Annotated in this window: 52 protein-coding genes (1 of these 52 cut by a window edge); 18 read left to right on the forward strand and 34 right to left on the reverse strand. The window is 67.9% G+C overall.

The features are described 5' to 3' along the window. A partial coding sequence (locus tag DMX10_RS01980) for a transposase (RefSeq protein WP_146602978.1) occupies positions 1–314 on the forward strand: 314 nt, incomplete at its 5' end. A gap of 215 nt (positions 315–529) precedes the next feature. On the opposite strand, the gene DMX10_RS01985 is transcribed toward DMX10_RS01980, so the two are convergent. The 3 genes from DMX10_RS01985 to DMX10_RS01995 form a co-directional block, all read right to left on the reverse strand. Further along, the gene (locus tag DMX10_RS01985) at positions 530–1,882 is read right to left on the reverse strand and encodes a glutamine synthetase family protein (RefSeq protein WP_111259530.1); all 1,353 of its coding nucleotides are present in this window, start codon (positions 1,880–1,882) and stop codon (positions 530–532) included. A gap of 165 nt (positions 1,883–2,047) precedes the next feature. Beyond that, a complete protein-coding gene (locus DMX10_RS01990; protein ID WP_043244086.1) occupies positions 2,048–2,605 on the reverse strand; it encodes a helix-turn-helix domain-containing protein in 558 nt (185 codons plus the stop codon). A 24-nt stretch (positions 2,606–2,629) separates the two neighbouring features. Beyond that, positions 2,630–3,919 carry an FAD-binding oxidoreductase gene (locus tag DMX10_RS01995; RefSeq protein ID WP_111259531.1) on the reverse strand — a complete coding sequence of 430 codons (1,290 nt, stop codon included), beginning with the start codon at positions 3,917–3,919 and terminating at the stop codon, positions 2,630–2,632. A gap of 200 nt (positions 3,920–4,119) precedes the next feature. Here DMX10_RS01995 and DMX10_RS02000 point away from each other — a divergent pair, with 200 nt between their 5' ends. Beyond that, on the forward strand, positions 4,120–4,641 hold the full coding sequence (locus tag DMX10_RS02000) for a tetratricopeptide repeat protein (protein ID WP_111259532.1): 522 nt from the start codon (positions 4,120–4,122) through the stop codon (positions 4,639–4,641). A gap of 22 nt (positions 4,642–4,663) precedes the next feature. Next, complete coding sequence (locus DMX10_RS02005; protein WP_111259533.1) at positions 4,664–4,984, forward strand: DUF2388 domain-containing protein; 321 nt, start codon at positions 4,664–4,666, stop codon at positions 4,982–4,984. Here the strand turns inward: DMX10_RS02005 and DMX10_RS02010 are convergent. From DMX10_RS02010 to DMX10_RS02045, 8 genes are all read right to left on the reverse strand, one after another. Then, positions 4,975–5,745, reverse strand: a complete 771-nt coding sequence (locus DMX10_RS02010) for a hypothetical protein (RefSeq protein WP_111259534.1) — start codon at positions 5,743–5,745, stop codon at positions 4,975–4,977. The two genes, DMX10_RS02005 and DMX10_RS02010, sit on opposite strands and share 10 nt — an antisense overlap. Positions 5,746–6,484: 739 nt before the next feature. After that, complete coding sequence (locus DMX10_RS02015; RefSeq protein ID WP_158545561.1) at positions 6,485–7,675, reverse strand: diguanylate cyclase; 1,191 nt, start codon at positions 7,673–7,675, stop codon at positions 6,485–6,487. Between the two features lie 301 nt (positions 7,676–7,976). Next, positions 7,977–9,935, reverse strand: coding sequence for a PhoX family phosphatase (locus tag DMX10_RS02020; RefSeq protein WP_111259536.1), 1,959 nt, complete (start codon positions 9,933–9,935; stop codon positions 7,977–7,979). A 37-nt stretch (positions 9,936–9,972) separates the two neighbouring features. Then, a complete protein-coding gene (locus DMX10_RS02025) occupies positions 9,973–10,788 on the reverse strand; it encodes an energy transducer TonB (RefSeq protein ID WP_111259537.1) in 816 nt (271 codons plus the stop codon). After that, positions 10,785–11,231 carry a protein TolR gene (gene tolR, locus DMX10_RS02030; RefSeq protein ID WP_044412031.1) on the reverse strand — a complete coding sequence of 149 codons (447 nt, stop codon included), beginning with the start codon at positions 11,229–11,231 and terminating at the stop codon, positions 10,785–10,787. The genes DMX10_RS02025 and tolR overlap by 4 nt, the downstream gene beginning before the upstream one ends. A gap of 8 nt (positions 11,232–11,239) precedes the next feature. Further along, on the reverse strand, positions 11,240–11,944 hold the full coding sequence (gene tolQ, locus DMX10_RS02035; RefSeq protein WP_111259538.1) for a protein TolQ: 705 nt from the start codon (positions 11,942–11,944) through the stop codon (positions 11,240–11,242). A gap of 72 nt (positions 11,945–12,016) precedes the next feature. Beyond that, complete coding sequence (locus tag DMX10_RS02040) at positions 12,017–13,945, reverse strand: phytase (protein ID WP_111259539.1); 1,929 nt, start codon at positions 13,943–13,945, stop codon at positions 12,017–12,019. 55 nt (positions 13,946–14,000) lie between these two features. Then, the gene (locus tag DMX10_RS02045; protein ID WP_111259540.1) at positions 14,001–16,529 is read right to left on the reverse strand and encodes a TonB-dependent receptor; all 2,529 of its coding nucleotides are present in this window, start codon (positions 16,527–16,529) and stop codon (positions 14,001–14,003) included. An 812-nt stretch (positions 16,530–17,341) separates the two neighbouring features. On the opposite strand from DMX10_RS02045, the gene DMX10_RS02055 reads away from it, so the two are divergent. Then, a complete protein-coding gene (locus DMX10_RS02055; protein ID WP_069564454.1) occupies positions 17,342–18,259 on the forward strand; it encodes a GGDEF domain-containing protein in 918 nt (305 codons plus the stop codon). 8 nt (positions 18,260–18,267) lie between these two features. After that, complete coding sequence (locus DMX10_RS02060) at positions 18,268–19,302, forward strand: AraC family transcriptional regulator (RefSeq protein ID WP_111259542.1); 1,035 nt, start codon at positions 18,268–18,270, stop codon at positions 19,300–19,302. A 5-nt stretch (positions 19,303–19,307) separates the two neighbouring features. On the opposite strand, the gene DMX10_RS33515 is transcribed toward DMX10_RS02060, so the two are convergent. After that, the gene (locus tag DMX10_RS33515) at positions 19,308–20,261 is read right to left on the reverse strand and encodes a fimbrial protein (protein ID WP_111259543.1); all 954 of its coding nucleotides are present in this window, start codon (positions 20,259–20,261) and stop codon (positions 19,308–19,310) included. 195 nt (positions 20,262–20,456) lie between these two features. Between DMX10_RS33515 and DMX10_RS02070 the strand changes: the two genes are divergently transcribed. Then, on the forward strand, positions 20,457–20,927 hold the full coding sequence (locus DMX10_RS02070) for an Lrp/AsnC family transcriptional regulator (RefSeq protein ID WP_021222730.1): 471 nt from the start codon (positions 20,457–20,459) through the stop codon (positions 20,925–20,927). A 4-nt stretch (positions 20,928–20,931) separates the two neighbouring features. Here DMX10_RS02070 and DMX10_RS02075 read toward each other — a convergent pair whose 3' ends face one another. Next, positions 20,932–21,924, reverse strand: coding sequence for a fimbrial protein (locus tag DMX10_RS02075; protein ID WP_111259544.1), 993 nt, complete (start codon positions 21,922–21,924; stop codon positions 20,932–20,934). Positions 21,925–22,213: 289 nt separating this feature from the next. On the opposite strand from DMX10_RS02075, the gene DMX10_RS02080 reads away from it, so the two are divergent. Together DMX10_RS02080 and DMX10_RS02085 are read left to right on the forward strand one after the other, a co-directional pair. Next, on the forward strand, positions 22,214–23,896 hold the full coding sequence (locus tag DMX10_RS02080; protein ID WP_111259545.1) for an NAD(P)/FAD-dependent oxidoreductase: 1,683 nt from the start codon (positions 22,214–22,216) through the stop codon (positions 23,894–23,896). 14 nt (positions 23,897–23,910) lie between these two features. Continuing rightward, complete coding sequence (locus DMX10_RS02085) at positions 23,911–24,699, forward strand: carbon-nitrogen hydrolase family protein (protein ID WP_111259546.1); 789 nt, start codon at positions 23,911–23,913, stop codon at positions 24,697–24,699. A gap of 341 nt (positions 24,700–25,040) precedes the next feature. Here DMX10_RS02085 and DMX10_RS02090 read toward each other — a convergent pair whose 3' ends face one another. The 4 genes from DMX10_RS02090 to DMX10_RS02105 are packed head-to-tail and all read right to left on the reverse strand — an operon-like array spanning position 25,041 to position 27,870. After that, the gene (locus tag DMX10_RS02090) at positions 25,041–25,745 is read right to left on the reverse strand and encodes a type 1 glutamine amidotransferase (protein WP_111259547.1); all 705 of its coding nucleotides are present in this window, start codon (positions 25,743–25,745) and stop codon (positions 25,041–25,043) included. Between the two features lies 1 nt (position 25,746). Further along, on the reverse strand, positions 25,747–26,943 hold the full coding sequence (locus tag DMX10_RS02095; protein WP_111259548.1) for an aspartate aminotransferase family protein: 1,197 nt from the start codon (positions 26,941–26,943) through the stop codon (positions 25,747–25,749). Continuing rightward, the gene (locus DMX10_RS02100; protein ID WP_111259549.1) at positions 26,936–27,175 is read right to left on the reverse strand and encodes a hypothetical protein; all 240 of its coding nucleotides are present in this window, start codon (positions 27,173–27,175) and stop codon (positions 26,936–26,938) included. The genes DMX10_RS02095 and DMX10_RS02100 overlap by 8 nt, the downstream gene beginning before the upstream one ends. Beyond that, entirely contained in the window at positions 27,172–27,870 is a 699-nt protein-coding gene (locus DMX10_RS02105) for an MOSC domain-containing protein (protein WP_111259550.1), read from the reverse strand. The genes DMX10_RS02100 and DMX10_RS02105 overlap by 4 nt, the downstream gene beginning before the upstream one ends. Positions 27,871–27,972: 102 nt before the next feature. Between DMX10_RS02105 and DMX10_RS02110 the strand changes: the two genes are divergently transcribed. After that, positions 27,973–28,863, forward strand: a complete 891-nt coding sequence (locus DMX10_RS02110; protein WP_111259551.1) for a LysR family transcriptional regulator — start codon at positions 27,973–27,975, stop codon at positions 28,861–28,863. A gap of 406 nt (positions 28,864–29,269) precedes the next feature. Next, a complete protein-coding gene (locus tag DMX10_RS02115) occupies positions 29,270–29,923 on the forward strand; it encodes an endonuclease I family protein (protein WP_111259658.1) in 654 nt (217 codons plus the stop codon). 262 nt (positions 29,924–30,185) lie between these two features. Here DMX10_RS02115 and DMX10_RS02120 read toward each other — a convergent pair whose 3' ends face one another. The 11 genes from DMX10_RS02120 to bioB all read right to left on the reverse strand — a co-directional run bounded on the left by DMX10_RS02120 (position 30,186) and on the right by bioB (position 43,193). Beyond that, entirely contained in the window at positions 30,186–31,964 is a 1,779-nt protein-coding gene (locus DMX10_RS02120; RefSeq protein ID WP_111259552.1) for an acyl-CoA dehydrogenase C-terminal domain-containing protein, read from the reverse strand. A 194-nt stretch (positions 31,965–32,158) separates the two neighbouring features. Further along, positions 32,159–33,955: an acyl-CoA dehydrogenase C-terminal domain-containing protein gene (locus tag DMX10_RS02125; protein ID WP_111259553.1), complete on the reverse strand. Its 1,797-nt coding sequence runs from the start codon at positions 33,953–33,955 to the stop codon at positions 32,159–32,161. 117 nt (positions 33,956–34,072) lie between these two features. Then, on the reverse strand, positions 34,073–35,365 hold the full coding sequence (locus DMX10_RS02130; RefSeq protein ID WP_111259554.1) for a diguanylate cyclase: 1,293 nt from the start codon (positions 35,363–35,365) through the stop codon (positions 34,073–34,075). 189 nt (positions 35,366–35,554) lie between these two features. Beyond that, positions 35,555–37,360 carry a phenylacyl-CoA dehydrogenase gene (locus tag DMX10_RS02135; protein WP_111259555.1) on the reverse strand — a complete coding sequence of 602 codons (1,806 nt, stop codon included), beginning with the start codon at positions 37,358–37,360 and terminating at the stop codon, positions 35,555–35,557. A gap of 166 nt (positions 37,361–37,526) precedes the next feature. Continuing rightward, positions 37,527–38,228 carry a putative metalloprotease CJM1_0395 family protein gene (locus DMX10_RS02140; RefSeq protein WP_111259556.1) on the reverse strand — a complete coding sequence of 234 codons (702 nt, stop codon included), beginning with the start codon at positions 38,226–38,228 and terminating at the stop codon, positions 37,527–37,529. Positions 38,229–38,285: 57 nt separating this feature from the next. After that, on the reverse strand, positions 38,286–38,555 hold the full coding sequence (locus DMX10_RS02145) for a pyrroloquinoline quinone biosynthesis protein PqqE (protein ID WP_111259557.1): 270 nt from the start codon (positions 38,553–38,555) through the stop codon (positions 38,286–38,288). 90 nt (positions 38,556–38,645) lie between these two features. Then, a complete protein-coding gene (gene bioD / locus DMX10_RS02150) occupies positions 38,646–39,329 on the reverse strand; it encodes a dethiobiotin synthase (protein WP_111259558.1) in 684 nt (227 codons plus the stop codon). Further along, positions 39,330–40,160: a malonyl-ACP O-methyltransferase BioC gene (bioC, locus tag DMX10_RS02155; RefSeq protein WP_111259559.1), complete on the reverse strand. Its 831-nt coding sequence runs from the start codon at positions 40,158–40,160 to the stop codon at positions 39,330–39,332. Then, positions 40,153–40,878, reverse strand: a complete 726-nt coding sequence (locus DMX10_RS02160) for an alpha/beta fold hydrolase (protein WP_111259560.1) — start codon at positions 40,876–40,878, stop codon at positions 40,153–40,155. Before DMX10_RS02160 ends, bioC begins: the two co-directional genes overlap by 8 nt. Continuing rightward, on the reverse strand, positions 40,871–42,052 hold the full coding sequence (gene bioF, locus DMX10_RS02165) for an 8-amino-7-oxononanoate synthase (RefSeq protein ID WP_111259561.1): 1,182 nt from the start codon (positions 42,050–42,052) through the stop codon (positions 40,871–40,873). Before bioF ends, DMX10_RS02160 begins: the two co-directional genes overlap by 8 nt. Before the next feature lie 85 nt (positions 42,053–42,137). After that, the gene (gene bioB, locus DMX10_RS02170) at positions 42,138–43,193 is read right to left on the reverse strand and encodes a biotin synthase BioB (RefSeq protein WP_111259562.1); all 1,056 of its coding nucleotides are present in this window, start codon (positions 43,191–43,193) and stop codon (positions 42,138–42,140) included. Between the two features lie 217 nt (positions 43,194–43,410). Between bioB and DMX10_RS02175 the strand changes: the two genes are divergently transcribed. The 5 genes from DMX10_RS02175 to rarD all read left to right on the forward strand — a co-directional run bounded on the left by DMX10_RS02175 (position 43,411) and on the right by rarD (position 47,394). Then, positions 43,411–43,704 carry a hypothetical protein gene (locus tag DMX10_RS02175; protein WP_111259563.1) on the forward strand — a complete coding sequence of 98 codons (294 nt, stop codon included), beginning with the start codon at positions 43,411–43,413 and terminating at the stop codon, positions 43,702–43,704. 21 nt (positions 43,705–43,725) lie between these two features. Then, on the forward strand, positions 43,726–44,460 hold the full coding sequence (locus DMX10_RS02180; RefSeq protein ID WP_111259564.1) for a ComF family protein: 735 nt from the start codon (positions 43,726–43,728) through the stop codon (positions 44,458–44,460). Between the two features lie 68 nt (positions 44,461–44,528). After that, on the forward strand, positions 44,529–45,293 hold the full coding sequence (locus tag DMX10_RS02185) for a TOBE domain-containing protein (protein ID WP_111259565.1): 765 nt from the start codon (positions 44,529–44,531) through the stop codon (positions 45,291–45,293). Positions 45,294–45,366: 73 nt separating this feature from the next. Beyond that, on the forward strand, positions 45,367–46,341 hold the full coding sequence (locus DMX10_RS02190) for a serine/threonine protein kinase (protein ID WP_111259566.1): 975 nt from the start codon (positions 45,367–45,369) through the stop codon (positions 46,339–46,341). A gap of 162 nt (positions 46,342–46,503) precedes the next feature. Next, entirely contained in the window at positions 46,504–47,394 is an 891-nt protein-coding gene (rarD, locus tag DMX10_RS02195; protein ID WP_111259567.1) for an EamA family transporter RarD, read from the forward strand. Positions 47,395–47,607: 213 nt separating this feature from the next. Here rarD and DMX10_RS02200 read toward each other — a convergent pair whose 3' ends face one another. Together DMX10_RS02200 and DMX10_RS02205 are read right to left on the reverse strand one after the other, a co-directional pair. Further along, on the reverse strand, positions 47,608–48,129 hold the full coding sequence (locus DMX10_RS02200) for a glycine cleavage system protein R (protein ID WP_111259568.1): 522 nt from the start codon (positions 48,127–48,129) through the stop codon (positions 47,608–47,610). 29 nt (positions 48,130–48,158) lie between these two features. Further along, on the reverse strand, positions 48,159–48,605 hold the full coding sequence (locus tag DMX10_RS02205) for a GNAT family N-acetyltransferase (RefSeq protein ID WP_111259569.1): 447 nt from the start codon (positions 48,603–48,605) through the stop codon (positions 48,159–48,161). Between the two features lie 314 nt (positions 48,606–48,919). Here DMX10_RS02205 and DMX10_RS02210 point away from each other — a divergent pair, with 314 nt between their 5' ends. Beyond that, the gene (locus tag DMX10_RS02210; protein WP_111259570.1) at positions 48,920–51,097 is read left to right on the forward strand and encodes a malate synthase G; all 2,178 of its coding nucleotides are present in this window, start codon (positions 48,920–48,922) and stop codon (positions 51,095–51,097) included. 63 nt (positions 51,098–51,160) lie between these two features. Here DMX10_RS02210 and DMX10_RS02215 read toward each other — a convergent pair whose 3' ends face one another. The 4 genes from DMX10_RS02215 to DMX10_RS02230 all read right to left on the reverse strand — a co-directional run bounded on the left by DMX10_RS02215 (position 51,161) and on the right by DMX10_RS02230 (position 53,317). After that, a complete protein-coding gene (locus tag DMX10_RS02215) occupies positions 51,161–51,727 on the reverse strand; it encodes a TetR/AcrR family transcriptional regulator (protein ID WP_111259571.1) in 567 nt (188 codons plus the stop codon). A gap of 62 nt (positions 51,728–51,789) precedes the next feature. Continuing rightward, positions 51,790–52,197 (reverse strand): PaaI family thioesterase, encoded by a 408-nt coding sequence (locus DMX10_RS02220; RefSeq protein WP_111259572.1) that lies wholly within the window; start codon positions 52,195–52,197, stop codon positions 51,790–51,792. Further along, on the reverse strand, positions 52,197–52,637 hold the full coding sequence (locus tag DMX10_RS02225) for a PaaI family thioesterase (RefSeq protein WP_111259573.1): 441 nt from the start codon (positions 52,635–52,637) through the stop codon (positions 52,197–52,199). The genes DMX10_RS02220 and DMX10_RS02225 overlap by 1 nt, the downstream gene beginning before the upstream one ends. 170 nt (positions 52,638–52,807) lie before the next feature. Next, the gene (locus DMX10_RS02230) at positions 52,808–53,317 is read right to left on the reverse strand and encodes a response regulator (RefSeq protein ID WP_111259574.1); all 510 of its coding nucleotides are present in this window, start codon (positions 53,315–53,317) and stop codon (positions 52,808–52,810) included. Positions 53,318–53,601: 284 nt separating this feature from the next. On the opposite strand from DMX10_RS02230, the gene DMX10_RS02235 reads away from it, so the two are divergent. Both DMX10_RS02235 and DMX10_RS02240 read left to right on the forward strand, forming a co-directional pair. Then, a complete protein-coding gene (locus DMX10_RS02235) occupies positions 53,602–55,536 on the forward strand; it encodes a putative nucleotidyltransferase substrate binding domain-containing protein (protein ID WP_111259575.1) in 1,935 nt (644 codons plus the stop codon). Further along, a protein-coding gene (locus tag DMX10_RS02240; RefSeq protein ID WP_111259576.1) for a PolC-type DNA polymerase III crosses the window boundary here: on the forward strand, positions 55,533–55,891 show its 5' portion. The gene runs 349 nt beyond the window's last position; only the first 359 of its 708 coding nucleotides appear in the window; its start codon is at positions 55,533–55,535; the stop codon falls past the right edge of the window. Before DMX10_RS02235 ends, DMX10_RS02240 begins: the two co-directional genes overlap by 4 nt.

Below are 55,891 nucleotides of genomic sequence, written 5' to 3' on the forward strand. Positions count from 1 at the left end.
TGCGCTTTGCCAGCAGCCGTGCCGTCACCGCCTTTGCCGGACTCAATCCGCGGCTGCAGGAATCCGGGAGTTACCGAGGGCAGACGCGCATCTCCAAGACGGGCTCATCGCGCCTGCGGGCCGGCCTGTTCATGCCCGCGATCAGTGCCCTGACGTACAACGAGGCGATCAGAGCCATGGGCGAACGGTTAAGGGCGAAGGGCAAGACTGGCAAGCAGATCGTCTGCGCAGCGATGCGCAAGCTGCTGAACATCGCCTATGGCGTCTTGAAATCGGGCCAGCCATTTGACGCAAAACTGGCCCTTGCTCACTAGGAATCAAGACGGTATCTACGCTCCGGTCAGCTCACTGGCGGGGGGGCGTAGGGTGGACCACGCTTCACCGGTCCACCATTCGGAGTCATGCCGAACCACCGTCCGCATGGGTTTCGCTCCGCTCTACGCCATCCTACGGGCCTCGTTCATCTCCCGGGCCTCGATGCCACTGACTTGCCGCTTGAAGCTTGCCGCTTGCCACTGCGGCCCCGCCGCTACATGTACCACCGATATTCCCGCGCACTGACTTCGTTAATGAAGTCGAGGTACTCCTGGCGCTTGTTCTCGCAATAGACCATCACGAATTCGCTGCCCAGGCCCTGGTTGACCACGGGGTGGTCGCGCATGGCGGCGACGGCGGCGGGCATGTCGGTGGGGAAGTCGATGCCGCTGGAGCGGTCTTCGTTGAGCGGGGGGATGGGCTCTTTCGCGGCGTCGAGGCCGTGTTCCATGCCGGTGAGGATGGCCGCCAGCACCAGGTAGGGGTTGGCGTCGGCGCCGGCCAGGCGGTGTTCGATGCGCAGGTTGCGGCCGTCGGATTCGGGGATGCGGATGCACGCATCGCGATCTTCGAAGCCCCAGCTGGCGCGGCTGGCGGCGTTGACCATGGCGCCGTAGCGGCGGAAGGCGTTGTGGTTGGCGGCGAAGATCGGCATGCAGTGCGGCAGCAGCTCCAGGCAGCCGGCCACGGCGTGGCGCAGGGGGCGCTGGCCGTCGGCGTCGAGCAGGTTGGCGCCGGCCTCGTCGTAGAGGCTGACGTGCACGTGCATGCCGCTGCCCGGCGCGTCCAGGTAGGGCTTGCTCATGAAGCTGGCGCGGTGGCCGTGCTTGAGCGCCACGCCCCGGGTGCTGCGGCAGAACAGGGCGGCCCAGTCGGCGGCCTGCAGGCCGTCGTCGCAGTGGCCGAAGTTGATCTCGAACTGCCCCGGGCCCAGCTCGGCGGTGATGACGTTGGCCGCCACGCCCTGCTGGTTGGCCGCTTCGACCATCTCGTGGAGCACGGTGGAGAAACGCGACAGGCGCTCGATGTGCATGTTCGGCTGGTCGTCCTCGTCGTCGCACAGGGCGTCGCGGGGGAACTGCGGCAGGCCGTCCTTGAGCGTGCGGTCGAACAGGTAGAACTCCAGCTCGAAGGCCACCACAGGGCGGATGCCGCGCCGCGCCAGGCGTTGCAGCACGCGGGCCAACACCTCACGCGGCTCGAACTCGATGGGCGCCGAGGTGCCGTCGGAGGTGATCAGCATCTGCCCCAGCGGCTGGCGCTCCCAGCACACCGGCTTGAGGGTGCCCGGCACCAGGCGCCGTGGCGCATCCGGGTCGCCGTCGGCGAAGCAGTAGTCACCGATGGGGTACAGCCCGCCCTGGGTGCCCAGCAGCACGCAGTTCTGCGGCAGCTTCAGCGGGCCGCCGGCGGCGACCTTCTCCAGCATCTCCACCGGGTAGCGCTTGCCGTAGAAGTGCCCGGGGATGTCCAGGCAGATCAGGTCCACGTAGCGGATCTCCGGGTACCGGGCACGGAAGGCACGCACTTCGGCGAGCAGGTCGGGATGCGGGTTTGTTGTTGTCATCGCTGTGGTCCTGCAAGAAAAGATAAGAGTCGGTTTAGGGCTGAGCGAGCTAGAGCGAGGCAAGGCGAAAGCGATCGAAGAAGCGGAGTCTACGAGCGGTAAATGAGCATTCTGAGATCGCTTTCAACGCCGCATCGCCGACGCGCAGCCGGCCATAAGCCGGCTCTAGGTGAATACCCATAGGACTCGGGTGGGCCTATCGGAAAGGTTGGCGTAGCGGAACTGCGCGTGCGCCGGCAGCTGGAAGCTGTCGTTGGGGTGCAGCACCACCGGTTCCTCGGCGTCGTCGAGCCAGATGCTGAGCTCGCCTTCGAGCACGAAGCCGCCCTGCTCGGAGCTGTCGTCCAGGTGGCCTTCGCCGCTGGTGGCCCCGGGTTCGAGGTGGCTTTCGAGCATGGAGAAGCCGGCCGACATGTTCGGCGAGGCCAGCACGTCGGTGATGCCGCCGGCGTAGTAGAGCGTGCGGCGCTCGCCGGGGCGGGTCACCCAGCGCACCTCGCGGGGCTTGCTCAGGCTGTAGAAGTAGGTGGTGGGCACGCCCAGGGCCTCGCTGATGGCGGTGAGGTCGGCCACCGTGGGGCGCGACAGGCCGCGCTCCACCTGGGAGAGGAAGCCCACCGAGCGGTCGATGCGCGCGGCCAGTTCGCCCAGGGTCAGGTTCTTGTGCTTGCGCAGGTCGCGGATGAGGATCGCGAGGCCTTCGATCTCGTCTTGCATGTCCATGTCGAATCTCCTTCGGTGCCGGCGTCAGGCCAGGTCGCGCAAGCGATACCAGGCTTTGCCGGCGGCTTCCAGCGGTGCGGCCAGCAGCGAGCCGCCGGGGAAGCGCGGGTTGTCCAGGCCCTGGTAGAGCGCCAGCAGCTGCTCGTCGCCGAGGATGGCGTCGGCCACCGCGCGGGCGCCGGCCAGGGTCGGCAGGATGCCGTGGCCGGAGAAGCCCTGCAGCCAGTAGCGCTGGCCCTGGCGGCCGATGTCGGGGGTGCGCTTCATGGTCACGTCGATATGGCCGCCCCAGCCGTAGTCGATCTGCACGCCCTTGAGCTGCGGGAACACGCGCTCCAGGTAGGGCCGGGTGGCCGCCGGCACGTCCTTGGGCAGGCCGCCCAGGTAGGTGCAGCCGCCACCGAACAGCAGGCGGTGGTCGGGGGTGAGGCGGAAGTAGTCGGGCACGAACTGGTTGTCGATCACGCAGCTGTTCTTCGGCAGCAGCGAGCGCGCCAGCTCCGGGTCCAGCGGCGCGGTGGCCACCTGGTAGGAGCCCACCGGCAGCAGGCGCGAGGACAGCTGGCGGTCGAGGCCGTCGACGTAGGCGTTGCAGGCCAGCACCAGCACGTCGCCACGCACCTCGCCCTCGGGCGTGCGCGCCACGTAGCCGGCCGGCGTCTCGCGGTATTCCAGCACCTGGCTCTGCTCGAAGATGCGCCCGCCGGCCGCCTCGATGGCACTGGCCAGGCCCTGGGCCAGCTTCAGCGGGTTGAGGTGGGCGGCCTCAGGGTCATAGAGCGCCGCCTTATAGCGCGGGCTGTCGATCCACTCCGGCAGCTCGTCGCGCTCGATCAGGCGCATGGCGTCGTAGCCCCACTTCTGCTCGGCGTCACGCTGGGCCTCGCGCAGCAGTTCGACGCGGCGCTCCAGCACCGCCGTCCACAGGCTGCCGACGCGGTAGTCGACATCGAAACCGTGGCGCTGCGGCAGCTCGCGCATCTCGCCTGCGGCCCAGCGCATGCTGTCCCACAGGCGGCGGGTGCGCTCCTGCCCCAGGGCCTTTTCCAGCGGCGGCATATCGCAGGACCAGCCCAGCAACGCCTGCCCGCCATTGCGCCCGGAGGCCGCCCAGGCCACGCGGCTGGCCTCCAGCAGCACCACGCGCTTGCCGGCCAGGGCCAGGCGCAGCGCGGTGTGCAGGCCGCTGAAGCCGGCGCCGATGATCAGCACCTCGCAGTCCAGGCTGCCTTGCAGGCGCGGGCGCAGGGGGATGGAGCCGGGGTAGCTGGCGGCGTACCAGGTGCCGACATGCTGGGCGGATTGCTTGAACATGCGAGGCCTCATGAAATTTGAATTGATAAATTTCATGAAAATCTAGCATCTGATTTTCACAAAGCCAAGCGACGAAATGCCGACGATCGCGACCGGCTCACAGGATGGCGTTGCACCCCTGGCAAAAGCTGTTGTCGGATACGCCGTCTGACTACCGTATGAAGCACGCCGCAAAACCTGGCGGCGGCAGGAGTGAATGGATGAAAGCGACAACCCTGGCGGCGCTCTGCGCCCTGGCCTTGCTGGCCGGTTGCAGCCATGACCAGCCCAAGCCCGAAGCACCGCCGCAGCGCCTGCCCAACCAGGTGCAGGACCAGCCCACGCCCCTGGAGCTGCTGCGCACCAACGCCGAGCGCGGCGACCTGGAAGCCCAGTTCCAGCTCGGCAGCCACTTCTTCGTGAGCAAGCCGGCGGACCTCAAGCAGGCCGAATTCTGGTGGAAGCGCGCCGCCGACCAGGGCCACGCCATGGCGGCGGTGAGCCTCGCCTACCTCTACACCGGGCGCAACGACCCGGCCTACGCCAACCAGCAGGCGATGCTGAAGTACCTCAACCAGTCCGCCGCCGCCGGCAACCCGATGGCCCAGCACGTGCTCGGCAGCCTCTACCTCAAGGGCGAACAGGGTGTGCCGCGCGACCCGGACCAGGCCCGGCGCCTCTACCAGGCCGCCTGCGGCCAGCGTTACGAGGCCAGCTGCGCAGCCCTCAAGAGCCTGCCCTGAACCCCGCGATCAAGGACGAATCATGCGCATCCCGTTCTGCCTGATGCTGCTGGCCCTGCCCGCAGCCGCCATGGCCGACGAAGGCGCCGGCTCCTGGCTGCTCAGCAGCAGCGCGGCCACCACCTTCGCCCCCGCCACCACCCGCAACCTCAGCCGGGAGGGGCGCGAGCCGGGCGCCTATGCGCTGGCCCGCGACGACGCGGCGGCCTTCGTCGCCAGCGACGGGCGCATCCGCGGCGCGCAGCTGGAACGGGCGCTGCAGGCGCTGCACCAACAGCCCGCGACGGCGGGCGCCGACGACATGAGCCTCGCCCGCGCCCTCGCCGCCTCGGCCTACCGCTGAGGCGAACGCGCCAGCGGCAGCTCCGCGTAGGCGGCGCGCTGGCGCTGCACCCAGGTCGCGTACACCACCAGCATCAGCAGCACGCCGCCCAGCACCAGGGACGAGCCGACGGTGCCGAAGTCCAGCCCGCCCTTCTCGTGGCTCTTGGTCAGCACGTCGCCCAGGGTCGCGCCGAAGGGCCGGGTGAGCACGAATGCCAGCCAGAACAGCAGCACGGTGGAGAGGCGCGTCAGGTAGTGGGCAGCGACCACGATGGCCAGCGCACCGCCGATCAGCAAGGCGCCACCGGCGAAGCCGAGCCCGGAATCATCGGCGAGGTAGTCGCCCAGCGCCGTACCCAGGGTGTTGGAGAAGAGGATCGCGCCCCAGTAGAACAGCTCGCCGCGCCGCGAACGGATGCGGTCCACCGACAGCGACCCCTCGGTGACCCGCCACAGCGCGAAGATGCACAGCAGGATGCCGATCAGGATCGCCGAGCCGGTGGCGTAGCCCAGGCCCAGGGTGCGGTCCATGAAGTCGGACATGGTGGTGCCGGCGGTGCTGGTGGAAAGGATCACCGCCCAGTACACCAGCGGGTTGTAGCGCTTGCTCGCCAGCTGCGTGAGCAGGGTGGCGAAGAAGGCGCTGATGAGGATCAGCGAGCTGATCGCATAGCCGACGTCCAGCGTCATCGACAGCAGGTCCCCGGCCGTCTCGCCGAGCGTGGTGGCGCAGATCTTCATGATCCAGAAGGCCAGGGTGATCTGGGGCAACTTGTTCATCGCGACTCCCGGGGTCCGCCCGAAGAGAAGGCGCGCCACAAGTGGCCGCCGACGCGAGGCACGGACCCGGTCTGCCCCAGCGCGAGGCAAGGGTGCGGGCCCGGGGGTGAAAATGCGGTGAAGGAAGCATGAAAGGAATGTCGGGGGTGTCCTTTCCAGTGGTTCCCCGCGTTCGCGGGGATGACGGTATGCGCACGACCTCCCCGCCCCCTCGTCACCTTCGCGAACGCGGGGGCCCTCTGAACGGGGCCCGCAGGAACTGCCTCGATGCTTTTGAGTGGCTCCCCGCGTTCGCGGGGATGACGGTATGCGCACGACCTCCCCGCCCCCTCGTCACCCTCGCGAACGCGGGGGCCCACTAGACGGGGCCCGCAGGAACTGCCTCGTCGCTTTCGAGTGGTTCCCCGCGTTCGCGGGGATGACGGTGTATGTACAACCTCCCCGCCCCCTCGTCACCCTCGCGAACGCGGGGCCCTCTGAACGGGGCCCGCAGGAACTACCTCGATGCTTTTGAGTGGCTCCCCGCGTTCGCGGGGATGACGGTGTATGCACAACCTCCCCGCCCCCTCGTCACCCTCGCGAACGCGGGGGCCCACTAGACGGGGCCCACAGAAACTACCTCGATGCTTTCCAGTGGTTCCCCGCGTTCGCGGGGATGACGGTGTGCGCACAACCTCCCCACTCCCTCGTCACCCTCGCGAACGCGGGGGCCCACTGAACGGGACCCGCAGCCCGTGCCTCAGTCCGCCACGGTCACGCGGTTGCGGCCCTCGCCCTTGGAGCGGTAGAGCGCCTCGTCCGCGCGCTTGTAGAGGCTGGCGCGGGTGTCGCCCGGCTCGCTCAGGGCCACGCCGATGCTCACCGTCAGCACGCCGGAAACCTGCGAGCCCTCATGGGGGATGCCCAGGGCCTCGACACGCTGGCGTACGCGTTCGGCGGTCCGGGTGGCGAAGTCCGGCACCAGGTCGCAGAACACCAGGGCGAACTCCTCGCCCCCCAGGCGGGCGGCGATGTCCAGGGAGCGCCGGGGCAGCGCGCCCAGGGTCTCCGCCACCGCCTGCAGGGCGGCATCGCCCATGGGGTGGCCATAGCGGTCGTTGTAGGACTTGAAGTAGTCCACATCCACCAGCATCAGCCCCAGGCAATGGCGCTCGCGCTGGCTTTCGAGCAGGGCGCGCTCGAGCAGGATCTCGAACATGCGCCGGTTGAACAGCCCGGTGAGGCTGTCGCTGTCGGCCAGCTCCTTGAGCGCCGCGCGGGTGAGGAACTGGCGGCGCGTGGCCGACTCCTGGAAGTAGCGCGACATGCCGGCGAAGAACATGGCGACCAGCGGGTAGATGGACAGCGCGACGAAGTCGTCGAGATACCCCGCCGGCAGAAAGGCCGGGATCGCCACCAGCATGGTGATGAAGGTGACCAGCGCGCAGACCACCGAGCCCCAGTAGCTGTAGCCGACGGGGAAGAAGATGGCGATCAGCACCAGGATCATGCCGTCGAGGTTGAAGGGCATCCCGACCTGCTCCAGCACCTGCATGTAGAGGATGTTGCTGACCAGCGTCGTGGTGCCGATGAAGAACACGGTGCAGGGCACCCAGAAGGCGCCGGCCGAGCGATCGTTGCCGTAGAGCACCATGGTCGCCGAGAGCATGATCCCGGCCAGGGCGATCAGGCGCATGCCGAAGATCGCCGGGGTCAGCGTCGCATCGTAGTGGCGCAGGGCGTAGAAGATGTCGAAGCCGAGGAAGAACAGCAGCGCCAGCAGCAGCGTGCACAGGGCGCCGATTCGCGTGGTGCGAAAGGCCCGGTAGTTGGAGAGGCGGTATTCCGCCTCCAGTTCGGGCTCGAAACGCAGCCAGCCGAAGCCTTTGTTGAGCTGCCGCGTGTAGCGGCTCTCGGCGTAGTGGCTGAGCAACAGCTGGACCTTATCCATCCCTGACCTCACCTCCCGCACCCTCGGGTAAACAGCTTTCAGGGGATCGCCCATGAAAGCCGACATGCCAAAAGTATGGCATGGCGCCACCAGCGCCAACCGTCCCCACATCAATCCTTGTGCGACCTTGGCCGGCGGCTGCGGTTGCGAAAAAGAGGAGGAAGCGGGCGGCGTCAGGAGGCGCCAGGCGCGAGCGGGGCAACCGCGAAGGGGCGGCAACCACCTTCGCGGCAGGAAGCGGGCCGGCGCGAGGCCCGTGGGTGCGCCGAGGCGAGGGGCCGGGGGACCGCTCGCCGGTGGATCAACTGCCGATCACGCCGCCGTCGTTCTTGGTGATGAGCACGGTGGTGGAACGCGGGCGGCTCTTGCCGTCGCTGGCGGGGTAGCTGATGCCGGGGTGCTGGATGTTGACCCACATGCTGCGGCCGTCCGGGGTGAAGGTGATGCCGGTGAGTTCGCAGCCACGCGGGCCGACCAGGAAGCGGCGCACCTCACGGGTCCTGGGGTCGGCACAGAGCAGCTGGTTGCAGCCGATGCGGGCCATGGCCGGTTCGATGTCGTCGAAGTCGGTCTCGATCCACAGGCGGCCGGCGGGGTCGAAGGCCAGGCCGTCCGGCGAGGAGAAGGCGTCGCCGTTGATGGTGCCGATGAGGTTGGCCGGCACCGGCTGGCCCTTGTCGTCCTTCGCCCCCTGGGGCTCGCCGGCGAGGAGGAAGATCTCCCATTCGAAGGTGGTGGCGGTGGGGTCGCCGCCCGCCTCGTTCCAGCGCAGGATCTGCCCGTGCAGGTTGTGCGGGCGCGGGTTGGCGGCGTTCACCGGCTTCTTGGTGCCGCGCTCGTCGTTGTTGGTGAGGGTGACGTAGACCTCGCGGGTCTCCGGGTGCGCGGCCACCCACTCGGGGCGGTCCATGGGCGTGGCGCCGAGAACGTCGCCGGCGGCACGGGCGTTGAGCAGCACCTCGGCCTGGCTGGGGAAGCCGTTCTCGGCGGTGAGGCCGTTCTGCCCGTGCACCAGGGCCAGCCACTGGCCCTTGCCGTCGTCGTCGAAGCGGGCGACGTAGAGGGTGCCCTCGTCCAGCAGGTCGCGGGCGGCCCTGGGGTTGGCGGCATCGAAGCGGCCGCTGGGCACGAACTTGTAGATGTACTCGCCCTTGGTGTCGTCGCCGTAGTAGTAGGCCATGCGCCCGTCCTTGCCGAGGGACAGGGTGGAGCACTCGCGGCAGAAGCGGCCGACGGCGGTGCGCTTCTTCGGCGTGCTGGTGGGGTCGAAGGGGTCGATCTCCACCACCCAGCCGAAGCGGTGCGGCTCCTGCACGTGGCCGTCGTGGGGCTGGTCGCGGTAGGGCGTGGCGTCGAAGCGGGGGTCGGCGGTCTCCCAGCCGTAGTTCTTGCTCAGCCCTTCCTTGGCGATGCCGTAGCGCTTGTGCGACACGCGCTGGGCATGGTCGGCCGCGTCGCGGTTGATGAAGTAGTTGTGCCAGTTCTCCTCGCAGGCGAGGTAGGTGCCCCAGGGGGTGACGCCCATGGAGCAGTTGTTGAGGGTGCCGATCACCTCCCGCCCGCTGGGGTCGGAGGCGGTCTTCATCAGCGGGTGGCCGGCCAGCGGGCCGCTGAGCTGCAGGGGCGTGAGGGTGGAGATGCGGCGGTTGTAGCGCGAGCCGGCGACCCGCTGCCAGTGGCCGCTGCCGTCCTTCTTCACCTCGATGACGCTGACGCCGTGGGCGGCCTGCTCCTTCTTCACGTCCTCCACCTTGCGCTTGCCGTCGACGTAGACGATGCCGGCGGCATGCAGGGTGGGGTTGATGTACTCGTGGTTGATCACCAGCAGGCCGTGGTCGTCGGGCGCCTCCGGGAAGGGGAAGAAATGCATGCCGTCGTGGTTGTCGCCGGCCTGCTTGAGCTGGTCTTCCCAGGTTTCGCTGGCGTCGCCCTTGAAGGCCGGGGCATCGGCGAGCACGGCATCGCCCCAGGAGAAGAACGGCCGGGCGCTGTAGCCCTCGGCGACGATGACCTGGTCGAATTTCGCATCGAACTGCTGGGGCACGCCCTTGAAGCCCAGCAGGGTGTCGTCGGCCACCGCGCGGCAGGCGCTGATGCCGCCGCCGAAGAAGCCCAGGGCGGCCATGGCCAGGCCGCCCTTGAGGACGTTACGGCGGCCGGCGTCCACCATCTGGTCCAGGCTGCGGTTGCCGCTGGGGTTGATGGCCACGTCGTCATGGGCGGCGAGTGCGGCGTGGAAGGCGTCGAAATCCTGGGTCATCACGTCTCTCTTCTGGTTATGCGCCGGCGCTGCGCGCTCAGCGTTCGATGCGGTAGTGGAAGGTGTTGCGCACGCCGGGCACGGCCACGGGCTGGCCGTTTTCGAGGCGCGGCTGGTAGCGGAAAGTCTGCGCTGCGGCCAGTGACGGGCGGATGAACAACGGGTGACAGTCGCCTACCACCTGCGGGTCCTCGACGCGGCCTTGCGGGTTGACCCGGTACTCCACCGTGCAGTCGCCCTGGATGCCCTTGTCGAGGGCGCGCTGGGGGTAGTCCGGCGCCTCCTTGGCGATGGGCAGGTACTGGCGGCTGTTGGCGGCGGCTTCGGCCTGGCGGGCGCGCTCGGCGGCCAGGCGCTGCTGTTCCGCCTGGCGGGCCAGCTCTTGCTGGCGCTGTTGCTCGGCAGCCGCGGCGACGCGCTCGGCCTCCAGGCGCTGCTGCTCGCGGCGCTGGGTTTCCCGCTGCACCTGCTCCTGGCGCTTCTGTTCTTCCACGCGCTTGCGGGCCAGGGCGGCCTGCTCCAGCTTGCGCTGCTCGATTCGCGGGTCCACCTGCGGCGGCACCGGCTCGACGGGCGTCGGCAGCGGTTCCACCGGGGCGGCTTCCGCGACAGCCGGCTGCACCGGCGCGGGAACCGGTTCGGGGGCTGGCGCAGGCAGGCTGATCAGTTGGGTGGTAAGCACCCGCTGGGCCGGTTCGGCGGGGCGCTCGGGGGCCCAGCCGGCTATCAGCAGCGCCAGCACGCCCAGGTGCAGGGCCAGGGCGCAGCCGGCGGCGAAGGCGTTGCGCCAGGTACGGGCGCTGGGCAGCGACAGACGGGAGAGAGGCGCATCGCTCATGACCATCACGCTCATTGCGGCGCCTCGGTGATCAACCCGAGGTTGGCCACCCCGCCCTGCTGCAGCGCGGCCATGGCGGCCACCACCTTGCCGTAGCCGGCGTCCTGGTCGGCGCGGATGTACACCTGGGTGTCGCCGCGCTCGGCGATCAGCGCGCCCACCTTGGCAGTCATCTCCTCCAGGGCCACGGCGCTGTCGGTCCGGTTCTCGGTGTCCAGCTCGGTGCCGAGGTTCCAGTAGTAGCCGCCGTCGGCCTGCACCGAGAGGGTGAGGATGCGCTGCTGGCTGTCACGGGGCAGCGCCTCGCTGGCCACCTTGGGCAGTTCGATCTTCACGCCCTGGGTGAGCATCGGTGCGGTGACCATGAAGATCACCAGCAGCACCAGCATCACGTCGATGTAAGGCACCACGTTCATTTCGGCCTTGGGGCCGTGCTTGCGCTGGGGGCGGACGAGCATGCTGCACCTCAGGCCGCGGCGGCGACGGGGTTGGTGCCGACCAGGCGGCGTTGCAGGCGGCCCTGCAGCTCGTTGCCGAAGGCGTAGTAGCGCGCCACCAGGCCCTGGGCGCGGGCCGAGAAGCGGTTGTAGGCGATCACCGCAGGGATGGCGGCGAACAGGCCGATGGCGGTGGCGATCAGCGCTTCGGCGATGCCCGGGGCGACGGTGGAGAGGGTCGCCTGCTGCACCTGGGACAGGCCGATGAAGGAGTTCATGATCCCCCACACGGTGCCGAACAGGCCGATGTAGGGGCTGACCGAGCCGACGGTGGCGAGGAAGGTGAGGCCCTTCTCCAGGCGCTCTTCCTCCTCGGCGATGGCGACATAAAGGCTGCGCTCGACACCGTCCACCACCCTCTCCGGGGCGATGCCCGGCTCGCGGCGCAGCTGGGCGAATTCCTGGTAGCCGACGTGGAAGATGCGCTCCAGGGCGGCGTCCTCGTCCGGCTCGCCGTCCTTGAGCTGCAGCTGGCCGAGTTCGGCGGTGCCACGGAAGCGCGCCTGGAAGGCCTTGGCCTGGCGCTCGATTCGCGCCAGCAGGGCGCCGCGCTGGACGATCAGGTACCAGCTGAACAGGGAGGCGAGCAGCAGGATCGCCATCACCCCTTTCACCAGCAGGCTGGCGTCGCTGATCAGGCCCCAGACGGTCATCTGTTCCAGTGTTGCGTGCATGGTTGGTTCCTCGTGTTGCCGGGCCCCGCAGGGCCCTATTCGATTACGCGGCGATGACGGGTTGATGACAGGTCAGTGCAGGCCCAGGGTCCGGGCCACCTCGGCCCAGGGCACGAACTTGAAGTTCTGCGTCTGCTCGGGCATGCGCTTGCGGCCGTCCTGCACCACCAGCATTCCCTGGTTCCAGGGGCCGCCGAGGTTGGCCGAGGTGACGTCCAGGCCGTCGGTCTCCGAGGCGCCGTCGATGCCGGCGGCGGCGTTGAGGCCGACGCGGAAGGCACCGCGCAGGGCGAAGGGCGGCTCGGCGTCGAGCACCACGTAGCTGTCGTTGCCCTGGCTGGAGATCACCAGGTAGTCGCGGGCCTCGCTCTGGTACAGGCCCAGGCCCTCGACGTCGGCGTGCAGCGTCTCGCCCACCTTCATCACCGAGGCGAGGTCGGCGGGGGCGTCGGCGCGGGCGTCCAGGGCCCAGACGCCGACGTCCTCCTCGCCGATGAACAGGCGCTGGCGCTGGTCGTCGGCGACGCAACCCTCGGGCTGGCTCTCGACGCGGAACTCGCGCACCAGCTGCCCGCTCGCCTCGCCGCTGGTGCCGTCCAGGCGGTACTGCAGGAAGCGCCCGTCCTTGCCGTTGGCGAAGGCGTAGAGCTCGCCGGAGGCCGGCTGGAACAGGCAGATGCCGTAGATCTCCTTGAGCGGGGTGCGCACCTCGCCGGCCGGCTTAACCTCGCCGGTGGCGCGGTCGATGGCGAACAGGCTGAGGCTGTTGGTGTCGCGGTTGCTGGCCACCGCCAGGTCGACCCGCTGGCCGCCCAGGGCGAAGCCGGGGCGCACGTCGACGTTGTTCAGGCGGCCCACCGGCAGCTCCTGCAGCAGCTGGCCGTCGAGACCGTAGACCAGCAGGCCCTGCTTCTTGTTGGTGCCGAGCACGCGGCTGGCGGCCGCATCGTTGGGGTTGACCCAGATGGCCGGGTCGTCCGCCGCGTCGCCCTGGCGGCCCACCGGCTCGCTCTGGCGCAGGGCGGCGACGCTGGGCAGCACCGGCGGCAGGGCCACGGGCTGCGCCTGCCAGTCCAGCCGGCCCTGGTAGAGGCGCCCGCTGGCGTCGTCCTGCAGCAGCAGGTCGGTGCCCTGGGCGCTGGCGGCCACGGCGATGCGCTCGGGCTCGTCCAGGCCCGGCAGCGCCAGGCTGGCCACGGCCTGCCAGGCCTCGCCCTGCTGCTGGTAGAGGTGCAGGCGGGCGGCGGAGGGGTCCAGCGCCAGCAGGCCGCCGGGGACCACGGCCATGGCGCCGGCGCTTTTCGCCAGGCCGCCGAAGGGGGCGACCAGGTCCACCGGCACGCGGGCGCTGTCGGCTTCCGGGTGGGCCGGGTAGGCCCAGAGGCCGACGTTCTCTTCGTTGACGAACAGGCGGTTGGCGGCGTCGTCCACCTGGCAGTACTCGGCGGCCGGCGGCAGGGCCAGGCCGCGCACGTGGCGGGCTTCGGCATTCAGGCGCGGGCCTGCGCCCACCAGCCACTGCTCGCCATGGCCGTCTTCGCCCACCAGGAACAGGTAGAGGTTGCGGGCGTCGTCGCGGTACAGGCAGAGCCCGGCCACGGCGTAGTCGCGGGCCGGCAGTTGCAGCGGGGCGCCCCAGCGATGGGTGTCGGTATCCAGGCTCACCAGGGTGGCCTGCTGGGTGGCGTTGTCGAGGCTGGCGGCGATCAGGCCCTTGGGGCCGGCGCTGCGCAGGTCGAGGCTGGAGAAGGAGCCGGGCAGGCGCGCCAGCTCCTGGCCTTCGCCGTCCAGCAGGAGCAGGCCGTTGCGCTCGCTGGCGGCCAGGCGCAGGGCGGAGCCGGGCAGCGGGCGCAGGTCGTCGGCCCTGACCTTGGCCGAGGCGCCCCAGGGGCTGAGGGCCAGTTGCGGGGCCTGGGCTTCGGCGGCCGGCTGCGGCTGGCAGGCGGCCAGGCCGAGCAGGGCGGCGAGCAGCAGGGGGTTGCGGGTGCGGGTGTGGGTCATCGGGCGGTTCCAGGCGATGCGGGGGAGCGCCCTCCCCGGTGGGAGGGCGCGGCGATCAGAAGTGGGTGAAGGTCAGGCCGAGGCTGTAGGTGGGGCCGTATTCCTCGTACTGGGCGTTGTAGCTGCGGCTGCCGGTGTAGACGTAGTAGTGCTCGTCGGTGAGGTTCTGCGCCTCGAAGGACAGCTGCAGCTCCTTCGTCAGGAAGTAGCGGGCGCTGAAGTCGACGAAGGTCTGCGCATCCACGTGCAGGTCGTGCTGGCGGTCGCCCACCGGGGCCACCTCGAACAGGTAGTCGGACTTGTAGTTGGCCGAGAGGCGCAGGCTGAGCTTGTCGTTCTCCCAACCCAGCATCAGGTTGCCGACGGTGTCGGACTGGTTGGGCAGGTCGATGTCGCGCTCGAGGGTGCGGCCGCTGGCCTGGTCGAAGCCCTCGATGCTGGCGTCGGAACGGCTGAAGGTGGCGTTGGCGCCCAGCAGCAGGCCGTTCCAGGGGGCGGGCAGCCAGTCGAACTTCTGCGAGTAGGCCAGTTCAAGGCCGTAGAGCTTGGCGTTGTCGCCGTTGGCGAAGGTGTTGGCTTCGTCGAAGGTCGCCCAGGCGCCGCTGCCGGCCAGGTCGGTGTTGTAGATGAAGTTGTCGATGTCCTTGTAGAAGACGAAGGCCGAGACCACGCCGGCGCGGCCCAGGTAGTGCTCGATGCCCAGGTCGAAGTTGCTCGACTCCAGCGGCGACAGGTCGGGGTTGCCGAAGCTGGCTTCGTCGCCGTCGATGACGAAGCCCGGGGCCAGCTGGCCGAAGGTCGGGCGCACCACGGACTTGGTCCAGGCGGCGCGCAGCTGGGTGTCCTTGTCGATCTGGTAACGCGCGTGCAGGCCGGGCAGCCAGTGGTGGTAGTCGCGCTTGCGCTCGATGCTTTCGAAGTCGCCGTCGCGGATGCCGGTGCCCTTGGCCTCGAACTCGGTGCCCTCGTAGCGCATGCCGGCGATGAAGCGCCAGTCGTCCACGTCCAGGGTGTTCATGAGGTAGGCGGCGTTGATGTCTTCGCTCATGTCGAAGTCGTTCACCCGCGACTCTTCCTCGTTGTAGAAGTCGGCGGCGTTGAGCTGGCCCAGCAGGCCCTTGACGGCGCTGGCGCTGATGCCGGGGCCGAAGCGGTCGAGGGCGTAGTGCACGGTGCCCTTCTGGAACTGGCCGAGGTTGAGCTGCTCGTCGGTGAAGAAGGTGTCCAGGTCCTCGTAGGTCCAGGCTTCCAGGTCGTTGGTCTTGTCGCGGCGGCTGAGCTTGCCGCCGAACTTGGCCTGGGCGGCGTAGCCGGAGAGGTCGTAGTCGCGGGCGAGGTCGAGGCGGATGTTCTTCTCGGTGTCCTCGGTGTTCTGCTTTTCCCAGTCGACCTGGTCGAGGGCGAAGTTGGCCGGGTCGTAGAAGGCGTCCTCGACGTTGAGGAGCGGCTTCTTGCTGTCGTCGAAGCCGGTGCCGGTGAAGTCGCGGGTGCCTTCGAAGGTGGCGCCGGCGATATGGCCGGGGCTGTCTTCGCTGGACTGGCTGTAGCCGGCCTGGCCGCTCAGGGTCCACAGGCCCATCATGCGTTCGCCGCCGAAGACGTAGGACTGGATCTCCTGGGTTTCCTCGCGGTCCTTCAGCTCGCGGTAGCCCTCGCCGTCGCCGGTCTCGCCCGGCAGGCGCGCGTCGTCGAACTCCATGCCGGCGGCGTTGCGCGTCTCGCTGTCCTTGTAGCGGCTGTAGAGGGTGCGCAGGTAGTAGCTGGAGACGTCGTCGGGCTTGTAGTCGAAGTTGAGGCCACCGCCAGCGCGTTCGCGGGTGATGGCGTAGTCGCGCTGCTCCAGTTCCTCCAGGCGGGCGCCGTCGTCGAAGTCCCAGGCGCCGCCGGTCTCGACGTTGTCGGAGCCGAACTTGCGCTTCTGCCAGCTCAGGGCGGCGGCCACGCCGAAGTTGTCGATGCCGTCGCCCAGGCTGAAGCGGTCGCTGATGGCGCCGGAGAACTTGGGGCTGGTCTTATCGGTGTTCTCGTCGTAGCTGGCCTCGGTGCTGCCGGTGTAGAACAGGCCCTCGTGGTCGAAGGCGGAGAGGCTCTCCACCTCGACGGTGCCGCCGAGGGAGTTGGCGTCCATGTCCGGGGTGAGGGTCTTGACCACGGTGAGCGACTGCACCAGCTCGGCGGGCAGCACGTCCAGGGCCACGGCGCGGCGGTCGCTTTCCGGGGCCGGCACCAGGGTGCCGTTGATGGTGACGCTGTTCAGGTCCGGGCCCAGGCCGCGCACGCTGACGAAGCGGCCTTCGCCCTGGTCGCGCTCCACCGAGACGCCGGGCAGGCGCTGCACCGCTTCGGCGGCGTTCTGGTCCGGCAGCTGGGCGACGCCGTCGGCATGCACCACGCTCTCGACGCTGTCGGAGGCGCGCTGCTCCTTCAGGGCCTTGTCGATGCTCACGGCCTGGCCGACCACCTCGACGTGCTCGGTGGCGCCGGCGGCGCCCTCGCCGGCGGCCAGCGCGACGCCGGCCATGGCCAGGGTCAGCGCGCTGAAGGTGAAGCCCGCGAGCCGGGCGGCGGTGCTGCGCTTGTACATGAATGCTCTCCCCAGGTTTGGTTCCAGGCCAGGCAAATGGCCCGGCAATGTGGGAGCGGACGCTAGGCAGCGCGGATGAAGCTTCTGTGACAGGACAACGGCACAGGGCCGCAATGGCAGGGTTTTGCGGGGGTAACCCTGGGGTTTTGAGCTGATAGGACCCTCCAGAGCCGCCGTAGGGGCGAATTCATTGGCTCGGTCTGCGTTAAGTGTTGCTAGAGGATTTGAGCCCAGCTGATTGCCGAGTTCTGATGATGTTTCTGGTTTCGCCCCCCGGGCGAGTCTCTTTTGGCAGTCGCCCCAAAAGAAACCAAAAGGGCTTGCCCCATCATCCGGCCCGACTGCGTCGGGTTCCCTCACTCCATCGCCGCTCTGGGGGCCGGCGCGATGGGCCATCCATGGCCTGGCGCGCCTCTCGCGGCATCCATGCCGCTCGTCCCCCGGCGCAACGACTGCGTTCGGCCTCCTGGAGGGGCGTTGGCGGCTGCTCCAACTTTCTTTGTCCAACGCATTGCCACGTGGTGCGCACAGGCTTTCGTAGGATGGTGTAGAGCGAAGCGAAACCCATGGGGTGGCGGTGGCACGAACCCTTGGGCGCCCGGAAAGGGTCGTGCTTGAGCGCTTGCATTAAAGTCACAACAGCTAACGCAGACAGAGCCAATGAATTCGCCCCTACGGAATGCGACCCGGGCACCTGAAAATCTGCCCATGTGCCCTGAGCCGATTCGACCCTCCCACCCCGCTCCGGCGCTGCAACCTCGCCGTCACAATCATCTGCTCTGCTGGCCCGGTCTAACCCGCCGGACCTGCCCATGACCTCCCTGCTGAAGCTGCACCGCCTCAAGCTCACCGCGCTGTTCCTGGCTGCCAATGCCGGGTTGCTGCTGCACCTGGCGGTGGGCGACCTGAAGGCGGCGTCGGAGTGGGTCTGGCTGGACATCCTCGGCGAGGGCGGCTCGGCGCTGCTGGCGCTGGTGTGGATCGGCCTGGTGCTGAAAAGCCGGCCCGCCGGGCGGGTCACCAACCTGCTGGTGCTGGGGTTGGCAGGGGTGTTCTTCTCCTGGTGGATCGACAGCCTCGACGAGTTCATCCGCATACCCGACACGGTGCACTGGGACCACTGGCTGGAGTCGGTGCCGATGCCCATCGGCCTGGTGCTGCTGACCCTGGGCATCTATCACTGGCACCGCGAGCAGCTGGCCATCAGCGCGCAGATGGAGAAGCGCGAGCGGCTGTTCCGCGAGCATCGCCAGTTCGACACGCTCACCCCGCTGGGCGACGCCGACTACCTGCGCCGCCAGCTGGAGCTGGGCCTGGGCGAGGCCGCCGCGAACGGCCAGCCGCTGTCGCTGGTGATCCTCGACATCGATGACTTCAGCCAGGTCAACGACCGTTTCGGCCATGCCGAGGGCGACCACCTGCTGCTGGCCCTGACCCAGTTGCTGCTGCTCAACCTGCGCCGCCAGGACCTGCTCTGCCGCCTGGCCGGCGACCGCTTCGTGGTGCTGCTGCCGAACACCGGCGAGCGCCAGGCGCACCAGCTGGCCACGGAGCTGGGCGAGGCGGTGGCACACTTCGCCCACCGCACCCGCCAGCACGGCGAGCGCCTGCAACTGCGCGCCAGCACGGCGGTGGCGATGGCCCTGGACGAGAGCCCCGAGGCGCTGCTGCAACGGCTCAACCTGGCCCTGGCGAAGGCCCGCTCGCCGCGCCTGGCCCACAGTGCCTGAGGTGCGCGATGACCATCAGGGGTGACTGGTACGAGTGCGACAGCCGCTTCATCCCGGCCCACGGCCAGCCGGCGGTGCTGATCGACCTGGCGCTCTCGCGGGGGATCGACAGCCACCGCCTGCTGCGGGGCACCGGGCTGTTCTACGAGGACATCGTCGCCGGCGGGCAGCTGGTCAGCCCGCAGCAGTTCCTCGGGCTGATCGGCAATGCCCGGCGCCTGCTGGCCGCCGATGACACGGCCTTTCTCTTCGGCCAGCGGCTTTTGCCCGGCCACTACGGCGCCGCCAGCCACACCCTGCTGCATGCCGAGCACCTGCAGGATGCGCTGGGGCAGCTGATCCGCCAGCGCGCGCTGCTGACCCCGTTGCTGGCGCCCCGGCTGGTGCTGGACGAGCAGGACGCCTGGCTCTACTGGGTGGACGCCTGCGGGGCGGGGGAACACCGGCGCTTCCTGCTGGAGGCGAGCATGACGGCGGTGGCGGCGCTGTGCCGGCGCCTGGGCGGGGAGCGGCTGCCGTGGCGCTACCACTTCGCCCATGCCCAGCCGCGCTGCATCGAGCAGTACTGGGTGCACCTGGGGGAGGAGGTGCGCTTCGATCAGCACGTGGACGCCCTGCAGGTGCCGCGCGCCTGGCTGACCCGGGCGCTGCCGGAGGCGTCGCAGACCGCCGGCCAGGTGGCACGCCAGGAATGCGCGCGCCACCTGGCGGCGCTGGGCCATCGCGCCAGCCTGCTGGACCGGCTCTACGGCTGGCTGCTGGAGCGGGTGCGCGAGGCGCCGGTGCTGGAGGATGCGGCCCAGGCCTTCGCCATGAGCCCGGCCACTTTCAAGCGCAAGCTGGCCAAGCACGGCACGCACTACCAGGAGCAGCGCGACCTGGTGCGCAAGCACGTGGCGCTCTACCTCTACCGCATCAAGGGCTACGGCAACGACGAGGTGGCGGCGTACCTGCACTTCCACGACAGCACCAACTTCCGCCGCTCGCTCAGGCGCTGGACGGGGCTCTCCCCCAGCGCGCTGCGCCAGCTGTTCGGGGCCTGACCGCGCTACTCGTAGAACAGGGTGAGGATGGCGGTGGTCAGCACCTGCCCCGGGCTGACCGTGGGCTCGAGCTGGTAGTAGCGCGCGACCAGCGGAATCGCGCTGGGGCCGCCAGCGGTGCCGGTGTTCAGGTGCTCGTTCCTGACGCCCAGCGCCAGGGGCGCCCCGCCATTGCCCTTGAGCAATTGCACGCCGATGCCCCTGGCCATGTCCCGGCCTATCACGTTCTTGAGCACCGAGCCGGCTTCATGCAGCCCGTCCACACGGTAGGAGACGCGGATATCCGGGTCGCAATCGAGATTCAGGCTGAAGGCCTTCTCCCGGGTCGTGCTGCCGACCCCAGTGAAGTGATGCAGGTTGGTGGTCGGCAACGTCACCGTGGTGTCAGGGGTGCGCAGGCTGCAGCCCTTCTTGGTGAAAACCAGCTGGGTGGGTGAGAAGGTCAGCTCGTTGGTCAGTTCGTTGTCGTAATAGATCCTCACAGAATTGACATACAACGCCCCTGAACTGGGGTTGTCGTTGGTCTTGACCAGTTGGACCCAGAAGCGCTGGGCAGGCGCGTAGTGGTTGCGCGGGATCTCCCTGCGAGGTCGGCTGCCGTGCATGATTTCCCCGCCCCCGATGCTGGCGGGCAGGTTGTTCGAGTTCTGTGCCCAACCGACCCGCACCCCAATGCCTTCCAGGCTGGTGGCATAAACCCCGCTGAGACCCGAAACCGCTGCGGGCGAACTGACGAAGCCCGTACTGATGTGGTGAGAGCCGAGCTCCATGCACCTCACATAGGCGTCACCCGTACCAATCCAGCCATGGGTATCGAAAATGACTCCGCCGACGGGGATATCGCGGGGTGCGCTGATGGATGCCGGGAACGCTTGCACCGTTTTACGCCCCGTATCCAAAGCGCATGCACGGGCATGACTCCAGGAGGCCAGAAGTAAAACCGCAAGAACCCAAAGCATATATCGCGACAAGATCCGCCACCCATCGTGTGTTGACTGAGCGGGGCATGCTATCGATGGAGAGAAAGGCGCCAAGCCAGCAGGGCCCTCCAGGCGCTGTAGGCCATTCCTGAGCGCGACGAAATGATGATCGACTTCGTCTTCGGGGGCGCCATCCGGTAGCCTTGCTCCAGCTTCCTCTCGCACGAGCCCGACATGCCCGAAAGCCACTTCCCCCTCGACGAAACCGACCGCCAGCTGATCGCCGCCCTGCAGATCAACGCCCGGGAAAGCGTCGCCACCCTCGCCCGCCGCCTGGGCATCGCGCGCACCACGGTGAACTCGCGCCTGGCGCGCCTGGAGCGATCCGGTGTCATCAGCGGCTACGGCGTGCGCCTGGGCCAGCGGGTATCCGAAGGCGGCCTGCAGGCCTACGTGGGCATCACCGTGCGGCCGCGCAGCGGCAAGGACGTGCTGCGGCGGCTGACCGGCATGGCCGAGGTGCAGTTGCTGTGCACCGTGAGCGGGGAGTTCGACTACGTGGCCTGGCTGCGGGCCGAGTCACCGGAGCGGCTGGACCTGCTGCTGGACGAGATCGGCAATGTCGAGGGCGTGGAACGCACCACCACCTCAATCATCCTCAGCTGCAAGATCGACCGGGGCCAGCCATTGCCGGGCCCGGCCTGAACGATCAGCGGTAGAACAGGGTCAGCGTGGCCGTGGCGACCACATGGCCGGGAGTCACCTGCTCCGCGACCTGGCGGTAGCGGGCCATCAGCGGGATTCGCACCCTCTTCTCGCCCATCACGCTGCGCCCGAGCGGGTATTCGCTGCCGATCGACAGCGGGATGTTCTGCAGGTCGGTCAGTTGCACCCCGACGCCGCGTGCCATGGTGATGCCGAAGGTGTTCTTCAGGGTCGACGCATCATGGGTCAGCCCGTCGAGACGGTAGGCGATGTCGAGGTCGGGGTCGCATTCCAGGTCGATGCTGACATCGAGCGGCCAGGCAGTGCTGCCGATTCCGGAAAAATCCTTGAGCCAGGTCTTGTGCAACGTGCGGGTGAGGACACTGCCTTCGACCAGGCGGCAACTGCGCGTCTGGAAGGCGATGGCGATGGCGGGGAAGACCAGGGCGTTGGTGCGCTCGTCGTGGTAGTGCACCTCCACGCTCGGGATGCTGTAGGTGCCGCTGGAGATCGGCCCGGTCTTGATCAACTGGATCCACCAGTTGCTCGCGGGGGTGTAGCGGCCCCAGGCCAGCGCGTCCGTCTTGCGCGGCGAGTTCATGAACTCGCCGCCGCTCATCTGCGCCGGCAGCGTGTTGGCATCCCGCGACCAGGCCACGCGGATGCCGACACCCGGCACCCCGCTCGGGTAGACGTTCGCATGCCCGGGAACGCTCGCCCCGCTGAGAAAGCCCCGGCGCAGCCAGAGGTCGCCGTGCTGCAGGAACCCGCCGCAGTCGACTTCCGCCTTGCCGCCCTGGATCCAGCGCTGGGTATCGAACAGCACGAGGCCCTCCGGCGCGTCGCGCGGCACCACCAGTTCCGGTGGCAGGGGGGCCATGGTCGGGGGCGCCCCGGCAGCCATCTTGCAGTAGGCCGTGATCCCCCACGCAGGCTGCTGGCTGATCACCAGTATCGAGAAGGAAAGGATGAATGAACGAACGAGCCCAGCGTGCATGAGGCATCTCCCGGTGTTTCGGATTCGAAGGCCCGGATGATCGCCGATCCATACCGGCACCCGGCCCGCGCGCGTCTTGCCCTGTTGGAAGACTTGTCTCTATGCATGGATGAATTTTCCGTCGCTGCCTGGCTGGGCGGGATGGAACTTCGTCATAACGATCCAAATGATCGTCATTTCGCTATAAAAACAGGCTTATTGACGACACAAAACGTCTTATGGACGAAAAACAGCCTCCCTAGAATGACGCCAACGCTGCCCAGACAGCCCTCTCATTCTTCAGGTCGCCATGCACACCACCAATCGCCACCCCGCCGACGGCAAGAAGCCGATCACCATCTTCGGCCCCGACTTTCCCTTCGCCTTCGATGACTGGATCGAGCACCCCGCCGGCCTGGGCAGCATCCCCGTCGAGCGCCAGGGCGAGGAAGTGGCCATCGTCGGCGCCGGCATCGCCGGGCTGGTGGCCGCCTACGAGCTGATGAAGCTGGGCCTCAAGCCCGTGGTGTACGAGGCCTCGAAGATGGGTGGGCGCCTGCGCTCGCAGAGCTTCGAGGGCACCGAGGGGATCATCGCGGAGCTGGGCGGCATGCGCTTCCCGGTGTCGTCCACGGCCTTCTACCACTACGTCGACAAGCTGGGCCTTGAGACCCGCCCCTTCCCCAACCCGCTGACGCCGGCCTCCGGCAGCACGGTGATCGACCTCGAGGGCAAGACCTACTACGCCGAGAAGATGGCCGACCTGCCGGCGCTGTTCCGCGAGGTGGCCGATGCCTGGGCCGATGCCCTGGAGGACGGCGCGCAGTTCAGCGAGATCCAGCAGGCCATCCGCGACCGCGACACCAAGCGCCTGAAAGCACTGTGGAACAGCCTGGTGCCACTCTGGGACGACCGCACCTTCTACGACTTCGTCGCCACCTCCAAGGCCTTCGCCAAGCTGTCGTTCCACCACCGCGAGGTGTTCGGCCAGGTGGGCTTCGGCACCGGCGGCTGGGACTCGGACTTCCCCAACTCCATGCTGGAGATCTTCCGCGTGGTGATGACCAACTGCGACGACCACCAGCACCTGGTGGTGGGCGGCGTGCAGCAGGTGCCGCTGGGCATCTGGCGCCACGTGCCGGAGCGCATGGCCCATTGGCCGACCGGCACCAGCCTTTCGTCCCTGCACAACGGCGCGCCGCGCCCGGGGGTGAAGCGCATCGCCCGCGCCGCCGACGGCCAGCTGGCGGTGACCGACGCCTGGGGCGACACCCGCCACTACGCGGCCGTGCTGACCACCTGCCAGAGCTGGCTGCTGACCACCCAGATCGAATGCGAGGAATCGCTGTTCTCGCAAAAGATGTGGATGGCCCTGGACCGCACCCGCTACATGCAGTCGTCGAAGACCTTCGTGATGGTCGACCGGCCCTTCTGGAAGGACAAGGACCCGGTCACCGGCCGCGACACCATGAGCATGACGCTCACCGACCGCCTGACCCGCGGCACCTACCTGTTCGACAACGGCGACGACAAGCCGGGGGTGATCTGCCTCTCCTACTCCTGGATGAGCGACGCGCTGAAGATGCTCCCGCAGCCCATCGAGAAGCGGGTGAAGCTGGCGCTGGACGCGCTGAAGAAGATCTACCCGGACGTGGACATCGCCAGCCACATCATCGGCGACCCGATCACCGTCTCCTGGGAGGCGGACCCGCACTTCCTCGGCGCCTTCAAGGGCGCGCTGCCGGGCCACTACCGCTACAACCAGCGCATGTACGCGCACTTCATGCAGGACGACATGCCCGCCGAGCACAAGGGCATGTTCATCGCCGGTGACGACGTGTCCTGGACCCCGGCCTGGGTGGAGGGCGCGGTGCAGACCTCGCTCAACGCGGTGTGGGGGATCATGAGGCACTACGGCGGTGCCACCCACGCCGACAACCCCGGCCCGGGCGATGTGTTCGCCGAACTCGGCCCCATCGCCCTGCCGGAATGACCAGGAGAGACGCCATGCGCATCGCCCTCTACCAGTGCCCGCCCCTGCCGCTGGACCCGGAGGCCAACCTCGCGCGCCTGCACCGCCAGGCGGCCGAGGCAGCGCGGCGCGGCGCACGCCTGCTGGTGGGCCCGGAGATGTACCTGAGCGGCTACAACATCGGCCGCGCGGCGGCGCAGACCCTGGCCCAGCCCAGCGATGGCCCCTGGGCGCAGCGCATCGCCGCCATCGCCCGCGAGCAAGGCATCGCCATTCTTTACGGCTACCCGGAACGGGGCGCTGACGGCGCCCTGTTCAACTCGGCGCAACTGATCGACGCGCGGGGCGAGCGCCGGGGCAACTACCGCAAGACCCACCTGTTCGGCGAGCTGGACCGGGGCCTGTTCAGCCCGGGCGAGGCGCCCTGCCCGATCATCGAGCTGGAAGGCTGGAAGCTCGGCGTGCTGATCTGCTACGACGTGGAATTCCCCGAGAACGTGCGGCGCCTGGCCATGGCCGGCGCCGAGCTGGTGCTGGTGCCCACCGCCAACATGGTGCCGTACGATTTCGTCTGCGACGTGCTGGTGCGCACCCGCGCCTACGAGAGCCAGTGCTACCTCGCCTACGCCAACTACTGCGGCGCCGAGGGGGCCATCCGCTATTGCGGCCTCTCCAGCCTCAACGGCCCGGACGGCGAACAGACCGCCCGCGCCGGCCGCGACGAGACCCTGCTGCTGGCCGACCTCGCCCACGAAGCCCTGCAGACCTCGCGCGCCGCGATCACCTACCTGCACGACCGCCGGCCGGAACTCTATCGGCCCTGACCGCCCCTTATCTGGCTGGCGAAGCGGGTTCAGTGGTTCCCCGCGTTCGCGGGGATGACGGGAGGGGGGACGTGGAAGCCACGGTCGAATCCGCGCGGCCTGGTGCTCGGGATGCAGGATCGCACCCGCAGGAGCGCGCTCCGCTCGCTATGCCCTTCAGCGATCCACGCCAGCTCGGAGTTGACGGCGCGCCGACGGCTCCCCGCCACCTCGTCACCCTCGCGAACGCGGGGGCCCACTGAAACAGCGCGCCTTGTTGACCGGTGCCTGGAATGAAAGACCGCCCGGGGCAAAGGGCAGGGCCACCGGGCGGTTGAGAAAACGGACTCGAGGGGACAGGGTCAGGTCAGCACGGCGTGGGGGCCGGTGAGGTAGTCGAGCAGGCGGAACAGCGTCGGCGCCAGGGCGCTGCAGTGGGGGAAGCCGTCGCGGATGGCGGCGGCGCTTTCCACCGAGCCATTCAGCGCCAGGTCGTCGGGGCAGGCTTCGAGCAGTTCGTGGATGCTTTCGGGCGTGCTTTCCAGGTGGCATTGCAGGCCGATGGCGCGCTCCTTCCAGACGAAGCCCTGGTTGGCGCAGGCAGCCGAACCATAGAGCGGGATGGCACCCGCCGGCAGGTCGAAGGTCTCGCCGTGCCAGTGCATGGCCATGAGGCGCTGCGGCAGCATGCGGCCCAGCGGCGAGTGCTCGGCGAGGGCGTGTTTCTCCATGGGCCACCAGCCGATCTCGACCTGCCCGGCGCGCACCTGCGCGCCGAGGGCTTCGGCCAGCAGCTGGGCGCCCAGGCAGATGCCCAGCACGCGTTTTTCAGCGGCCAGGGCCGCGCGGATCAGCGCCTTCTCGCCAGCGAGCCAGGGCAGCACGGCCTCGTCGTGGACGCTCATCGGCCCGCCCATGACGATCAGCAGCTCGAAGGCCTCCAGCTCCGGCAACGGGCAGCCGGCATAGAGGTAGTGCAGGCGCACCTGGGCCGAGCGCAGGTCGAGCCATTGGGCGATACGGCCGATGCCTTCGAAGGGGACGTGCTGGAGGATGGCGACGCGCATATCAGGCGGGCTCCTTGTGTTTGCCCTTGGCCAGGGCGAAGGCGCGGTTGAGGCGCTTGAGCATCTCGTCGACGTTGGCGTGGCTGACGGTGAGCGCCGGGGAGAAGCGCAGGCAGTCGCTGGCCAGGCCGTTGATCAGCAGGCCTTCGTCGAGTGCGGCACGGACCACGGCGTCGGCGCGCTGCTCGATCAGCGGCATGCCAATCAGCAGGCCATGCCCGCGCAAGGGACCGTGGCCATGGCGGCGGGCGACGCGGGCGAGGCCTTCGCGCAGGTGCTGGGCGACATCGCGCACCTGTTCGAGGAAGCCCGGCTCCAGCACGGTGTTGAGCACGGCGAGGCCGGCGGCGGTCATCAGCGCGTTGCCGTGGTAGGTGCCGCCCTGCTCGCCCGGCTCGAAGCAGCAGGCGTTGCCCCGGGCGAGCAGTGCAGCCAGGGGCACGCCGCCGCCCAGGCCCTTGCCGAGGGTGATGATGTCGGCGCGTACGCCGTAGAGGTCTTCGGCCAGCAGGGCGCCGCAGCGGCCGATGCCGGTCTGCACCTCGTCGAGGATCAGCAGCACGCCGCGCTCGCGGCACAGGCGTTCGGCGCCCTGCAGGTATTCGAGGGTGGCGGGGATGACCCCGGCCTCGCCCTGCACCGGCTCCAGCATCACCGCTACGACACTGTCGTCGACGGCAGCGCGCAGGGCGTCGAGGTCGTTGAACGGCACCTTGGTGAAGCCGGGCACCTTGGGCTCGAACAGGGCCTGGAAGGCCGGCTTGCCGGAGGCGGACAGGGTGGCGAGGGTGCGGCCGTGGAAGCTGTTGCCGGTGGTGACGATGCCGTAGGCGCCGCCCCGGTGCAGCTGGCCCCATTTGCGCGCGAGCTTGATCGCGCCCTCGTTGGCTTCGGCGCCACTGTTGAGGAAGTAGACCTGGTCGCTGCCGCTGGCCTGGCACAGGCGCGAGGCGAGCTTGAGCATGCCGCGGTTGTAGAAGGCGGGACCCGGGTTGATCAGGGCCTCAGCCTGGCGCTTGAGCGCCTCCACCACCACGCCGGGGCTGTGGCCGAGGCTGTTGACCGCCCAGCCCTGGGTGAAGTCCAGGTAGGCGCGGCCGTCGGCGTCCCACAGCCAGGAGCCCTGGCCCCGCACGAAGACCTGGGGCGGGCGTTCGACGGTGCGCATCAGGCGCAGGCCGGCGAGGGGGTCACGCATGGTCGGGGACCTCTTCATGGCGGTATTCGATACCCAGCAGGCGCAGGCCTTCCGGGCCCTGTTCGAGGATGCGGCGCAGCTCGCGGCGACGGCGGATGCGCAGGCCGAAGCCGTCGGCGAGGGGAAAACGCTCGCGCAACAGGGCGGTGGTTTCCACGTAGCGCGCCTGGCTCACCTCCAGGGTGGCGAGCAGCACGCCGTGACGTTCCAGGTTGATCTGGTAGTCGCTCATGCGCGCATGCCCTCCAGCGGCAGGCCGTGCAGGCGTGCATTCCAGTCTTCGACCTGGCCGCTGGCCAGGCGCCGCGCGGCACCATCGCGCCAGCGGCCGCTCAGGGCTTCGCAGGCCTGCAGCAGGTGCAGGCCCTCGCGCTCCAGGGGCTCGTGGAAGTAGGCACGCACGGCACGGGCGACGCTGAGTTCCGGATGCGGGCGGTCGAGCAGCGAGAGGCGATCTTCGGTGCTGACGAAGCCGGGTCGCAACACGCGGTAGAACCAGCCGCAGCGACCGGTGTCCTGCACCAGGCGCGGCAGTTCCTCGATGCCCCAGCGACGGCTCAGGCGGTAGCAGGGGGAACGCGGCTGGCTGACCTGGATGATGGCTTCGCCCCAGCGGAAGCTGTCGCCGATGCACACCTGCTCTTCGATGAGGCCGTAGGTGGAGAGGTTCTCGCCGAAGGACGGTGCCTTCCAGGCGAGATGGCGGTAGTGCTTGCGCCAGTAGCGGTAGTGCTCGGCCGGGTAGTGGTGCAGGGCGCGCTCGGGGCCGCCGTGGAAGCGCGGGTCGCCCTGCTCGTCGCTGCCCAGGCCCTGGGGCCAGAGCCAGAGCCGGTGTTCCACCGGGCGCTTGTCGATGGCGCTGCTGAGTCCACCGCCGATATCTTCGGCTTTGCCTATGAATACACCCTTTACTTCCAGGCCCTGCATGTCGTGCTCCAGCGCTTGAACCAGGTTCTATGGCCGCTAGACTAGGGCCTTGCCGCTGCGCATGACATTTCGATTTTTCAGTTTCTTCGATAAGTAACTCTTATGGATTTCCGCCAGCTCCGCTATTTCGTCGCGCTCTACGAGGAAGGCCATGTCGGCCGCGCCGCCGAGCGCCTGAGCATTTCCCAGCCGGCGCTCTCCCAGCAGATCCGCCAGCTGGAGCAGGGGCTGGACGTGAGCCTGTTCCAGCGCACCGGCAAGCGCCTGCTGCCGACCCTCGCCGCGCACACGCTCTACAACCATGCGCTGCCGCTGCTCGACGGCATGGAGCGGGCACGCGAGGCGTTGCGCAACTTCCGTGGCCAATCGCCCCGCAGCCTGGCCATCGGGGTGCTGCAGACGGTCAACGCGAGCCTGGTGCCGCTGCTGCTGGAGCGCCTGCGCGAAGCCCAGCCGCACCTGGTGGTGCAGATCTACGAGCTGTCGGGCCTGGACATCGAGCGGCGGCTACTGACCGGCAATCTGGATATCGGCATCGGTTTCCTGCCGCCGCGCCAGCCGGGGCTGCACAGCCAGTTGCTGTACGAGGACGAGCTGCAGCTGGTGATTCCCGAGGAGCACCCGCTGAAGGAGTTCCGCAAGGTCTCGCTGGCCCAGGCCGCGGAGTTGCCGATGCTGCTGCTGGGGGAGGAGTTCCGCGTGCGGCAGATCTGGCAGGAGCAGTTGGCGCTGATTGGCCGCCGCCCTCAGGTGCAGGCGGAGCTGAACCACATGGCCGGCATCCTCGACAGCCTGCCGCATACGCGCCTGGCCACGGTGCTGCCCGGCCGCGCGCGGCAGTTGCATGCCAACCAGGCGCTGCTGTGGAAGCCCCTGAGCGAGCCCCGCGTGCCGTTGAAGGTGGGGCTGGTATTCCGCGATGCCCAGCGCCAGCAGGCGACGCTGGAGCTGCTGCAGGCACTGCTGGAGAACCTGGTGCCCCCCGCCGCGTGATGCCGGGCCCGGAAAAAGAAAAACCCCGCCGAAGCGAGGTTTTTGCAGACTTGTATCCCTGACATCCCTGATCTACCCACCATCCTGGCGGAAATCCGGCGTAGTCCCTGTTTTTCAGTGCGCTTCCTGCGCTACGTCCCTATGGAGTGAAGATTAGTCCTGCAGACATGTAGGCGGAAGCAGAGAACGCCTTCAGAAAATGTAAGCAATATCTTACAAAATAGAGGTTTGACGACCTGATCACAAAAGGCCATCACCTCGGCGGAATGCCCCGTTCCAGAGGCCATGCAGCAACCAAGCAAGCGATCGGTAGGCTTTGTCTTCAGAATAGTCGCTTGATAGACTCGGTTGTCCTACAAGAATGATATGGCCGGCCTTTTCGGTGCGGTCGACTGGGGTCATGACCATGCGCGTAGTTGCGATTGCCCTTTGCTGCCTCACCCCTTTCATCGCCACCACCGCCCTTGCCGGTGGCCAGGACAGGCTCCCCGACCCCAAGGCGGCCGTGAGCCAGGTCTTCTGGCCACAGCTCTATGCGGGCGCCGGCACCACGCTGTATTGCGGCAAGGCCTTCACCGGTGAAAGCGGCCTGCTGGCAGCCAGCCCGGTCTATTCCATCAAGCAGATCAAGAGCGCGCTGCGCTGCGTCACCGACAGCCAGTGCAAGAGCGCCAACGCGCAATACCCCTTCATGCTCGCCGACCTGCACAACCTCTACCCGGAGCTGGCGCGGGTCGAGCTGGCGCGGCGCAATGCGCTGTTCGGCATGGTGGGCGATGTGCCGAGCAAGTTCGGCGCCGAGTGCGATCTCAAGACCAGCTTCCAGCTGGTGGAGCCCCGCGATGCCGCCAAGGGCAACGTGGCCCGGGCCATCTTCTACATGCATATCGAATACGGCCTGCCCATCGTCGGCCAGGTGCAGATGTTCAAGGAGTGGCACCGCCTGGACCCGGTGGACGCCGAGGAACGCGCACGCAACGAGCAGATCGCCGCATTGCAGGGCACCCGTAACCGCTTCATCGACGACCCGGGCCTGGTGGACAGGCTGATTGCGGATTGAAGGGGCGCAACCAGGCTTCGGAGCCTGCAGCCGTCGCTCACTCCGAACGTAGGGTGTGCTGCGCGCACCTGGGACTCGCCGGAAGCACCGAGCGGCGGTGCGCACGGCACACCCTACGGCACGAGCTCATCCTGTCAGCCCTCGGCGCGAACCGTCACAGGCACAGAGCCGATGACTCATGACCACGTCCTGAAGACGCGGTTTCCCACGCTCAAATGAAAAAGCCCCGCATCGGCGGGGCTTTTTCGTTTGCGGGGGCCGCTTAGAACTGGGCGGCGTCCAGCAGGTACAGCGACTCGCTACCGGCTTTCACCGAGGCGGTCAGGGAGTGGATGCGCGGCAGCAGACGGGCGAAGTAGAAGCGCGCGGTGCCGAGCTTGCTGGCGTAGAACTCGTCCTGGCCTTCCTTGCCCAGTGCAGCCTTGGCCATCAGTGCCCACATGTAGGCGTAGGCGGTGTAGCCGAAGGCGTGCAGGTACTCGACCGAGGCGGCGCCGATCTCGTTGGGGTTGGACTTGGCGCGTTCCAGCAGCCAGGCGGTCAGGTCGTCGAGGTTGGCGATGGCGGCGTTCAGCGGCTGGACGAACTCGGCCAGGTCGGCGGAGGCGCTGCCGGTGAAGGCCTTGATCTCGTCGGAGAAGTGCTTGTAGAACGCGCCACCGCTGCCGACGACCTTGCGGCCGACGAGGTCCAGGGCCTGGATGCCGTTGGTGCCTTCGTAGATCTGGGTGATGCGCACGTCACGCACCAGTTGCTCCTGGCCCCATTCGCGGATGAAGCCGTGGCCGCCGAAGATCTGCTGCCCGTGGACGGTGGTTTCCAGGCCGAGGTCGGTGAGGAAGGCCTTGGCGACGGGGGTCAGCAGGGCGACCATTTCCTCGGCGCGTTTGCGCACGACGGGGTCTTCGCTGTACTTGGCGGTGTCCAGCTGCATGGCGACGTAGGTGGAGAAGGCACGGCCACCTTCGTTGGCGGCCTTCATGGTCAGCAGCATGCGACGCACGTCGGGGTGCACGATGATCGGGTCGGCGGCCTTGTCCTTGGCGACCGCGCCGGTCGGGGCGCGGCTCTGGATGCGGTCGCGGGCGTATTCGACGGCGCTCTGGTAGGAACGCTCGCCGGAGGCCAGGCCCTGGATGCCGACGCCCAGGCGCTCGTAGTTCATCATGGTGAACATGGCGGCCAGGCCCTTGTTGGGGGCGTCGACGATCCAGCCGGTGGCGCCATCGAAGTTCATGACGCAGGTGGCGGAGGCCTTGATGCCCATCTTGTGTTCGATGGAGCCGCAGGACAGGGCGTTCTTCTCACCCAGGGAGCCGTCGGCGTTGACCATGAACTTGGGCACCAGGAACAGCGAGATGCCTTTCGGGCCGGCAGGCGCGTCGGGCAGCTTGGCCAGGACCAGGTGGATGATGTTCTCGGTGAGGTCGTGCTCGCCACCGGTGATGAAGATCTTGGTGCCGGTGAGCTTGTAGCTGCCGTCGGCCTGGGGTTCGGCCTTGGTGCGGATGATGCCCAGGTCGGTGCCAGCGTGGGGTTCGGTCAGGCACATGGAACCGGCCCAGACGCCCGCGTACATGTTCGGCAGGTACTTTTCCTTGAGCTCTTCGCTGGCGTGCGCGTTGATCGACAGGCAGGCACCGGCGGTGAGCATGGGGTAGAGGCCGAAGGAGAGGTTGGCCGAGTTGACCATTTCCTCGACCTGGGCGGAGATCGCCTTGGGCATGCCCATGCCGCCGAAGACCGGATCGCCACCGACGCCGACCCAGCCGCCTTCGGCGTAGGTCTTGTAGGCCTCGGGGAAGCCGGCCGGGGTGCTGACCACGCCGTCGTTCCACTGGCAGCCTTCCTCGTCGCCGGAACGGTTCAGCGGGGCGATGACGCCGCCGGTGACCTTGCCGGCCTCTTCGAGGATCGCGGAGGCGGTTTCCGCATCGACGGTCTCGGCCAGGGCGGGCAGTTCAGCCCAGAGCTTGGCGACCTCGAAAACTTCATTGAGGACGAAGCGCATATCGCGCAGGGGCGCTTTGTAGTCAGCCATGTGCAAAACCTCGCAGGAACTCTACAGGTGGCCGGGAAGGCCGGTTTCACGGAACAGGCCGGCAGTGTACCCGAACAACTTTTGAGACACATAGGGTCGTTGCGTGACCATATGTTATCGAACAGTCACAAACGGCAAGCCCGATGAAAAGGGCCCGCACGTGGCGGGCCCCTGGATACACCGAGAGTAGACGCTCAGAGCGCGAACTGTTCGGCCGGCAGGGCCATCAGGCAGTCGCTGCCGGCCTCGACCCCCGCCTGATGGGCGGTGGTGCGCGGCAGCAGGCGCTTGAAGTAGAAATCGAAGGTGGCCAGCTTGGTCTGGTAGTACGCGGCCTCGCTGGTGCCGGCATCGAGCTTGGCCTGGGCGACCACGGCCATCTGCAGCCAGAACCAGGCGAGCACGATGTAGCCGGAGTACATGAGGTAGTCGACGGAGGCGGCCCCCACTTCGTCCGGGTTCTTCATGGCGGCCATGCCGACCTTCTGGGTCAGCTCGCCCCACTGCTGGTTGAGGCGCGCCAGTTCGGCGACCTGCCCCTTGAACTGCGGGTGCTCGGCCTGGGCCTGGCAGAACCTGTGCACGCGCTTGGTGAAGCCGCGCAGCAGCTTGCCCTGGCTGCCGAGCACCTTGCGACCGAGCAGGTCGAGGGCCTGGATGCCGTTGGTGCCTTCGTAGATGGGGGCGATGCGGCAGTCGCGCACCAGTTGCTCCATGCCCCACTCGCGGATGTAGCCGTGGCCGCCGAACACCTGCATGCCGAGGTTGGTGGCCTCCAGCCCGGTCTCGGTCATGAAGGCCTTGCAGATGGGGGTGAGGAAGGCCAGCAGGTCGTCGGCTTCCTGGCGTTGCTCGGCATCCTGGCTGCCGTGGGCGATGTCGAGCAGTTGGGCGGTGAAGTAGGAGAGCGCGCGGTTGCCTTCGTTGAAGGCCTTCATGGTCAGCAGCATGCGGCGCACGTCGGGGTGCACGATGATCGGGTCGGCGGCCTTCTCCGGGGCTTTCGGCCCGGTGAGCGCGCGCATCTGCAGGCGGTCGTTGGCGTAGCGCACGGCGCCCTGGTAGCTGGCCTCGCCGAGGCAGAGGCCCTGCATGCCGGTGCCCAGGCGGGCGTGGTTCATCATGGTGAACATGCAGTTGAGGCCCTTGTTGGCCTCGCCGATCAGGTAGCCGGTGGCGGCGTCGAAGTTCATCACGCAGGTGGCGGAGGCCTTGATGCCCATCTTGTGCTCGATGGACCCGCAGGAGACGGCGTTGCGCGCACCGACGCCGCCATCGGCGGCGGGCATGAACTTGGGCACGATGAACAGGGAGATGCCCTTGGTGCCGGCGGGCGCGTCGGGCAGCTTGGCGAGGACGAGGTGGACGATGTTCTCGCTCATGTCGTGCTCGCCGGCGGAGATGAAGATCTTGGTGCCGCTGACCGCGTAGCTGCCGTCGGCCTGGGGCACGGCGCGGGTCTTGATGATGCCCAGGTCGGTGCCGCAGTGGGGCTCGGTGAGGCACATGGTGCCGGTCCAGCGGCCTTCGGTCATGCGGGTCAGGTAGGTCTGCTTCTGTTCCTCGGTGCCGTGGGCGTGGATGGCCGACATGGCGCCGTGGGTGAGGCCGGGGTACATGGCCCAGGACTGGTTACTGGAGGCGACCATCTCGCTGATGATCAGACCGAGGGAATGAGGCAGGCCCTGGCCGCCGTAGGCCGGGTCGGCGGCCAGGCCGTTCCAGCCCCCTTCCACGTACTGGGCGAAGGCTTCCTTGAAGCCCTTGGGCGTGGTCACCACGCCGTCGTTCCACTGGCACTCTTCCTCGTCGCCGGAGCGGTTGATGGGCGAGAGCACCTGCTCGCAGAACTTGGCACCCTCTTCGAGGATCGCCGAGACCATGTCCGGGGTGGCGTCGCTGGCACCGATGGCGGCGTAGGTCGCCGGGAAATCGAAGACTTCGTCGATCAAGAAGCGCATGTCGCGCAGGGGGGCCTTGTACTCGGGCATGGCAGGGTTCTCCTTGGGCGAGCGCCAGGGTCGGCGCCAATCAGCCGACCCTACTGCGCGCCCGGGCCCCGGACAACGAAGCTGCCGGCGCTGAATGCAGCGCCATAACCTGCTGCGCTAGGCGCCGGCCTTGCGCACCCGCACCGCGCCACGGCGGTTCTGCCCATGCAGGAACACGCGGTTGCGCCCCGCGCTCTTGGCGCTGTAGAGCGCCTGGTCGGCCACCTTGATGACCTCCTCGGGGGTGCGCTGCTCGGCATCGCGCTCGGCGACGCCGATGCTGATGGTGACCGAGACGCTCTGCCCGGCGGCGCCGCTGCGCTTGCTGCGGCCCTGCTCGTCGCTCTTGGGGCGACTGTCCTTGTCGCGCAGTTGCATGGCGTAGTTTTCGATCGACTCGCGCACGGCCTCCAGGTGCGGCTGGCATTCCTCCATGGTCTTGCCGGCGAAGACGATGGTGAATTCCTCGCCACCATAGCGGTACGCCTTGCCGCCGCCGGTGACCTTCTTCAGGCGCGCGGCGACCATGCGCAGCACCTGGTCGCCGACATCGTGGCCGTAGGTGTCGTTGAATTTCTTGAAGTGGTCGACGTCGGTCATCGCCAGCACGTAGTTGCGCCCGAGGCGTTGCAGGCGTTCGTTCAGGGCTCGGCGGCCGGGCAGCCCGGTGAGTTCGTCGCGGAAGGCCATCTGGTAGGCCTCGTGGGCCACCGAGGCGGTCAGCGCGAGCATCGCCAGGCTGCTCATGGCGTGCAGCGCGTGGGGCAGGACGAAGACCTTGGGCAGCATCCACCAGATGCCGAGCAGGGCCAGCAGCTGCGCGGCGTGCTGCGGGCGGGGCTGGCGGGCATAGGTGACGGCGAGGGCGATCAGCGCGCCGACGAAGGCGAAGTAGGAAAGCTGGATCAGGCTCATCCAGGTGCCATGCAGCAGCGGCCAATGCACGGCAGTGAGCACCGGCAGCAGGGACTCGGGGTAGCTGCGGCCGAGGGTGACGGCAACGCCCACCACGGCGAGGATCACCGCCCCCCGGGCGACGAAGTCCTGGAGCAGGTGGGTGCGCTCCTGCCAGCAACCGAACAGGCCGAACAGCAGCGGCAGCAGCAGGCTGCTGAGGTGGAACACCAGCGCCGCGTCTTCGCGGACCACACGCTCGGCCTGGTAGTAGTCGACCTGGGTGTCGAGCAGGTAGTAGGCGAGGTAGAGGATCAGCAGCAGGAACAGCTGGCGCAGGCGGCCATAGGCGGCGCAGAAGGAACCACCGAGCAGCAGCAGGAGCGTGGGCAGTACGTTGAACAGCGAGACGAAGAACTCGGTCATGCCCGGCAGCGAGCCCATCACGCCGCCGGCCAGGATCAGGGCCAGGGGCGGGACGAAATGGCTGACGCGAAATGACGAGAGAGACCGCACTGATGCTGATCCAGACAGGTGTCGAAAGGGGATGGGGAGCTGGCCATATGATTGCATTTCTGCCAGGGCCACGCACCCGTCCAGGCGACGAAACGCCGCTATCGTCGCGCTTTCGCGAGCCTTTCCCGGTCTATTCGCGCCAAAGAAAAAGCCCGCCTTGCGGCGGGCTCCTTCGTACAGCGCTGAACCTTAGTAACCGAGGGCGAAGTCTTCTTCGGCCAGGTCCATCAGGTTGTTGGCGCCGGACAGCATGGTTTCGACGTGGGTACGGGTACGCGGCAGGATGCGCTTGAAGTAGAAGCGCGCGGTCTGCAGCTTGGCCTTGTAGAAGGCGGCATCGCCTTCGCCGGCAGCCAGTTTCTCGGCAGCCAGGCGGGCCATGTCGGCCCAGAAGTAGGCCAGGCAGGCGTAACCGGAGTACATCAGGTAGTCCACGGAGGCGGCACCGACTTCTTCGCGATCTTTCATCGCGGCCATGCCGACCTTCATGGTGACGTCGCCCCACTCCTTGTTCAGCTTGGCCAGGGGCTCGACGAATTCCTTGACGGCTTCGTTGCCTTCGTTCGCCTGGCAGAACTTGTGGACGATCTTGGTGAAGCCCTTCAGCGCTTCGCCCTGGGTCATGAGGATCTTGCGACCCAGCAGGTCCAGCGCCTGGATGCCGGTGGTGCCTTCGTACAGCATGGAGATGCGGCTGTCGCGAACGTTCTGCTCCATGCCCCACTCGGCGATGAAGCCGTGGCCGCCGTAGATCTGCACGCCATGGTTGGCCGACTCGAAGCCGACTTCGGTCATGAACGCCTTGGCGATCGGGGTCAGGAAGGCCAGCAGCGCGTCGGCGGCTTTCTTCTCTTCCTCGTTCTGGCTGTACTTGACGATGTCGACCTGCTTGGCGGTGAAGTACACCATCGCACGGTTGCCTTCGGCGAAGGCCTTCATGGTCAGCAGCATGCGACGCACGTCCGGGTGGACGATGATCGGGTCAGCGGGCTTCTCGGGCGCTTTCGGGCCGGTCAGGGCACGCATCTGCAGGCGCTCGCGAGCGTATTTCAGGCCACCCTGGAAGCCGATCTCGGCATGGGCCAGGCCTTGCAGCGCGGTACCCAGGCGAGCGGTGTTCATGAAGGTGAACATGCAGTTCAGGCCTTTGTTCGCCGGGCCGATCAGGAAGCCGGTGGCGCCGTCGAAGTTCATCACGCAGGTGGCGTTGCCGTGGATGCCCATCTTGTGTTCGATGGAGCCACAGGCCACGGCATTGCGCTCGCCCACGCCGCCTTCGGCGTTCGGCAGGAACTTCGGCACGATGAACAGGGAGATGCCTTTGGTGCCGGCCGGTGCATCGGGCAGGCGGGCCAGGACGATATGGACGATGTTGTCGGCCATGTCGTGCTCACCGGCGGAGATGAAGATCTTGGTGCCGGTGACTTTGTAGGAACCATCGGCCTGGGGCTCGGCCTTGGTGCGCAGCATGCCCAGGTCGGTACCGCAGTGCGGCTCGGTCAGGCACATGGTGCCGGTCCACTCGCCGGAGACCAGCTTGGTCAGGTAGGTGTGTTTCTGGTCGTCGGTGCCATGGGCGGACAGGGTGTTCATCGCGCCGTGGGACAGGCCGGGGTACATGCCCCAGGACCAGTTGGCCTCGCCGACCATTTCGCTGATGGCCAGGCCGAGCGACTCGGGCAGGCCCTGACCGCCGTGGTCGACGTCATGGGCCAGGCTCGGCCAGCCGCCTTCTACGAACTGCTTGTAGGCTTCCTTGAAGCCGGTCGGGGTTTTCACGCCGGACTCGCTCCAGGTGCAGCCCTCGGTGTCACCCACGCGGTTCAGCGGAGCGATCACCTGCTCACAGAACTTTGCACCTTCCTCGAGAATGGCGTCGACCATGTCCGGGGTGGCGTCCTGGCAGCCAGGCAGGCTCTGATAGTGCGCTTCGTAGCCGAGCAGTTCGTCACGAACGAAGCGGATATCACGCAAGGGGGCCTTGTAATCAGGCATAGCAGTAAACCTCTACGGTGGGTTCCTAGTTAAGGTGACCGGCACATCGGTCGCTTACAACATCACGGTAGTCGCTGTCGGTTGCACGCTGGCCGCCCGACAATCAAACAGGTGTTTGAAACATACGTTTACGCCATTCCCTTGTCAAGCATCCGCCTGTCGCGGCTCAGGCGCGGATATCCAGCAGGGGCCCGGGGGCGTCGGAGCGAGCGACCTGGAGGTAGAGCCCAAGCTCCTGAGTGGCGCCCGGTGGGGACGCTTCGGAGGCGTCGTCCGTCTCGGCGCGCGCCTCGGCCTTGCGAGCGGTTTCCTCGGCGGCTTCCTCGCGGCGCAGCTGGCCGAGCTCGACCAGCGCCTGAGCGGCCTTAGCGGCAGCCTCGGCGGCGACACGGCGGTCCTGTGCGGAGGGATCGGCCGGCGCCAGCGCCGCGCGTTGCACCACCTCCATCTTGCGCAAGGTGGCCTCGGGATCACCGGCAACGGCACTGACGTCGATCCCCACTTCGCCGCCCACGGCATAGGATTGGCCGTCCGGCCCGCGCTTGAAGGTGTAGCTGGGTGAGCCCGCGTAGGCGGCACCTACCGAGGCATGGGCCTGCTCATGGGCGCGGACTTCTCGGTCCCGCGCGGCCAGCTCGGCGATTTCCTGCAGGTCCTGTTGCTCCTGCTGACGGGTCTGGCGCGTGGCGGATGCACCTGCGCCGCGCGCATCGGCAGCACGCGTTTCGGATGAGGAAGCCAGTTCGCCGGAAGAGGCGGGATCACGAAGGGGGGAAGAGGATTCGGATGCAACGCTGTCAACCGCGCCGCGCGTGGGCAGGAGCGTCCTCGCCGACGAAGGGAGATATGCAGCACTGCCGATCCGCATGGGGCCCTCCCTGCCCGCGCCAGGCCACCGCCGCTATCGCAGTCGGGAAGCCGTCAGTCAGGCACGGGTGTCGATCAGGGTTCCGAGTACATCGTCAGCGGTCTTGATCACCTGGGCTCCGGCTTCCGCCTGGAACTTGCCGACGTTGAGGTCCACCAGGTTGCTCGCCTGGTCGACATCGTTGAATTCCTGGACTCGGGCGCTGGGGGCCTGCTGGTTGCGCTGCACGGACGAGCCCGCGATATCCGCACCGGCCTGGTCGATACGACGCTGGCCCGATTGCAGAGCACTCAATCCTGCGCTGAAGGCACTACCGGAGATTTCCATCACCAACCTCGAAACAAGAGATCAACGACGTAATTGAAGCAGAAAACGTCTAAAAAACGTACAAACAAAAGGCTATGGACGCCGTTCTGCTTATAGCGCCAGAGGGGCCAGGTCCAGGCAGGCCGCGACGGCTGCGGGCGTGGGGGCCGCCAGGCGGGGGATACGGCCCAGGCACGGGGCCGGAAGCCGCTCCGCCAGGGTGGCGAGGTTCTCTTCCAGGCGCGAGGTCGCCGGGTCCACCAGGTTGGCCACCCAGCCGGCCAGCGGCAGGCCATCACGCAGGATCGCCTCGGCACTGAGCAATGCGTGGTTGATGCAGCCGAGCCGCACACCCACCACCAGGATCACCGGCAGGCCCAGTGCGATCGGCAGGTCCGAAAGGCTCGCGCGGCCGGCCAGCGGCACCCGCCAACCACCGGCGCCCTCGACCAGGGTGAAGTCCGCCCCCTTGCCGATGATCCGCCGCACCGGGCCTTCCAGCGCGGCCAGGTCCAGCTCGACACCGACCTCGCGCGCCGCCAGGTGCGGCGCGATGGCGGGGGCGAAGGCCAGCGGGTTGACCTCGTCGTAGGCCAGCGGCAGCGTGCACTCGCCCAGCAGTGCCAGGGCGTCCTCGTTGCGCAGGCCGGCGGGGGTCGGAACACAGCCGGACGCCACCGGCTTGCTCGCCGCCGTGGACAGCCCGGCCAGGCGGGCGGCGTGCAGCAAGCCCGCGGCCACCGTGGTCTTGCCGATCTCGGTGTCGGTGCCGGCGATGAAGAAGGCCGCGCTCATTCAGGGCTCCTTGCGCAAGAGGCCGTGGACGACCTGGTAGGTGACGGGCAGGCCGCCGGCATCGCGCCGACGCTCGTAGGCATCGATCAGGGCGAGCATGCGCGCCCTGCCGGTCAGGCCACCGGGGCGCCCGGGATTCAGGTTGTGCGCGCCCAGTGCCTTGAGCTCATGGGTCAGGCTGCGCAAGTCGGGGAAATGCAGTACGCGAGGACGGCGCTCCAGCAACAGCGGACGCAGGCCACTGCCCGCGCACAGCGCCTGATAGCGGCTGAACTCACGGAAGCGGTTGACGTGGACGAAGCCATCCACCTCCTGCCAGCTGTCGCGCAACTCCTGCAGAGTGCCGACGCACAGGCTGCTGAAGACCAGCAGGCCGTTCGGCCGCAACACCCGCCGCGCCTCGCTCAGCACCGCCGCGAAGTCACCGCACCACTGCACCGCCAGGCTGCTGAACACCAGATCCAGGCAACCGTCCACGAGCGGCAGGCGCTCGGCATCGCCGGCGGCGAAGTGGCGGGCCCCACCCAGTGGGCGGGCGTGTTGCAGCATGCCTTCGGCGATATCCAGCGCCAGGCCTTCGGCCGTGGGAAAGCGCTCCGCCAGCACCCGCGAAAAATGCCCGGTGCCGCAGCCCAGGTCGAGCCAGCGTCCGGGGACGAAGCCCTCGGGCAGGCTGTCGAGCAAGGCACCGCCGACGGCCCGTTGCAACTCGGCGACGCTGTCGTAGCTGGCCGCCGCGCGGGAAAAGGAGGCCGCGACCTGGCGCTTGTCCGGCAGGGGCGATGCCTCCACCGAAAGGCCGGGCGACGGGACGACGACGGATTCAGACATCTTCACCTTCGAACATGAACGCCAGCATGGCCTCGGCGACCGCATCCGGGCACTCCACCGGCAGCCCGTGGCTGGCCTCGCGGATCACCGCCGCCTCGACATCCGGCAGCCAGTCCAGCAACGCCTGGCAGGCGGCGGCCGGCACCAGCGCATCGCGCCCGGCGAACAGGTGCAACTGCGGGCCGCTGTAGGCACGCAGGGCGCTACGGGTGTCCAGCCCGGCCAGCAGTTGCAGGCCGGCCTCGAGCACCTCCACCGGGGTGGACGGCTGGGTGACCTGCAGTTGCCGCGCCAGGGTGCGCGGGTCCTTGGCGCCCTGGCTCACCAGCAGGCGAAAGCGCTTCAGGGTCAGTTCGGGGTCGAGGCCGAAGGCCTCGTGGAAGGCGGCGAAGACATCGCCGGGCATGGCGCTCGGCCAATCCTCGCGGGCACGGAAACACAGGTTGCTGGCAAGCCCGATCAGCCCACGGCAGGACTCATCGCGCCGGGCGGCCAGTTGCGCCGCCAGCATCCCGCCGAGGGACCATCCCGCCAGCCAGCAATCGATTGGCAGGCGCGCATCGAGCTCGTCGAGCCAGGCCTCCGGCTGCGCCAGGTCGGGCAGTGGCTCGATCTCGATGTTCAGGTGCGGCGCACGCTCGTACAGCGCATCGCGAAGGGGCTCCAGGGCAGCCGGGCCGAGCGCCCAGCCGGGCAGCAGGATGAGTCGGTCACGCATCGGTTCTTCCTTCCTTAGCCAGAATGTTCCAGCTTTCGGACAACGCCTGGAGCAACAGTTCCAGCTGGGCCTCGCTGTGGGACGCGCTGAAGGTCACCCGCAGGCGCGCGCTGCCGGCCGGCACCGTCGGCGGGCGGATGGCGCCGACGAGGATGCCGCGTTCGCGCAGCAGGGCGGCGAGGCGCAGGGCCCGGGCGCTGTCGCCGACCATGATCGGCTGGATAGGCGTCGGGCTGTCCATCAGGCTCAGGCCGATCCCGGCGGCCCCCTCGCGGAAGCGCTGGATCAGCCCGTTCAGGTGCTCGCGGCGCCAGCTTTCCTTCTGCAGGAGTTCCAGGCTCTTGAGCGTGGCGCAGGCCACCGCGGGCGGCTGGCTGGTGGTGTAGATGTAGGGGCGGGCGAACTGGATCAGCGTCTCGATCATCTCTTCACTGCCCGCAACGAAAGCGCCGGCGGTGCCGAAGGCCTTGCCCAGGGTGCCGACCAGCACGGGCACATCCTCCAGGCCGAGGCCGAAGTGCTCGACGATGCCGCCACCGGTGGCCCCCAACGGGCCGAAGCCATGGGCGTCGTCGACCATCACCCAGGCGCCCTGCTCCCGCGCCTTGGCACAGAGCGCGGGCAGGTCGGCGAGGTCGCCATCCATGCTGAACACGCCATCGGTGACCACCAGCGTGTCGCCTTCGGCCTTCTCCAGCCGCGCGGCGAGGCTGGCCACATCGTTGTGCAGGTAGCGCGAGAAGCGCGCGCCCGACAGCAGGCCGGCATCGAGCAGGGAGGCGTGGTTGAGGCGGTCCTCCAGCACGCTGCCGCCCTTGCCCACCAGTGCGGTGACGGCCCCCAGGTTGGCCATGTAGCCGGTGGAGAACAGCAGCGCACGCGGGCGCCCGGTGAACTCGGCCAGGGCCAGTTCCAGCTCGTGGTGCGGCCCGCTGTGACCGATGACCAGGTGCGAGGCCCCACCACCAGCGCCCCAGCGCTCGGCACCGGCACGCAGCGCGCCGATCACCTCGGGGTGGTTGGCCAGGCCCAGGTAGTCGTTCGAACAGAAGGCCAGCATCGCCCGGCCGTCCACCACCACATCCGGCCTCTGGGGGCTTTCCAGCAGGGGACGCTGGCGGTAGAGGTCGGCGGCGCGGCGCTCGGCGAGGCGGGAAGCGAGATCGAAGGGCATAGAAAGCTCGAAGCGGGAAGCTAGAAGCTGGAAGCCCGAGCCACCCGCTTCAAGCTTCCGGCTTCAGGCTTCCAGCTCGCCGTCGTTAAACAGCAGCGTTATAGAAGAGCTTGGAGTCTCTCTGCTCCACCAGTGCCTGCTCGATGGCGGCCTGGTGCACTTCATCGGCGTGTTCCTCGCGTTCCTCGGGCTTGATGCCGAGGCGGGCGAAGAGCTGCATGTCCTTGTCGGCCTGGGGGTTGGCGGTGGTCAGCAGTTTCTCGCCATAGAAGATCGAGTTGGCGCCGGCCATGAAGGCCAGGGCCTGCATCTGCTCGTTCATCTGCTCGCGACCGGCGGAGAGGCGCACATGGGACTTGGGCATCATGATCCGCGCCACGGCCAGGGTACGGATGAAGTCGAACGGGTCGACGTCCTTCTCCTCGGCCAGCGGCGTGCCCTTGACCTTCACCAGCATGTTGATCGGCACCGATTCCGGGTGCTCCGGCAGGTTGGCCAGCTGGATCAGCAGGCCGGCGCGGTCGTCCACCGACTCGCCCATGCCGAGGATGCCGCCGGAGCAGATCTTCATCCCCGCCTCACGCACGTAGGCCAGGGTCTGCAGGCGCTCGCCGTAGGTGCGGGTGGTGATGATGTTGCCGTAGAACTCCGGCGAGGTATCGAGGTTGTGGTTGTAGTAGTCCAGGCCGGCATCGGCGAGCGCCTGGGTCTGCTCCTGGTCCAGGCGGCCGAGGGTCATGCAGGTCTCGAGGCCGAGCTTCTTCACGCCCTTCACCATCTCCAGCACGTAGGGCATGTCCTTGGCGGAGGGATGCTTCCAGGCGGCGCCCATGCAGAAGCGCGTGGAGCCGATGGCCTTGGCCTCGGCGGCGGCCTGCAGGACCTTCTGCACCTCCATCAGCTTTTCCTTGTCCAGGCCGGTGTTGTAGTGGCCGGACTGGGGGCAGTACTTGCAGTCTTCGGGGCAGGCACCGGTCTTGATCGACAGCAGGGTGGAGACCTGTACGCGGTTCGGGTCGAAGTGCGCGCGGTGCACGGTCTGCGCCTGGAACAGCAGGTCGTTGAAGGGTTGCTCGAACAGCGCACGCACGTCGGCGAGGGACCAATCGTGGCGGGTGGAGACGGCTACGGTTGCACTCATGGGGAGCTTCCTTCGACGCGTGGATCGCGCCTCTTGTAAGGGGAAATCCCGACGGCGAGCGCGGGAATTCAGGCTGTTGGGCATCTTGATTTTGGGCTATGACGCTGTCAACCAAAAACTCGACACAGGTTTACATCTGGTTATTTTTTAACCATACAGAACCCTTGGGCGCCGCCTGGATCAAACACCAGACGGTCATGACGCATAAGGAACGAGCATGGGTAACGACGGCTTCTTCAGTTGGCTGGGCGAGGCGATCGGCAAGGTGATCCGCTTCATCGTCGATCTGCTTTCAACCGTCCTCGGCGGCATCTGGGCGGCGATGGACGACTTCCTCCGGGGCCTGGCGCGGGCCATCGGGATGGATGCGTCGATCTTCAGCTTCGTCGTACTCATTCTCGGCCTGCTCCTGCTGTTCGGCGGCATACGCGCATTGCTGCGAAAGGGCATCATCAGCGGCCTGATCCTCATCTTCCTCGGCCTGATCGTCATGAGCTGGCTGATCCACTGACCTCGCCCGTGGAGGGGCGCCATGGACCGGCTCGTCCACCTGCTGCGCCACCTCGTCCGAACCGCACCGACCTGCGCGCTGTGCAGCGCACGGGCGCAAGGCGGCGAACTGCCCATCTGCACCGACTGCGAAGCCGACCTGCCCTGGCTGGCCGGGCGTTGCCGGGTCTGCGCCCTGCCACTGCCCGCCCACGGCCTGACCTGCGGCGAATGCCTGAAACGGCCACCCGCCTTCGATACCGCCTGCATCCCCTGGCGCTACGACTTCCCGGTCGACAGCCTGATCACCCGCTTCAAGCACCAGGCCCAGTGGCCCCTTGGCCGCCTGCTGGCGGAACTCCTGGCGCGCCACATCGAGCACGTGCAGGGCACCGGCGAGCCGCGCCCCGACGCCCTGCTGGCCGTGCCGCTGGCAACCCGCCGCCAGCGCCAGCGCGGCTTCAACCAGGCGCAGATGCTGGCGGGCTGGCTCGGCCGCCGCCTGCGGGTGCCAACGCACGACGATTGGCTGCTGCGCCCACGGGACACGCCCGCCCAACAGGGCCTGGATGCCGCCACCCGCAAGCGCAACCTGCGCGGCGCCTTCCAGCTGGCCCCGCACGCCAGCCCACAGGGGCTGCACCTGGCGCTGGTGGACGACGTGTTGACCACCGGCACCACCGCGCAATACCTCGCCCAGCTGCTCAAGCGCGCTGGCGCCGAGCGGGTCGACATCTATTGCCTGGCGCGCACGCCCAAGCCCGGCACGCTGCCCTGAGGCATGGCTTGACTGGCGTCCCCGACTCACTCAGCCTGCTGCGCCATATTCAGCAACAGCCGTCGACCATGAGCCAGCTCACGCCCCTGACCCAACAACTGACCCGCCGCCCGCAGCGCATGGCCCTGCTGGAGCAGATCGCCGTCCAGGGCTCGATCACGCGTGCGGCGAAGGCGGCCGGCCTCAGCTACAAGGCCGCATGGGACGCCATCGACGAGCTCAACAACCTCTCGGAGAAACCCCTGGTCGAACGCAGCGTCGGTGGCAAGGGCGGTGGCGGCGCGCGCCTGTCCGCCGAAGGCGAACGCCTGCTGGCCCTGTTCAAGCGCATGGAGAGCCTGCAGGCACACCTGCTGGAAAGCGCCGAGAGCGAGCAGGACCTGGAACGCCTGGGCCGCCTGATGCTGCGTACCAGCGCCCGCAACCAGCTCAGCGGCAAGGTCGTCGCCGTGCAGGCCCAGGGTCGTAACGACCTGGTGGACGTCGAGCTGCCTGGCGGCGCCCGCATGCGCGCGCAGATCACCCACGACAGCAGCGAGAAGCTGGAGCTCACCCCTGGCCGCGGCGTGATCGCCCTGATGAAGGCCGGCTGGCTCAGCGTGCAGCCCCTCGGCGTGCAGCCCGATCCACAGCTCAACGCCCTGGAAGGGCGCATCGAAGCGATCCTGCCCGACGACGAAGGCCCCAGCGAAGTCCGCATCGCCCTGGCCAACGGCCAGACCCTCTGCGCCCTGGCCGAACCCGAGCAGCTCGAAGCCGACGGACTGCGAGCGGGCAGCATGGCCCGCGCCCTGTTCGCCCCCAGCCTGGTGCTGCTCGGCACCCCGCTCTGACACGCGACGAACGATAGACCGCCCCGCCGGTGCCATAGGCGCTAGACTTGCCGCCCAATCACCGGAGTCGCCCATGTCCCATCCCTTCGCCGAACTGACGCCCGACCTCGTGCTCGACGCCGTGGAGGGCCTGGGCTACCTCAGCGATGCCCGCGTACTGGCCCTCAACAGCTACGAGAACCGCGTCTACCAGGTCGGCATCGAAGACGAACAGCCGCTTATCGCCAAGTTCTATCGGCCGCAGCGCTGGACCGACGCCGCGATCCGCGAGGAGCACGCCTTCAGCGCCGAACTCGCCGAGCACGAAGTGCCGGTGGTCGCGCCCCTGTCGCGCGACGGCGAAACCCTGTTCGAGCACGCCGGCTTCCGCTTCGCCCTGTTCCCCCGCCGTGGCGGCCGCGCGCCCGAGCCCGGCAACATGGACCAGCTCTACCGCCTCGGCCAGTTGCTCGGCCGCCTGCATGCGGTGGGCGCCGTGCGCCCCTTCGAGCACCGCGAAACCCAGACCGTCCAGGCGTTCGGCCATGACTCGCTGACTACCCTGCTGGAGGGCGGCTTCGTCCCCAGGAGCCTGCTCCCGGCCTACGAGTCGGTGGCCCGCGACCTGCTCAAGCGCCTCGACCAGCGCTTCGGCGAAGTGCGCTACACCGCCATCCGCCTGCACGGCGACTGCCACCCCGGCAACATCCTGTGCCGCGACGAGACCTTCCACTTGGTCGACCTCGACGACTGCCGCATGGGCCCGGCGGTGCAGGACCTGTGGATGATGCTCGCCGGCGAGCGCCACGAGCGCCTGACGCAACTCTCCGAGCTGGTGGACGGCTACCAGGAGTTCCACGACTTCGACCCGCGCGAGCTGCCGCTGATCGAAGCCCTGCGCGCCCTGCGCCTGATGCACTACAGCGCCTGGCTCGCGCGGCGCTGGGACGACCCTGCCTTCCCCATGAGCTTCCCCTGGTTCGGCAGCGAGCGTTACTGGGGCGACCAGGTGCTGATCCTGCGCGAGCAACTGGCGGCGATGGACGAGGAACCGCTGCGGCTGTTCTGACGCGCGGACGATGCGGCAGGTGCCCCGGACGTCCGGCGTAACGTAATCCTTACGCGGGGATGGCCCCGGGGCCTCCGACACGATCCTGAGCAGACAGACAAGTCGGGCGAGTGGCCTCTAGAATGTCGGACCTTTCGTTAGTGACCTAAGCAAGGACCCTACATGGCCACCGCCAACCCGCGTCGCGGGTACATCCTCGGCCTGACCGCCTACATCATCTGGGGGCTCTTCCCCATTTACTTCAAGGCCATCCAGGCCGTGCCGGCGCTGGAGATCATCGTCCACCGCGCCATCTGGTCCGCCCTGTTCGGCGCCCTCCTGCTGCTGGTCTGGAAGCACCCCGGCTGGCTGCGCGAACTGCGCGAGAACCCCAGGCGCTTCGGCATCCTCGCCGCCAGCGGCGTACTGATCGCCTCCAACTGGCTGGTCTATGTCTGGGCGGTGAACAACGGGCGCATGCTCGAAGCCAGCCTCGGCTACTACATCAATCCCCTGGTGAACGTGTTGCTGGGCATGCTCCTGCTCGGCGAACGCCTGCGCCGCCTGCAATGGATCGCGGTGGCCCTGGCGGCAGTCGGCGTGGCACAACAGATTTGGCAGGTGGGCAGCCTGCCCTGGGTCTCCCTGACCCTGGCGCTGACCTTCGGCTTCTATGGGCTGATCCGCAAGCAGGCACCGGTCGCCGCCCTGCCCGGCCTGGTGGTGGAAACCTGGCTGCTGCTGCCCCTGGCGCTGGGCTGGCTCATCCTGCACCCGGCGGCCCAGACCAGCCAGGTGGCCTTCTGGGGCACCTCCGAGGCCTTCTGGCTGATCGCCGCCGGCCCCATCACCCTGGTGCCGCTGGTGTGCTTCAACGCCGCTGCTCGCCACTTGCCCTACACCACGCTGGGCTTCCTCCAGTACCTGGCGCCGACCCTGGTGATGCTGCAGGCGATCTTCCTCTTCGACGAGCACTTCGATCCGAGCAAGCTCCTGGCGTTCTGCTTCATCTGGGCCGGCCTCGCGGTCTACAGCGTCGACGCCTGGTTCACCCTGCGCCGCAACGTCGGCTGAGCAGAAAACGTACGATCGGCTGCAGGCAGCGCCCCGCCTGGCCTGCAGCCGTCGCTCCAGAGCTTATCCACAGCTCCGTCCCCGTGCTTTGTGCACAAGCCCCTGATTCCGCTCGTTTTTCAGCCAGAATGCCCCAGCCCGCGCAGGGCCTGATCCAGCACCGGCGCTCCCCAGGTTATCCACAGGCTTGCCCAGGGTTTCCGGGGATAGCCGTCACGACGCCGGCGATTGCAGGTCCAGCTCCACCATCAGGTCGTCGGCCAGGGCCTCCAGCCGCTTCTGCAGCACATCGAGGGACAGGGTCAGCGGCACCGCCAGCACCGCCTCGGCATGGAACAGCGGCTCGCTGCTCATGGGCGCCGGCTTCACCTCGGTGACCAGGCTCTCCACGTTCACTCCCTGCTCGGACAGCAGGCGGGTGATGTCGCGGACGATGCCGGGGCGGTCGTTGCCCACCAGGTCCAGGAGGATCGGCTTCCAGGTGCAGGAGGGCTCGATGCCGCTCTCCGCCAGCATCACGCGGATGCCATGGGCCGCCAGGCCTTGCAGCCCTTCCACCAGCTCGTCATACCCCTCCGCCGGCACCGCCACCCGCAGGATGCCGGCGAACTGCCCGGCCATGCGCGACATGCGGCTCTCCAGCCAGTTGCCGCCATGGGCGGCGATGCACTGGGCGACTCGCTCCACCAGCCCGGGCTGGTCGGGGGCGATCACCGTCAATACCAGATGGTCCACGCTCGACTCCTTATCTGTAGTGGGCCGCCTCAGGCGAGGCTCAGCCAGTAGGTCAGGTACACCTGGTCGCGCACATAGCCCAGGCGCTCGTAGAGCGCCTGGCCGGCCAGGTTGGTCTTCGCCGTCTCCAGCTGCAGGCCGCAGGCACCGGTGGCCTCGCCGTGGGCGCGAGCGGCGTTCATCAGGTCTTCGCCCACGCCCTGGCGGCGGGCATGCGGGGCGACGTAGAGGTCGCTGAGCAGCCAGGCGGGCGCCATGGCCAGGGACGAGATGAAGGGATAGAGCTGCACGAAGCCCTGCGCCCTGCCTTCCAGGCTACGCGCGATGAACAGCACCGAGTCGCCACGCGCCAGGCGGTCGCCGAGGAAGTCGCGCACCTCGCCCAGCGGCCGCGGTACTTCATAGAAATCCAGGTAGCCGGAGAAGAGCTCGGCGAGTTCATCGATATCCGCAGCGGTTACGGCGTGCACGGCCATGGGAAAACTCCATTTTTGTAGTGTGGGCAGTATAGAAAAGAGCTGAAGGTAGTCCCGGAATATGCGTTTCCAGGCTGCGGCACTGGGTCGCAGACACGACTTTTCATTAATCGTGTACGTTTTTAAGATTTTTCTGGAACAATCCACCTGTTTCTTGAGAACATTCTGCCCCCGCCGTGACTGCAAGGCGTTTTCTGGTCGCATAGCGACGCACGCCCATGATTTTTACGACGGCTTCATGTAGTATGCCGCGGCTCGGACTACAAGCACTGGAGCACGGTCCGCAGCGGATATTGAGCAGAGTGAGGCAAGCAATGACTGAGCGCGTTCAAGTCGGTGGCCTGCAGGTCGCCAGAGTCCTGTTCGACTTCGTGAACAACGAAGCCATCCCCGGAACCGGCATCAGCGCCGAGAAGTTCTGGGCCGGCGCCGAAGCGGTCATCAATGACCTGGCGCCCAAGAACAAAGCCCTGCTCGCCAAGCGCGACGAACTCCAGGCGCAGATCGACGCCTGGCACCAGGCCCGCGCCGGCCAGGCCCACGATGCCGTGGCCTACAAGGCCTTCCTGCAGGAAATCGGCTACCTGCTCCCCGAGCCGGCCGATTTCCAGGCCACCACCGCCAACGTCGACGAAGAGATCGCCCGCATGGCCGGCCCGCAGCTGGTGGTGCCGGTGATGAACGCCCGCTTCGCCCTGAACGCCGCCAACGCCCGCTGGGGCTCGCTGTACGACGCGCTCTACGGCACCGACGTGATCAGCGAAGAGAATGGCGCCGAAAAGGGCAAGGGCTACAACAAGGTCCGGGGTGACAAGGTCATCGCCTTCGCCCGCGCCTTCCTCGACGAAGCCGCCCCGCTGCACGACGGCTCCCATGTCGACGCCACCGCCTACGCCATCAAGGACGGCGCCTTCGCCGTGACCCTGAAGGACGGCACCGAGACCGGCCTCAAGGACGCAGCCCAGTTCATCGCCTTCCAGGGTGATGCCGCGGCCCCGCAAGCCCTGCTGCTCAAGCACAACGGCCTGCACTTCGAGATCCAGATCGACCCCAGCAGCCCCATCGGCAAGACCGATGCCGCTGGCGTCAAGGACGTGCTGATGGAAGCCGCCCTGACCACCATCATGGACTGCGAGGACTCCGTCGCCGCCGTCGATGCCGACGACAAGACCGTGGTCTACCGCAACTGGCTGGGCCTGATGAAAGGCGACCTGGCCGAGAGCGTATCCAAGGGCGGCGAGACCTTCACCCGCACCATGAACCCGGACCGCGTCTACACCAAGGCCGACGGTTCCGAGCTGACCCTGCACGGGCGCAGCCTGCTGTTCGTGCGCAACGTCGGTCACCTGATGACCAACCCGGCCATCCTCGACGCCGCCGGCAACGAGATCCCGGAAGGCATCCAGGACGCGCTGTTCACCAGCCTGATCGCCCTGCACAACCTCAACGGCAACACCACCCGCAAGAACACCCGCACCGGCTCGGTCTACATCGTCAAGCCGAAGATGCATGGCCCGGAAGAAGTCGCCTTCACCACCGAGATCTTCGGTCGCGTAGAGGATGTGCTCGGCATGCCGCGCAACACCCTCAAGGTCGGCATCATGGACGAGGAGCGCCGCACCACCATCAACCTCAAGGCGTGCATCAAGGCCGCCAGCGAGCGCGTGGTGTTCATCAACACCGGCTTCCTCGATCGCACCGGTGACGAAATCCACACCTCCATGGAAGCCGGCGCCGTCGTGCGCAAGGCCGCGATGAAGAGCGAGAAGTGGATCGGTGCCTACGAGAACAACAACGTCGACATCGGCCTGGCAACCGGCCTGCAAGGCCGCGCCCAGATCGGCAAGGGCATGTGGGCCATGCCCGACCTGATGGCCGGCATGCTCGAGCAGAAGATCGGCCACCCGCTGGCCGGCGCCAACACCGCCTGGGTCCCGTCGCCGACCGCCGCCACCCTGCACGCGCTGCACTACCACAAGGTCGACGTGTTCGCCCGCCAGGCCGAACTGGCCAAGCGCGCGCCGGCTTCGGTGGACGACATCCTGACCATCCCGCTGGCGCCCAACACCAACTGGAGCGCCGAGGAGATCCAGAACGAACTGGACAACAACGCCCAGGGCATCCTCGGCTACGTGGTGCGCTGGATCGACCAGGGCGTCGGCTGCTCCAAGGTGCCGGACATCAACGATGTCGGCCTGATGGAAGACCGCGCCACCCTGCGCATCTCCAGCCAGCTGCTGGCCAACTGGCTGCGCCACAAGGTGGTGACCGAGGAGCAGATCCTCGCCAGCCTCAAGCGCATGGCCCCGGTGGTCGACCGCCAGAACGCCAATGACCCGCTGTACCGCCCGCTGGCCCCCAACTTCGACGACAACGTGGCCTTCCAGGCCGCCGTCGAACTGGTGGTCGAAGGCACCAAGCAGCCCAACGGCTACACCGAGCCGGTCCTGCACCGTCGTCGCCGCGAGTTCAAGGCGAAGAACGGCCTGTAAGCCGGGCTCCACAAAAAACCGCCCCTCGGGGCGGTTTTTTCATGCCAATAGAAAACCGGTCGATCAGGGCAGCAGCGGCAGCAGCTCCGCCTCGATCAGCTCCAGCGGCCGCAGCGAGCGCTGCACCCGGGCCACGCCGAGCGCCCCCTCCAGCGCCGCGATCAGCAGCCAGGCACGGCTCTCGGCGGCTGCCGCCGGCACACCGTCCGCACTCAGCGCCTGCTCGAACACGCCATGCCAGCCATCCAGTGCAACGCCGCAACGCCGGTGAACACCGTTCAACTCATCGTCGATGCTCAAGGTGGTGGCGAAGATCGGGCAGGATTCGGCGTAGTCCGAGGCCTGCAGCCAACCGCGCAGCGTCGCGGTGAAGCCCAGCAGCGCGTTGCGGGCATGGGGCGCCCGGCTCGCGGCCTGCTGGAGATGCGCACGCACCTCGCTGGCGACGAAGTCGATGGCCGCGCCGACGATCTCCGGCTTGCCATCGGGGAAGTAGTGGTAGAGCGAGCCCTTGGGCGTTTCCGAGCGCGCGATGATGTCGCCCAGGGCGGTGCCGAAATAGCCCTTGCTCGCCAGCAGTGAAGCGGTGGCACGCACGACGCGATCGGCAGCGTTGGATTTCTTCGGCACAGGGACGTCTCCAGGAGCAATGGCGCGCCGGCCGCCCGGCGCGCGCAAAGCATGCCCGAGCCTCAGGGAATATGAAACACGGCGCTGCCGCGGGCCACGGGGTGTTCCCCGCAGCGCAGGTCCGCACTGGCGAAGGCCAGGCGCTGGCCCACCTTGTGGATCGCCGTGCGCACCTCCACCAGGTCCCCGAGCCGCGCCGCCCCGCAGAAATCCAGGCTCAGGTTCACCGTCGCCATCGCCAGGGGCGGGTCCTGGGAGAATGCCGTGGAATAGCCCAGCGCCACATCCGCCAGGGTGCAGAGCAGCCCGCCATGGGCCGTGCCCCGCAGGTTGCAGTGCTTCTCCCCGATACGCACTGCGATCACCAGGCCGCCGCTCTCGTCGCGGCGGCAATACAGGGGCCCCAGGAGATCGAGGAATGGGCTGCTGCGAAACAGCGGCTCGAAGCCGGGAAGCACTTCGCTCTCCATCAGCGCGCGCCCTCGCCGCCGACCCTGGCCACGCTGGCCACGCTGGCCAGGGCCACCGCCACCAGCTTCTCCTCGCCGCCCTTGATCGCGAAGACCTCGGCGAAGGTCGCCAGTGTCCGGCTGGATGCCTTCAACACCCGCCCCCGGGCCACCAGGCGCTCGCCCACTGCCGGCGCCAGCAGGTTGAGTTTGTACTCCGAGGTCACCACGTCCCCCGCCACCGAGGCCGCCGCCCAGGCACAGGCGCTGTCGGCCATGAAGCCGACCACCGCCCCATGTACGAAGCCATGATGCTGGTGCATCACCTCGGGCTTCACCTCGACCTCCAGCTCGACGGCACCCGCGCCGATGGCATTGACGCGTGCCCCCATCAGCGCGGCGAACGGGGTGGCGCCGATCACCGCTTCGAGTCGTTCCTGCAAACGCGGATCATGGTTCATGACACTTCCTCCTGAAAGAATGGCCGGCTTCTATATAGACCGGTCCAACTATTTTGATCACAAATTGATCGACCACAAGCAGCAGGCGGCCCGTATCAGGCCGGCGAATGCCGGGCCAACCAGCGGATCGATGGGAAATGGAGAAAAGAAAAAACCGCCTTGCGGCGGCTTCAGGCGCTTTTCAGCGCGAGGACTTCGGCCTTCGCTTGCCTCGCCCTCACCGGAGGCTTGCTCGGCGGCGTGCCCAGCTCGTTGCGCACCAGCGTGACCAGGCGGGTGATGTCCACGGGCTTGAGAAGGAAATCCACCACCTTCATGTGCATGGCCTCGATGGCGTCCTGCACGTCGGCATCGCCCGAGGACGAGGTGATGATCACCGGCAGGCTCGCCCGCGCCGACTGGCGCACCTGGCGGACCAGTTCCAGGCCACTGCCGCACTGCATGTGCAGCTCGGTCACCAGCAGGTCGATGGAGGGCCGCGCCAGCAGCAGGGCCAGGGCCTGCTCGCCGCTGTCGGCGGTGATGCAACTGATGCCGTGGGCGGTCAGGCGATCGGCCAGGGAGTCGCGGGCGGCTTCGTCATCGTCCACCAGCAGCACGCTGGGCTGGGCGTTCGGCACGCGCACCAGCTCATCCAGGGCTTTCATCTCCTCTTGGCTCAGCAGGTCACCGTAATTCATGGGTTTCACCTCGTAGCGGCCATCGCAGGCACGCTGCTCCGCACAAAGTCAGAGTGCGCGGGATTACGCGTGTGTGATAGCGGAACATCATAAGAGTTCCCGTTTCGCCGCCGAACGGTGCAAAAATTGACCAGCGCAGCGGTGGCGCTCGCAAACCCTCGCCCCAGACGGCTGCTGCCGCACCGGGAAGCGGTCGGGGCCGGCTCTATACTTACGTCCAATGTGCAGCGCCGCCCCGGCCACCGACCATGCACCCACAACAAGAGCGCCGTGGAAAACACAGCATGAGCACGACGGACGCCTTCGCCCAGGCGGGCAAGCAGGCGGTGATGCAGAACGTCCATGGCACCATGGAATTCCTGCAGAAGTTCCCCCCCTTCAACCAGATGGAAAGCGCCCACCTGGCCTACCTGGTGGAAAACTGCCTGCTGCGCTTCTATGGGCGCGGGGAATCCATCATCAAGCCCAGCGACGGGCCGGTCGAACACTTCTACATCGTCAAGCAGGGCCGCGTGGTCGGCGAACGCCCGCATTCGGCCAAGCGCGGCACCGAGACCACCTTCGAGATCGCCGGCGGCGAATGCTTCCCCCTCGCCGCCCTGCTCGGCGAGCGCGCCACCCGCACCGAGCACCTGGCCGGCGAAGACACCTTCTGCCTGCTCCTGGCCAAGCCCGCCTTCGTGCGCCTGTTCGCCCTCTCCGGCCCGTTCCGCGACTTCGCCCTGCGCGGCGTCAGCAGCCTGCTCGACCAGGTCAACCAGCAGGTGCAACTGCGCGCGGTGGAAACCCTCGGCGCCCAGTATTCGCTGGACACCCGCCTCATCGACCTGGCCGTGCGCCAGCCCATCGCCTGCCCGCCGCAGATGCCCCTGCGCGATGCCGTGCGGCTGATGCACGAGAACCAGGTGGGCAGCATCGTCATCGTCGACGAGCAGCAGCGGCCCCAAGGCATCTTCACCCTGCGCGATTTGCGCCGGGTGATCGCCGACGCCTGCGCCGACCTCGGCCAGAGCATCGCCGAGCTGATGACCCAGCAGCCCTTCCACCTGCCGCCGGATGCCAGCGCGTTCGATGCCGCCATCGCCATGACCGAGCGCCACATCGCCCACGTCTGCGTGGTGGACGACGGCCGCCTGCGCGGCGTGGTCTCCGAGCGCGACCTGTTCTCCCTGCAGCGCGTCGACCTGGTGCACCTGGCCCGCACCATCCGCCACGCCGGCCGCGTCGAGACCCTCGCCGCCCTGCGCAGCGACATCCAGCGCCTGGTGGACAGCATGCTCGCCCACGGCGCCAGCTCCACCCAGATCACCCACATCATCACCCTGCTCAACGACCACACCGTGTGCCGGGTGATCGAGCTCGCCATCGAAGAGCAGGGCGACCCGGGCGTGCCCTTCACCTGGCTGTGCTTCGGCAGCGAAGGGCGCCGCGAGCAGACGCTGCACACCGACCAGGACAACGGCATCCTCTTCGAGGCCCGCGACGCCGCCGAGGCCGCCGCCATCCGCGGGCGCCTGCTGCCCCTGGCCGAACGCATCAACCAGGACCTGGCCACCTGCGGCTTCGAGCTGTGCCGCGGGCGCATCATGGCCGGCAACCCCGAGCTGTGCCTGTCGCGCCAGGAATGGAGCCGCCGCTTCGCCGGCTTCATCCGCGAGGCCACCCCGGAAAGCCTGCTGGGCTCGAGCATCTACTTCGACCTGCGGGCCGTCTGGGGCGAACGCGAGGGCTGCGAGCAACTGCGCCGCGAGGTGCTCGCGCAGGTCGCCGACAACCGCCTGTTCCAGCGCCTGATGGCCGAGAACGCCTTGCGCCAGCGCCCGCCCGTGGGCCGCTTCCGCGATTTCGTGGTGGCCCGCAAAGGCGCCGAGAAGGACACCCTCGACCTCAAGGTCCAGGGCCTCACCCCCTTCGTCGACGGCGCGCGCCTGCTCGCCCTGGCCCACGGCATAGACAGCTGCAACACCCTCGAACGCCTGCGCCAGCTGGTCGCCCACGAAGTGATAGACGCCCAGGACGGCGCCGCTTTCGAAGAGGCCTACCACTTCATCCAGCAGACCCGCATGCAGCAGCACCAGCAACAGGCCCGGCAGGGGCTGCCCTTCACCAACCGCCTCGACCCGGACAGCCTCAACCACCTGGACCGACGCATCCTCCGCGAATCCTTCCGCCAGGCCCAACGCCTGCAGGCCAGCCTCGCGCTGCGCTACCAGCTATGAATGCCTTCTCCTGGTTCACCCGGCGCCAGCGCCCGGCCCTGACAGACGACCAGCAGCAGCGCCGCGACGCCCTGCCCGCGCCCCAGGCGCTGGACGACCGGCCCCTGGCCGAGCAGCGCTTCGTGGTGCTCGACCTGGAGACCAGCGGCCTGGACATGAGCCGCGACCTGGTGCTGTCCATTGGCGCGGTGAGCATCGAGGCCGGCGCCATCCCCCTCGGGCGCGGCTTCGAAGCGACCCTGTACCGGAACGCCGCCACCTCCCCCGCCGTGCTCATCCACGGCATCGCCCCCAGCGTCTCCGCCGCCGGCCTGGCGCCGGCCGAAGCCTTGCTGGACTTCATGGACTACCTGGG

Origin of the sequence: Pseudomonas sp. 57B-090624, assembly GCF_003234055.1 — a bacterium.
Lineage (GTDB): Bacteria > Pseudomonadota > Gammaproteobacteria > Pseudomonadales > Pseudomonadaceae > Metapseudomonas > Metapseudomonas tohonis.

Coding starts and splice junctions, on each gene's coding strand:
- DMX10_RS02185 (WP_111259565.1), top strand. CDS start 44,529: ATGAGCCAGCTCACGCCCCTGACCCAACAACTGACCCGCCGCCCGCAG.
- bioC (WP_111259559.1), bottom strand. CDS start 40,160: ATGTCTGAATCCGTCGTCGTCCCGTCGCCCGGCCTTTCGGTGGAGGCA.
- DMX10_RS01990 (WP_043244086.1), bottom strand. CDS start 2,605: ATGGACATGCAAGACGAGATCGAAGGCCTCGCGATCCTCATCCGCGAC.
- DMX10_RS33515 (WP_111259543.1), bottom strand. CDS start 20,261: ATGCTTTGGGTTCTTGCGGTTTTACTTCTGGCCTCCTGGAGTCATGCC.
- DMX10_RS02110 (WP_111259551.1), top strand. CDS start 27,973: ATGGATTTCCGCCAGCTCCGCTATTTCGTCGCGCTCTACGAGGAAGGC.
- DMX10_RS02090 (WP_111259547.1), bottom strand. CDS start 25,745: ATGCGCGTCGCCATCCTCCAGCACGTCCCCTTCGAAGGCATCGGCCGT.
- DMX10_RS02000 (WP_111259532.1), top strand. CDS start 4,120: ATGAAAGCGACAACCCTGGCGGCGCTCTGCGCCCTGGCCTTGCTGGCC.
- DMX10_RS02105 (WP_111259550.1), bottom strand. CDS start 27,870: ATGCAGGGCCTGGAAGTAAAGGGTGTATTCATAGGCAAAGCCGAAGAT.
- DMX10_RS02190 (WP_111259566.1), top strand. CDS start 45,367: ATGTCCCATCCCTTCGCCGAACTGACGCCCGACCTCGTGCTCGACGCC.
- DMX10_RS01985 (WP_111259530.1), bottom strand. CDS start 1,882: ATGACAACAACAAACCCGCATCCCGACCTGCTCGCCGAAGTGCGTGCC.
- DMX10_RS02180 (WP_111259564.1), top strand. CDS start 43,726: ATGGACCGGCTCGTCCACCTGCTGCGCCACCTCGTCCGAACCGCACCG.
- DMX10_RS02140 (WP_111259556.1), bottom strand. CDS start 38,228: ATGCGGATCGGCAGTGCTGCATATCTCCCTTCGTCGGCGAGGACGCTC.
- DMX10_RS02045 (WP_111259540.1), bottom strand. CDS start 16,529: ATGTACAAGCGCAGCACCGCCGCCCGGCTCGCGGGCTTCACCTTCAGC.
- DMX10_RS02040 (WP_111259539.1), bottom strand. CDS start 13,945: ATGACCCACACCCGCACCCGCAACCCCCTGCTGCTCGCCGCCCTGCTC.
- DMX10_RS02115 (WP_111259658.1), top strand. CDS start 29,270: ATGCGCGTAGTTGCGATTGCCCTTTGCTGCCTCACCCCTTTCATCGCC.
- bioF (WP_111259561.1), bottom strand. CDS start 42,052: ATGCCCTTCGATCTCGCTTCCCGCCTCGCCGAGCGCCGCGCCGCCGAC.
- DMX10_RS02120 (WP_111259552.1), bottom strand. CDS start 31,964: ATGGCTGACTACAAAGCGCCCCTGCGCGATATGCGCTTCGTCCTCAAT.
- rarD (WP_111259567.1), top strand. CDS start 46,504: ATGGCCACCGCCAACCCGCGTCGCGGGTACATCCTCGGCCTGACCGCC.
- DMX10_RS02060 (WP_111259542.1), top strand. CDS start 18,268: ATGACCATCAGGGGTGACTGGTACGAGTGCGACAGCCGCTTCATCCCG.
- DMX10_RS02220 (WP_111259572.1), bottom strand. CDS start 52,197: ATGGAGAGCGAAGTGCTTCCCGGCTTCGAGCCGCTGTTTCGCAGCAGC.
- DMX10_RS02075 (WP_111259544.1), bottom strand. CDS start 21,924: ATGCACGCTGGGCTCGTTCGTTCATTCATCCTTTCCTTCTCGATACTG.
- DMX10_RS02210 (WP_111259570.1), top strand. CDS start 48,920: ATGACTGAGCGCGTTCAAGTCGGTGGCCTGCAGGTCGCCAGAGTCCTG.
- DMX10_RS02225 (WP_111259573.1), bottom strand. CDS start 52,637: ATGAACCATGATCCGCGTTTGCAGGAACGACTCGAAGCGGTGATCGGC.
- DMX10_RS02235 (WP_111259575.1), top strand. CDS start 53,602: ATGAGCACGACGGACGCCTTCGCCCAGGCGGGCAAGCAGGCGGTGATG.
- tolQ (WP_111259538.1), bottom strand. CDS start 11,944: ATGCACGCAACACTGGAACAGATGACCGTCTGGGGCCTGATCAGCGAC.
- DMX10_RS02025 (WP_111259537.1), bottom strand. CDS start 10,788: ATGAGCGTGATGGTCATGAGCGATGCGCCTCTCTCCCGTCTGTCGCTG.
- DMX10_RS02175 (WP_111259563.1), top strand. CDS start 43,411: ATGGGTAACGACGGCTTCTTCAGTTGGCTGGGCGAGGCGATCGGCAAG.
- DMX10_RS02010 (WP_111259534.1), bottom strand. CDS start 5,745: ATGAACAAGTTGCCCCAGATCACCCTGGCCTTCTGGATCATGAAGATC.
- DMX10_RS02005 (WP_111259533.1), top strand. CDS start 4,664: ATGCGCATCCCGTTCTGCCTGATGCTGCTGGCCCTGCCCGCAGCCGCC.
- DMX10_RS01995 (WP_111259531.1), bottom strand. CDS start 3,919: ATGTTCAAGCAATCCGCCCAGCATGTCGGCACCTGGTACGCCGCCAGC.
- DMX10_RS02095 (WP_111259548.1), bottom strand. CDS start 26,943: ATGCGTGACCCCCTCGCCGGCCTGCGCCTGATGCGCACCGTCGAACGC.
- DMX10_RS02080 (WP_111259545.1), top strand. CDS start 22,214: ATGCACACCACCAATCGCCACCCCGCCGACGGCAAGAAGCCGATCACC.
- DMX10_RS02070 (WP_021222730.1), top strand. CDS start 20,457: ATGCCCGAAAGCCACTTCCCCCTCGACGAAACCGACCGCCAGCTGATC.
- DMX10_RS02055 (WP_069564454.1), top strand. CDS start 17,342: ATGACCTCCCTGCTGAAGCTGCACCGCCTCAAGCTCACCGCGCTGTTC.
- DMX10_RS02020 (WP_111259536.1), bottom strand. CDS start 9,935: ATGACCCAGGATTTCGACGCCTTCCACGCCGCACTCGCCGCCCATGAC.
- bioD (WP_111259558.1), bottom strand. CDS start 39,329: ATGAGCGCGGCCTTCTTCATCGCCGGCACCGACACCGAGATCGGCAAG.
- DMX10_RS02205 (WP_111259569.1), bottom strand. CDS start 48,605: ATGGCCGTGCACGCCGTAACCGCTGCGGATATCGATGAACTCGCCGAG.
- tolR (WP_044412031.1), bottom strand. CDS start 11,231: ATGCTCGTCCGCCCCCAGCGCAAGCACGGCCCCAAGGCCGAAATGAAC.
- DMX10_RS02145 (WP_111259557.1), bottom strand. CDS start 38,555: ATGGAAATCTCCGGTAGTGCCTTCAGCGCAGGATTGAGTGCTCTGCAA.
- bioB (WP_111259562.1), bottom strand. CDS start 43,193: ATGAGTGCAACCGTAGCCGTCTCCACCCGCCACGATTGGTCCCTCGCC.
- DMX10_RS02125 (WP_111259553.1), bottom strand. CDS start 33,955: ATGCCCGAGTACAAGGCCCCCCTGCGCGACATGCGCTTCTTGATCGAC.
- DMX10_RS02085 (WP_111259546.1), top strand. CDS start 23,911: ATGCGCATCGCCCTCTACCAGTGCCCGCCCCTGCCGCTGGACCCGGAG.
- DMX10_RS02230 (WP_111259574.1), bottom strand. CDS start 53,317: ATGAATTACGGTGACCTGCTGAGCCAAGAGGAGATGAAAGCCCTGGAT.
- DMX10_RS02160 (WP_111259560.1), bottom strand. CDS start 40,878: ATGCGTGACCGACTCATCCTGCTGCCCGGCTGGGCGCTCGGCCCGGCT.
- DMX10_RS02015 (WP_158545561.1), bottom strand. CDS start 7,675: ATGGATAAGGTCCAGCTGTTGCTCAGCCACTACGCCGAGAGCCGCTAC.
- DMX10_RS02135 (WP_111259555.1), bottom strand. CDS start 37,360: ATGCCTGATTACAAGGCCCCCTTGCGTGATATCCGCTTCGTTCGTGAC.
- DMX10_RS02100 (WP_111259549.1), bottom strand. CDS start 27,175: ATGAGCGACTACCAGATCAACCTGGAACGTCACGGCGTGCTGCTCGCC.